Annotated in this window: 42 protein-coding genes and 1 tRNA gene (1 of these 43 only partly in view); 29 read left to right on the top strand and 14 right to left on the bottom strand. The window is 72.4% G+C overall.

What is annotated here, in order from left to right:
• The first annotated feature begins 32 nt into the window (after nt 1–32).
• Nucleotides 33–461, top strand: coding sequence for an Rv3654c family TadE-like protein (locus GTY56_RS39730; protein WP_161370100.1), 429 nt, complete (start codon nt 33–35; stop codon nt 459–461).
• On the opposite strand, the gene sftH is transcribed toward GTY56_RS39730, so the two are convergent.
• Nucleotides 352–2880: a DNA 3'-5' helicase SftH gene (sftH, locus tag GTY56_RS39725; RefSeq protein ID WP_202511352.1), complete on the bottom strand. Its 2529-nt coding sequence runs from the start codon at nt 2878–2880 to the stop codon at nt 352–354. The two genes, GTY56_RS39730 and sftH, sit on opposite strands and share 110 nt — an antisense overlap.
• 78 nt (nt 2881–2958) lie before the next feature.
• Between sftH and bldG the strand changes: the two genes are divergently transcribed.
• The 11 genes from bldG (at nt 2959) to GTY56_RS39670 (ending at nt 19179) form a co-directional block, all read left to right on the top strand.
• Nucleotides 2959–3300, top strand: a complete 342-nt coding sequence (gene bldG, locus GTY56_RS39720; protein ID WP_003991900.1) for an anti-sigma factor antagonist BldG — start codon at nt 2959–2961, stop codon at nt 3298–3300.
• A 122-nt stretch (nt 3301–3422) separates the two neighbouring features.
• Nucleotides 3423–3857: an ATP-binding protein gene (locus GTY56_RS39715; RefSeq protein WP_161370098.1), complete on the top strand. Its 435-nt coding sequence runs from the start codon at nt 3423–3425 to the stop codon at nt 3855–3857.
• 273 nt (nt 3858–4130) lie between these two features.
• The gene (locus tag GTY56_RS39710) at nt 4131–6536 is read left to right on the top strand and encodes a sodium-translocating pyrophosphatase (protein WP_161370097.1); all 2406 of its coding nucleotides are present in this window, start codon (nt 4131–4133) and stop codon (nt 6534–6536) included.
• 192 nt (nt 6537–6728) lie between these two features.
• On the top strand, nt 6729–7319 hold the full coding sequence (locus GTY56_RS39705) for an oligoendopeptidase F family protein (protein WP_161370096.1): 591 nt from the start codon (nt 6729–6731) through the stop codon (nt 7317–7319).
• Between the two features lie 137 nt (nt 7320–7456).
• Entirely contained in the window at nt 7457–8995 is a 1539-nt protein-coding gene (locus GTY56_RS39700; protein WP_161370095.1) for a DUF7059 domain-containing protein, read from the top strand.
• A gap of 222 nt (nt 8996–9217) precedes the next feature.
• Nucleotides 9218–9415: a hypothetical protein gene (locus GTY56_RS39695; RefSeq protein WP_161370094.1), complete on the top strand. Its 198-nt coding sequence runs from the start codon at nt 9218–9220 to the stop codon at nt 9413–9415.
• A gap of 246 nt (nt 9416–9661) precedes the next feature.
• Nucleotides 9662–12505, top strand: coding sequence for a type I DNA topoisomerase (gene topA, locus GTY56_RS39690; protein WP_161370093.1), 2844 nt, complete (start codon nt 9662–9664; stop codon nt 12503–12505).
• A 153-nt stretch (nt 12506–12658) separates the two neighbouring features.
• A complete protein-coding gene (tmk, locus tag GTY56_RS39685) occupies nt 12659–15931 on the top strand; it encodes a dTMP kinase (RefSeq protein ID WP_161370092.1) in 3273 nt (1090 codons plus the stop codon).
• A gap of 127 nt (nt 15932–16058) precedes the next feature.
• The gene (locus tag GTY56_RS39680) at nt 16059–17264 is read left to right on the top strand and encodes a DNA polymerase III subunit delta' (RefSeq protein ID WP_161370091.1); all 1206 of its coding nucleotides are present in this window, start codon (nt 16059–16061) and stop codon (nt 17262–17264) included.
• A gap of 108 nt (nt 17265–17372) precedes the next feature.
• A complete protein-coding gene (locus GTY56_RS39675; RefSeq protein ID WP_161370090.1) occupies nt 17373–18995 on the top strand; it encodes an alpha/beta hydrolase in 1623 nt (540 codons plus the stop codon).
• A gap of 107 nt (nt 18996–19102) precedes the next feature.
• Nucleotides 19103–19179: transfer RNA gene (locus tag GTY56_RS39670), tRNA-Thr, on the top strand.
• 496 nt (nt 19180–19675) lie between these two features.
• Here the strand turns inward: GTY56_RS39670 and GTY56_RS39665 are convergent.
• Both GTY56_RS39665 and GTY56_RS39660 read right to left on the bottom strand, forming a co-directional pair.
• Nucleotides 19676–22177, bottom strand: a complete 2502-nt coding sequence (locus tag GTY56_RS39665) for an FtsX-like permease family protein (protein ID WP_161370089.1) — start codon at nt 22175–22177, stop codon at nt 19676–19678.
• Entirely contained in the window at nt 22171–22929 is a 759-nt protein-coding gene (locus tag GTY56_RS39660; RefSeq protein WP_161370088.1) for an ABC transporter ATP-binding protein, read from the bottom strand. The genes GTY56_RS39665 and GTY56_RS39660 overlap by 7 nt, the downstream gene beginning before the upstream one ends.
• A 346-nt stretch (nt 22930–23275) precedes the next feature.
• Here GTY56_RS39660 and GTY56_RS39655 point away from each other — a divergent pair, with 346 nt between their 5' ends.
• Together GTY56_RS39655 and GTY56_RS39650 are read left to right on the top strand one after the other, a co-directional pair.
• Nucleotides 23276–24547: a sensor histidine kinase gene (locus tag GTY56_RS39655; protein WP_161370087.1), complete on the top strand. Its 1272-nt coding sequence runs from the start codon at nt 23276–23278 to the stop codon at nt 24545–24547.
• A gap of 24 nt (nt 24548–24571) precedes the next feature.
• A complete protein-coding gene (locus tag GTY56_RS39650; protein ID WP_161370106.1) occupies nt 24572–25237 on the top strand; it encodes a response regulator transcription factor in 666 nt (221 codons plus the stop codon).
• Between the two features lie 178 nt (nt 25238–25415).
• Here the strand turns inward: GTY56_RS39650 and GTY56_RS39645 are convergent, their stop codons facing one another.
• Nucleotides 25416–26297, bottom strand: a complete 882-nt coding sequence (locus GTY56_RS39645; protein WP_161370086.1) for a helix-turn-helix domain-containing protein — start codon at nt 26295–26297, stop codon at nt 25416–25418.
• Nucleotides 26298–26515: 218 nt separating this feature from the next.
• Between GTY56_RS39645 and GTY56_RS39640 the strand changes: the two genes are divergently transcribed.
• Nucleotides 26516–27409: a glycosyltransferase family 2 protein gene (locus GTY56_RS39640; protein ID WP_161370085.1), complete on the top strand. Its 894-nt coding sequence runs from the start codon at nt 26516–26518 to the stop codon at nt 27407–27409.
• 369 nt (nt 27410–27778) lie between these two features.
• Entirely contained in the window at nt 27779–30838 is a 3060-nt protein-coding gene (locus GTY56_RS39635) for an AfsR/SARP family transcriptional regulator (protein ID WP_161370105.1), read from the top strand.
• On the opposite strand, the gene GTY56_RS39630 is transcribed toward GTY56_RS39635, so the two are convergent.
• Nucleotides 30798–32537 (bottom strand): bifunctional 3'-5' exonuclease/DNA polymerase, encoded by a 1740-nt coding sequence (locus GTY56_RS39630; protein WP_161370084.1) that lies wholly within the window; start codon nt 32535–32537, stop codon nt 30798–30800. The two genes, GTY56_RS39635 and GTY56_RS39630, sit on opposite strands and share 41 nt — an antisense overlap.
• Before the next feature lie 252 nt (nt 32538–32789).
• On the opposite strand from GTY56_RS39630, the gene GTY56_RS39625 reads away from it, so the two are divergent.
• The gene (locus GTY56_RS39625; protein WP_161370083.1) at nt 32790–33863 is read left to right on the top strand and encodes an IS110 family RNA-guided transposase; all 1074 of its coding nucleotides are present in this window, start codon (nt 32790–32792) and stop codon (nt 33861–33863) included.
• On the opposite strand, the gene GTY56_RS39620 is transcribed toward GTY56_RS39625, so the two are convergent.
• Together GTY56_RS39620 and GTY56_RS39615 are read right to left on the bottom strand one after the other, a co-directional pair.
• Complete coding sequence (locus GTY56_RS39620; RefSeq protein WP_202511351.1) at nt 33858–34361, bottom strand: SMI1/KNR4 family protein; 504 nt, start codon at nt 34359–34361, stop codon at nt 33858–33860. The two genes, GTY56_RS39625 and GTY56_RS39620, sit on opposite strands and share 6 nt — an antisense overlap.
• A 112-nt stretch (nt 34362–34473) precedes the next feature.
• The gene (locus GTY56_RS39615; RefSeq protein WP_161370081.1) at nt 34474–35211 is read right to left on the bottom strand and encodes a Clp protease N-terminal domain-containing protein; all 738 of its coding nucleotides are present in this window, start codon (nt 35209–35211) and stop codon (nt 34474–34476) included.
• Between the two features lie 84 nt (nt 35212–35295).
• On the opposite strand from GTY56_RS39615, the gene GTY56_RS39610 reads away from it, so the two are divergent.
• Nucleotides 35296–36447 (top strand): DUF2786 domain-containing protein, encoded by a 1152-nt coding sequence (locus tag GTY56_RS39610; protein ID WP_346345683.1) that lies wholly within the window; start codon nt 35296–35298, stop codon nt 36445–36447.
• A gap of 47 nt (nt 36448–36494) precedes the next feature.
• Here the strand turns inward: GTY56_RS39610 and GTY56_RS39605 are convergent, their stop codons facing one another.
• The 4 genes from GTY56_RS39605 to rpmB form a co-directional block, all read right to left on the bottom strand.
• A complete protein-coding gene (locus GTY56_RS39605) occupies nt 36495–37022 on the bottom strand; it encodes a DUF4232 domain-containing protein (protein WP_161370079.1) in 528 nt (175 codons plus the stop codon).
• A gap of 393 nt (nt 37023–37415) precedes the next feature.
• On the bottom strand, nt 37416–37922 hold the full coding sequence (locus tag GTY56_RS39600; RefSeq protein ID WP_346345682.1) for a hypothetical protein: 507 nt from the start codon (nt 37920–37922) through the stop codon (nt 37416–37418).
• 123 nt (nt 37923–38045) lie between these two features.
• On the bottom strand, nt 38046–38351 hold the full coding sequence (gene rpsN, locus GTY56_RS39595; RefSeq protein ID WP_161370078.1) for a 30S ribosomal protein S14: 306 nt from the start codon (nt 38349–38351) through the stop codon (nt 38046–38048).
• The gene (gene rpmB, locus GTY56_RS39590) at nt 38351–38587 is read right to left on the bottom strand and encodes a 50S ribosomal protein L28 (protein WP_033310249.1); all 237 of its coding nucleotides are present in this window, start codon (nt 38585–38587) and stop codon (nt 38351–38353) included. Before rpmB ends, rpsN begins: the two co-directional genes overlap by 1 nt.
• A gap of 65 nt (nt 38588–38652) precedes the next feature.
• On the opposite strand from rpmB, the gene rpmG reads away from it, so the two are divergent.
• From rpmG to GTY56_RS39565, 5 genes are all read left to right on the top strand, one after another.
• Nucleotides 38653–38817 carry a 50S ribosomal protein L33 gene (rpmG, locus tag GTY56_RS39585; protein WP_033310252.1) on the top strand — a complete coding sequence of 55 codons (165 nt, stop codon included), beginning with the start codon at nt 38653–38655 and terminating at the stop codon, nt 38815–38817.
• Nucleotides 38818–38819: 2 nt separating this feature from the next.
• Nucleotides 38820–39068: a type B 50S ribosomal protein L31 gene (locus GTY56_RS39580; protein ID WP_033310254.1), complete on the top strand. Its 249-nt coding sequence runs from the start codon at nt 38820–38822 to the stop codon at nt 39066–39068.
• A 4-nt stretch (nt 39069–39072) separates the two neighbouring features.
• On the top strand, nt 39073–40275 hold the full coding sequence (locus GTY56_RS39575; RefSeq protein WP_161370077.1) for a CobW family GTP-binding protein: 1203 nt from the start codon (nt 39073–39075) through the stop codon (nt 40273–40275).
• Between the two features lie 6 nt (nt 40276–40281).
• Nucleotides 40282–40518, top strand: a complete 237-nt coding sequence (gene rpsR, locus GTY56_RS39570) for a 30S ribosomal protein S18 (RefSeq protein ID WP_161370076.1) — start codon at nt 40282–40284, stop codon at nt 40516–40518.
• A 1235-nt stretch (nt 40519–41753) separates the two neighbouring features.
• Nucleotides 41754–41972: a DUF397 domain-containing protein gene (locus GTY56_RS39565; protein ID WP_045296613.1), complete on the top strand. Its 219-nt coding sequence runs from the start codon at nt 41754–41756 to the stop codon at nt 41970–41972.
• 92 nt (nt 41973–42064) lie between these two features.
• Here the strand turns inward: GTY56_RS39565 and GTY56_RS39560 are convergent, their stop codons facing one another.
• Nucleotides 42065–42559 (bottom strand): ATP-binding protein, encoded by a 495-nt coding sequence (locus tag GTY56_RS39560; protein ID WP_346345681.1) that lies wholly within the window; start codon nt 42557–42559, stop codon nt 42065–42067.
• Between the two features lie 352 nt (nt 42560–42911).
• On the opposite strand from GTY56_RS39560, the gene GTY56_RS39555 reads away from it, so the two are divergent.
• The 6 genes from GTY56_RS39555 to GTY56_RS39530 all read left to right on the top strand — a co-directional run bounded on the left by GTY56_RS39555 (nt 42912) and on the right by GTY56_RS39530 (nt 48400).
• Nucleotides 42912–43748: a Sco1979 family transcriptional regulator gene (locus GTY56_RS39555; protein WP_033310263.1), complete on the top strand. Its 837-nt coding sequence runs from the start codon at nt 42912–42914 to the stop codon at nt 43746–43748.
• Between the two features lie 96 nt (nt 43749–43844).
• A complete protein-coding gene (locus tag GTY56_RS39550; RefSeq protein WP_161370074.1) occupies nt 43845–45308 on the top strand; it encodes an aldehyde dehydrogenase family protein in 1464 nt (487 codons plus the stop codon).
• A gap of 106 nt (nt 45309–45414) precedes the next feature.
• Nucleotides 45415–45966: a DinB family protein gene (locus GTY56_RS39545; protein ID WP_161370073.1), complete on the top strand. Its 552-nt coding sequence runs from the start codon at nt 45415–45417 to the stop codon at nt 45964–45966.
• Nucleotides 45967–45976: 10 nt separating this feature from the next.
• Nucleotides 45977–46618 carry a PadR family transcriptional regulator gene (locus GTY56_RS39540; RefSeq protein ID WP_161370072.1) on the top strand — a complete coding sequence of 214 codons (642 nt, stop codon included), beginning with the start codon at nt 45977–45979 and terminating at the stop codon, nt 46616–46618.
• A gap of 73 nt (nt 46619–46691) precedes the next feature.
• On the top strand, nt 46692–47642 hold the full coding sequence (locus tag GTY56_RS39535) for an efflux ABC transporter ATPase subunit, DrrA-related (protein ID WP_161370071.1): 951 nt from the start codon (nt 46692–46694) through the stop codon (nt 47640–47642).
• Nucleotides 47639–48400, top strand: coding sequence for an ABC transporter permease (locus GTY56_RS39530; RefSeq protein ID WP_161370070.1), 762 nt, complete (start codon nt 47639–47641; stop codon nt 48398–48400). Before GTY56_RS39535 ends, GTY56_RS39530 begins: the two co-directional genes overlap by 4 nt.
• A 140-nt stretch (nt 48401–48540) precedes the next feature.
• On the opposite strand, the gene gad is transcribed toward GTY56_RS39530, so the two are convergent.
• Nucleotides 48541–49947 (bottom strand): glutamate decarboxylase, encoded by a 1407-nt coding sequence (gad, locus tag GTY56_RS39525; RefSeq protein WP_161370069.1) that lies wholly within the window; start codon nt 49945–49947, stop codon nt 48541–48543.
• Nucleotides 49948–50014: 67 nt separating this feature from the next.
• Nucleotides 50015–51110, bottom strand: the 3' portion of a protein-coding gene (locus GTY56_RS39520) for an ion channel protein (RefSeq protein WP_161370068.1). 191 nt of this gene lie beyond the right edge of the window; 1096 of the gene's 1287 nt are visible here — the last part of the coding sequence; its start codon lies beyond the right edge, outside the window — the gene reads right to left on this strand; it ends in the stop codon at nt 50015–50017.

Below are 51110 nucleotides of genomic sequence, written 5' to 3'. Positions count from 1 at the left end.
CCGGCGTCTGGAGGGGTGGCCCGGATCGCGGGTTGGCCGGCGTCCGGAGGGGCGGCCCGGACCGGGGATCTGCCGGGGTCTGGAGTGTCGGGGTGATCGCCGTCCTGTGCGTGGTGTTCGGTGTCGTTCTCGCGCTCGGGCAGGCCGTCGTCATCCGCCATCGTGCGGCGGGCGGTGCGGATCTCGCGGCGCTCGCCGCGGCGGACCACTGGGCCGACGGGGACACGGCTGCCTGTGCCCGGGCCGGCCGGGTGGCCCGGGCACAGGGCGTGCGGCTCGTGCGGTGCGAGGTCGCCGGGGAGATCTCGGACGTGACGGCGGCGTCGGGTCGCGGGCCCTTCACCGCGGAGGTCAGGGCCCGGGCGGGGCCTCCGACGGGTCCGCTCGATCTCCCGGCGGCTGCTCGTCTGCCTCGTCCGCCGTCTCCTTCTCCTCGGGAGCCCCCTCCAGCAGCACCGTGAGGAGCCGCACGGCCCCCCTCTTGTGCAGCGGATCGTTGCCGTTGCCGCACTTGGGGGACTGGATGCAGGACGGGCAGCCGGCGTCGCACTCGCAGGAGGCGATGGCCTGGCGGGTGGCGGTCAGCCAGGTGCGGGCGGTGTGGAAGGCACGCTCCGCGAAGCCCGCGCCACCCGGATGGCCGTCGTAGACGAAGACCGTGGGCAGGAGCGTGTCGGGGTGGAGCGGGATCGACACGCCGCCGATGTCCCAGCGGTCGCAGGTCGCGAAGAGGGGCAGCAGGCCGATCGACGCGTGTTCGGCGGCGTGCAGGGAGCCGCCGAGGATCTCGGGGTTGATCCGGGCCCGGTCCAGCTGGTCCTCGGTGACGGTCCACCACACGGCGCGGGTGCGCAGCGTACGGGGAGGGAGGTCGAGCTTGGTCTCACCGAGCACTTCACCGGTGATGAGCCGTCGGCGGAGGTAGGAGACGACCTGGTTGGTGACCTCGACGGAGCCGTAGCAGAGGCGGCCGTCCCCCCACGGAATCTCGACGTCCGTCTCCAGGACGGAGATCGACGTCGTGTCACGGGCGACCGTGGAGTAGGGCGGGGCGGCCTCCTCGACCAGGGCGACGGAGTCCTCCAGGTCCAGCGACCGCACGAGGTAGGTGCGGCCCTGGTGGAGGTGGACCGCCCCCTCGTGCACCGTCGAGTGAGCAGCGCCCGCGTCGACCGTGCCGAGCAGCCGGCCCGTGCCGGTCTCGACGACCTGGACCGGGCGCCCGCCCTCGCCGCGGATGTCGGTCAGATCGGCGGCGCGCTCGCGGCGGGTCCAGTGCCAGGCCCGGGTGCGGCGGCGCAGCAGCTTCGCGGCCTCCAGCTGCGGCAGGAGTGCTTCGCCGGCCGGGCCGAACAGAGCGAGGTCCTCGTCCGTCAGCGGCAGCTCCGCGGCGGCCGCGCACAGGTGGGGGGCCAGCACGTAAGGGTTGTCCGGGTCGAGGACGGTCGATTCGACGGGCTGGTCGAACAGGGCCTCGGGGTGGTGGACGAGGAAGGTGTCCAGCGGGTCGTCGCGGGCCACCAGGACGGCCAGGGCTCCCTGCCCGGACCGTCCGGCGCGGCCGGCCTGCTGCCAGAGGGAGGCGCGCGTGCCCGGGTAGCCGGCGATGACGACCGCGTCGAGGCCGGAGATGTCGATGCCGAGTTCGAGGGCGTTCGTCGCGGCGAGGCCCAGGAGTTCACCCGAATGGAGGGCCTGTTCGAGAGCGCGGCGTTCCTCGGGGAGATAGCCGCCCCGGTACGCCGCGACACGCCCGGCCAGCGACCGGTCGACCTCGGCCAGACGTTCCTGGGAGATGACCGAGATCAGCTCGGCGCCGCGCCGGGAGCGGACGAAGGCGACCGAGCGCACGCCCTGCACGGTGAGGTCGGTCAGCAGGTCGGCGGCCTCGGCGGTGGCCGTGCGGCGGACGGGGGCGCCCTTCTCGCCGTGCAGCTCGGTCAGGGGCGGCTCCCAGAGGGCGAAGACCAGTTCACCGCGCGGGGAGGCGTCGTCGGCCACTTCCAGCACCGGCACACCGGTCAGGCGGCGGGCCGCCACCGCGGGCTCGGCGGCGGTGGCGGAGGCCAGCAGGAACACGGGCGACGCGCCGTAGCGGGCGCACAGCCGGCGCAGCCTGCGCAGCACCTGGGCGACGTGCGAGCCGAAGACACCCCGGTAGGTGTGGCACTCGTCGATGACCACGTACTTCAGCGACTTCAGGAAGGAGGACCAGCGGGGGTGGGACGGCAGGATGCCGCGGTGCAGCATGTCCGGGTTGGTCAGGACGTAGTTGCCGTACTGGCGGATCCACTCGCGTTCCTCGAACGGAGTATCGCCGTCGTACACGGCTGCGCGAACGGAGTGGCCCAGGGGATGTGAAAGTTCCTTCACGGAACGGCACTGGTCCGCCGCCAGTGCCTTGGTGGGAGCCAGGTAGAGCGTGGTCGCGCCGCGGCCGTTCGGGGCCTGTGCACCCTCCACGAGGGCGGACAGGACCGGTACGAGGTAGGCCAGGGACTTGCCGGAGGCCGTGCCGGTGGCGACGACGACCGAATCGCCGTCCAGGGCGTGCTCCGCCGCGCGCGCCTGGTGGGCCCAGGGATGCTCGATGCCCGCGGCTCGCACGGCCGCGACGACCTCCGCGCGGATCCGGTCCGGCCAGCGGGCATGCCGACCCTCACGTGGGGGCAAGTGCTCCGTATGAGTAATGCGCGCAGCCCTGCCCGGACCGGACGCGAGCCGGTCCAGGACCGCGTCCGGCGCGGGTCGGGAGGCAGGGTCCGTCCGGGTTCGATCGGATCGGTGATTCTTGGCCATCGGCACCGAGTGTGTCACTGGCGTGACGGACAATGGAGCCAAGGCGTCGTGCACGCCTGCCGGTAAGTGATTGAATGCCATCGCGGCTGGCGAAGCGTCCAGGGGCTGAAGCCGAATGCCCCTAGGGCGACCGCTCGATAGCAAGGTGCTGGAGGATCCGTGGACCTGTCCCTGTCGACCGAAACCATGGGCGATCGCACGATCGTCAGGGTCGGTGGCGAAATCGACGTATATACCGCGCCCAAGCTGCGCGAGCAGTTGGTCGAGCTGGTGAACGACGGCAGTTTCCACCTTGTCGTCGACATGGAGGGCGTGGACTTCCTCGACTCCACCGGGCTCGGCGTACTGGTCGGCGGCCTGAAGCGCGTGCGTGCCCATGAGGGCTCCCTGCGCCTGGTCTGCAACCAGGAGCGCATTCTGAAGATTTTCCGTATCACCGGCCTCACCAAGGTGTTCCCGATTCACACCTCGGTCGAGGAAGCGGTTGCGGCCACCGACTGACACCGGACCCGGGCTCCGCGCCCGGGCCGGCCGTCGTTCGGCAGAAGTGAAGACCGAGGGGGCCCGGGTGTTCGGCGGCCCGGAGCCTCCCGACAGCACGCCCGTAGTTGCGAGGGGGATGCATGGCCACCGTTGAGCTCCGCTTCAGCGCGCTGCCCGAGCACGTCAGGACCGCCCGGCTGGTGGCGGCAGCGGTGGCGCGCAGGGCCGGGGTGGACGAGGCCGTCCTCGACGAGGTCAGGCTCGCCGTCGGCGAGGCGTGCAGCCGGGCCGTCGGACTGCATCAGATCGGCGGGATCTCGGCACCGGTGAAGGTGCTGCTGATCGAGGAGGAGAAGCAGTTCTCCATCGAGGTCGGCGACGAGGCCACGCACGCGGTGGCCGGCGAGGGCGCCGGCGCCGGTCCCGGCGACTCCGACGGCGAGGCCGACGAGGACGAGATGGGCCTCGCGGTCATCAGCGGACTCGTCGACGACGTCGAGGTCAGCGCGGGAGAGCACGGCGGGCTGATCAAGATGACCTGGCCGACCACGCCGCCGCCGACGATCCTGGTCTGACCCGCCACAGCACACCGTTCGTCCGAAGGGCCCCACCACCCGTGGGGCCCTTCGTCATGTGCGGGTGTCAGTGCTCGCCTTTACAGTAGTTCCTGTGCCGTTCATCGCGTGAATTCGTTCACGATCATTCGCGCGCTCTCCGGCAGCCTCGGAATGCTTTCAGGGCATTACCTCGGACGTCCAATTCCGTTTATCGCGCTCTGTTTTGATCAGGTTCCGGTACCTACAATCCCGTCCACATCTTGAGCTCAGCCCAAGCGTCAAGGAGGACGAATGGCGGGGCTTTCCCTCTCACAACAGTCGGGCCATCCCACCGACCTCGCGGCCGCCGTGCTGACCGATGGCAACCGCGTCCTCATCGCGGTCATCGCGGTCGTCGCACTGGCGGCACTGGCGGTCGCGGGCGTCCTGGTACGCCAGGTGCTCGCGGCCGGCGAGGGCACCGACAGCATGAAGAAGATCGCGGCAGCGGTCCAGGAAGGCGCGAACGCCTATCTGGCACGTCAGCTGCGCACGCTCGGCGTATTCGCCGTGGTCGTGTTCTTCCTGCTCATGCTGCTGCCCGCGGACGACTGGAGTCAGCGTGCCGGACGTTCGGTGTTCTTTCTGATCGGAGCGGCGTTCTCGGCGGCCACCGGCTATATCGGCATGTGGCTCGCCGTACGCAGTAATGTGCGTGTCGCGGCAGCGGCACGTGAAGCCACCCCGGCGGAAGGCGAGCCGGAAAAGGATCTGACCGCCGTTTCGCACAAGGCGATGAAGATCGCTTTTCGCACGGGCGGCGTGGTCGGCATGTTCACCGTCGGCCTCGGCCTGCTCGGTGCCTCCTGCGTGGTGCTGGTCTACGCGGCCGACGCGCCGAAGGTTCTTGAAGGTTTCGGCCTCGGGGCCGCGCTGATCGCCATGTTCATGCGTGTCGGCGGTGGCATCTTCACCAAGGCGGCCGACGTCGGCGCCGACTTGGTCGGCAAGGTCGAACAGGGCATTCCGGAGGACGACCCGCGCAATGCCGCGACCATCGCCGACAACGTGGGCGACAACGTCGGAGACTGCGCGGGCATGGCGGCCGACCTCTTCGAGTCGTACGCAGTCACCCTGGTCGCCGCGCTGATCCTCGGTTCGGCGGCCTTCGGCGACGCCGGGCTCGGTTTCCCGCTGCTCGTGCCGGCGATCGGTGTGATCACCGCCATGATCGGCATCTTCGCGGTCGCGCCCCGGCGCGCCGACCGCAGCGGCATGAGCGCCATCAACCGCGGATTCTTCATCTCCGCGGTGATCTCGCTGGTGCTGGTGGCGGTGGCGGTCTTCGTCTATCTGCCGGGGAAGTACTCCGAGCTCGACGGGGTCACCGACGCCTCGATCCTGGGCAAGGACGGCGACCCGCGGGTCCTCGCGCTCGTCGCGGTGGCCATCGGCATCCTGCTCGCCGCCGTGATCCAGCAACTGACCGGCTACTTCACCGAGACCACCCGCCGGCCTGTGCGGGACATCGGAAAGAGCTCGCTCACCGGCCCGGCCACCGTCGTCCTCGCCGGTATCTCCGTCGGTCTCGAATCCGCCGTCTACACCGCCCTGTTGATCGGCCTCGGTGTGTACGGGGCGTTCCTGCTCGGCGGTACGTCGATCATGCTGGCGCTGTTCGCGGTGGCGCTGGCCGGCACCGGTCTGCTCACCACGGTCGGTGTGATCGTCGCGATGGACACCTTCGGTCCGGTCTCCGACAACGCGCAGGGCATCGCGGAGATGTCCGGCGACGTCGAGGGCGCGGGCGCGCAGGTGCTCACCAACCTGGACGCGGTCGGCAACACCACCAAGGCGATCACCAAGGGCATCGCGATCGCCACGGCCGTGCTCGCGGCGGCGGCGCTGTTCGGGTCGTACCGCGACGCGATCTTCACCGGCGCGCGGGAGGTCGGCGAGAAACTCAGCGGGGAGGGCGCCCCCATGAGTCTGATGATGGACATCTCGCAGCCCAACAACCTCGTGGGCCTCGTCGCCGGCGCGGCGGTCGTCTTCCTCTTCTCGGGGCTGGCGATCAACGCCGTGTCGCGGTCGGCTGGTTCCGTGGTCTACGAGGTGCGGCGGCAGTTCCGCGAGAAGCCCGGGATCATGGACTACAGCGAGAAGCCGGAGTACGGCAAGGTCGTCGACATCTGCACCAAGGACGCCCTGCGCGAGCTCGCCACCCCCGGTCTGCTGGCGGTGACGGCGCCCATCTTCATCGGGTTCACGCTCGGTGTCGGGGCGCTCGGCGCGTTCCTGGCGGGCGCGATCGGCGCGGGCACGCTGATGGCGGTGTTCCTCGCCAACTCCGGTGGCGCCTGGGACAACGCCAAGAAGCTCGTCGAGGACGGCCACCACGGCGGCAAGGGCGGCGAGGCCCACGCGGCGACCGTGATCGGAGACACGGTCGGCGACCCCTTCAAGGACACCGCGGGCCCGGCGATCAACCCGCTGCTGAAGGTCATGAACCTGGTGTCGCTGCTCATCGCGCCGGCGGTGATCAAGTTCTCCTACGGCCCGGACAAGAGCATCGGAGTGCGGATTCTGATCGCCGTCCTCGCGTTCCTCGTGATCGCGGGAGCGGTGTACGTGTCAAAGCGGCGCGGTATCGCCATGGGTGACGAAGACAACGCAGGATCGGCACCCAAGTCGGCCGATCCGGCGGTGGTTTCGTAGGGAGGTTTCCCAGCTCCGACTCAAGGTGCGGGCGGGCGGCGCGCGTTGACGCGTCGCCCGCCCGCGCTGTGTGGGTACACGATCACGCGTGAGCCTTATCTCGCTTGGTGCAAAAGGTTACAAAACGGTCTTAATAGACGTCTGGCGTGCGGTTGCCGTGCATCTGGCGTGTATGTTCCGGGGCCGAGAGCCATGGAAGGGACCAAACCGGTGAACAAGAAGCTCGCGGCCGCACTGTCCGGCGGTGCGGTACTGGTACTGGCGCTGTCGGGCTGCGGCGGCGACGACAGCAACGAGAAGCTGGACTCCTGGGCCAAGCAGGTCTGTGACGCCGTACAGCCGCAGGCCAAGAAGATCGAGTCGGCCAATGCCGCGATCCAGAAGGAGACCTCCGACAACAGCACGCCGGAGGACGTCCAGAAGACCGACGCACAGGCCTTCCAGGACATGTCCGACGCCTACAAGGCGATCGGGACCGCCGTGAACAAGGCCGGGGCCCCGGACGTCGAGAACGGTGAGAAGAAGCAGCAGGACGCGGTCAAGGAGCTCAACTCGATCTCCGCCTCGTACGCCTCGCTGAAGAAGCAGGTCGACGGGCTCGACACCAAGGACCAGGGCAAGTTCGCCGACGGCCTGAAGGACATCGCCACCGAGCTGGACAAGCTGAGCCAGAGCGGGAACAACGCCCTCAAGAACCTGGAGGAGGGCGAGGTCGGCCAGGCGATGGCCAAGCAGTCCAGCTGCAAGGCGGCCACGGCCTCGGCAGGGGCCACGCAGAGCTGAGGCCCCGAGCGGCGGGCAGCGCAGTACGCCGGTGCTACGGCTGAGCCGTAGGTGACGTGGGTGCCCGGCGTGCCGTACGGCGCGAACCCGTGCGCATCCCGGCACGGGCACGTGCGGCATCCGTACCGGCGGCCACAATGGGGGGCGTGAGTAACGCCAGCCAGTCACCCCTGCCCCCGCTGCCCGCCTCCGACCGTCCCGAAGCCGCCGCTCGGCTCCGGGACGCCCTGCTCGCGGCCTCCTTCACCGCCGACGGGCTGCTCGAACTGCTCGGCGCCCCCGCCTATGCGGCACTGGCCCGCAGCGAGACCGTGCCCGCGCTCCGGGCGACTCGCGGGGACACGCCCCTGGACATGCTCGTCCGGCTGTTCCTGCTCCAGCAGCCCGTGCCGCGGGCGCGCGTCGCGGAGGTCCTGCCTGTGGACGCCTGCCTGGAGAGCGGCTGGCTGGCCCGGGCCGGCGGGGACGAACTCGCCGCGACGGTGGACGTCCGGCCCTATGGCGGGCCGGACGGCGAGGACTGGTTCATCGTGTCGGACCTCGGCTGCGCGGTCGGCGGCGCCGGCGGGATCGGCCGGCGCGAGGAGGGCGTCGTCCTCGGAGTCGGCGGCGCCTCGATGACCCTCGCCGGCATCACCGTCCGCAGGCCCGTCGGCGCCGCGCTCGACCTCGGTACCGGCTCCGGCATCCAGGCCCTGCACGCCGCGCAGCACGCCACGCGCGTGGTGGCCACCGACCTCAACCCGCGTGCCCTGCGCATCACCGCCCTCACGCTGGCGCTGTCCGGCACCGCGTCCGCCGACCTGCGCGAGGGCTCCCTCTTCGAGCCCGTGCGCGGCGACGAGACGCATGACCTGATCGTCTCCAACCCGCCCTTCGTGATCTCGCCCGGCGCCCGGCTCACCTACCGCGACGGCGGGATGGGCGGGGACGATCTGTGCCGCACGCTCGTTCAACAGGCGGGCGACCGTCTGAACGAGGGCGGGTTCGCCCAGTTCCTCGCGAACTGGCAGCACGTGGAAGGGGAGGACTGGCAGGACAGGCTCAGGTCATGGGTGCCCCGGGGCTGCGACGCGTGGATCGTGCAGCGCGAGGTGCAGGACGTCAACCAGTACGCCGAGCTGTGGCTGCGTGACGCGGGCGACCACCAGGGCGACGCGGCGGAGTACCAGGCGCGGTACGACGCATGGCTCGACGAGTTCGAGGCGCGCAAGGTGAAGGCCGTCGGCTTCGGCTGGATCACCCTGCGCAGGACGAGCGCCGCCGTGCCCTCGCTCACGGTGGAGGAGTGGCCGCACCCGGTCGAGCAGCCGCTCGGCGACACGATCCGGGCCCACTTCGACCGGCTCGACCACCTGCGCGACCACGACGACGCCGCGCTGCTCGAAGGGCACTTCCGCCTCGCCGCCGAGATCGTGCAGGAGCAGGTCGGGCTGCCCGGCGCGGAGGACCCCGAGCACGTCGTGCTCCGCCAGAACCGCGGCATGCGCCGGGCGACCCGGGTGGACACGGTCGGTGCGGGCTTCGCGGGCGTGTGCGACGGCACGATGAGCGCGGGCCGCATCCTCGACGCCATCGCCCAGCTGATCGGGGAGGACCCGGTGCTGCTGCGCGACCGCACACCGGCCCAGATCCGGCTGCTGGTCGAGCAGGGGTTCCTGGAGCCGGTCCGCTGAGCGGACTGCCGAGGGGGCGACCCGGGGCCGTGGAAGCGGCTCGCCAACAAATTCGAGTCGATTTGAACACCTCGTCCGAGACGGTTCGTGAGGAACCGGACGACCTTGATCCGCCCCTGTGTCGCCCCGCCGTTCACCTCGGGTTCGCCTGCCCGCCGCCCGCGCGTGTCAGCCTCCCGTGGCTGGGGATGCGCGGACAGGGGAAAAGGGGCGCGGCGGGTCATGGAGAGTGCACCGGCGATCTTCGCGGGAGCGGTGTTCTCCCTGTTCGGAGGCGGACTGCTGGCGTGGACGGTGACACGCGCGCGTCAGGCCCGGCCCGTCGCAGAGGGGGTGCGGCCGGTCACGTCCGCGACCTTCGCAGCCCTCGTCGCGGTGCTCGCCCTGACGGCCGGAACCTGGTGCTTCACCCGCCTCTGAGACCCCCTCCGGCGACGTGCCCGCGGGTGACCGGGGCGTCGCACCGCGTACGGGGCAGGGCCTGCTCCCGCTACGCCGGGCGGCAGGATTGGTGGTAGTCGGGTTACCGTTCGAGTGGCCGTTGCGGGCTTTTCCCGTTTGACACGGGGGCGGGATGTACCGTCACACTCCGCAGCGTCACCACGTACCCAGCCCCGGTAAGCGACTCCGGGGAGGCCCCAGCGTCGACCGGAGAGAAGAGCGAAGTTGTCCCCGACCAGCGAGACCGCGAAGGGCGGCCGCCGACTCGTCATCGTCGAGTCGCCTGCCAAGGCGAAGACGATCAAGGGCTATCTCGGCCCCGGCTACATCGTCGAGGCGAGCGTCGGGCACATCCGCGACCTTCCCAACGGCGCCGCCGAGGTGCCCGAGAAGTACACCGGCGAGGTCCGTCGCCTCGGTGTGGACGTCGAACACGACTTCGCGCCGATCTATGTGGTCAACGCCGACAAGAAGGCGCAGGTCAAGAAGCTCAAGGACCTGCTGAAGGAGTCCGACGAACTCTTCCTCGCCACCGATGAGGACCGCGAGGGCGAGGCCATCGCCTGGCACCTCCAGGAAGTGCTCAAGCCCAAGGTCCCGGTCAAGCGCATGGTCTTCCACGAGATCACCAAGGCCGCGATCCAGGCCGCCGTGGCCAACCCGCGTCAGCTCAACCAGAAGCTCGTCGACGCCCAGGAGACCCGCCGCATCCTCGACCGCCTCTACGGCTACGAGGTCTCGCCGGTCCTGTGGAAGAAGGTCATGCCGCGTCTGTCGGCCGGCCGCGTCCAGTCGGTCGCCACACGTCTCGTGGTGGAGCGGGAACGCGAGCGCATCGCCTTTCGTTCGGCTGAGTACTGGGACCTGACGGGCACCTTCGCGACCGGCCGCGCGGGAGACTCGTCGGACCCGTCGTCGCTGGTCGCGCGCCTGCAGACCGTCGACGGCAGGCGGGTCGCGCAGGGCCGCGACTTCGACTCCCTGGGACAACTGAAGAGCGCGAACACCCTCCACCTCGACGAGGCGAACGCCCGCGCCCTGGCCGCCGCCCTGGAGCAGACGCGGTTCGCCGTCCGCTCCGTCGAGTCCAAGCCGTACCGCCGCTCGCCGTATGCCCCGTTCCGTACGACGACGCTGCAGCAGGAGGCCAGCCGCAAGCTCGGCTTCGGCGCGAAGGCCACCATGCAGATCGCGCAGAAGCTGTACGAGAACGGCTACATCACCTACATGCGTACGGACTCCACGACCCTGAGCGACACGGCGGTCTCCGCCGCCCGCGCCCAGGTCACGCAGCTGTACGGCGCCGACTACCTGCCGCCGCAGCCGAGGACGTACGCCGGGAAGGTCAAGAACGCGCAGGAGGCCCACGAGGCGATCCGCCCCTCGGGTGATCGTTTCCGCACTCCCGCCGAGACCGGACTGACCGGTGACCAGTTCAAGCTGTACGAGCTGATCTGGAAGCGGACCGTCGCTTCCCAGATGAAGGACGCGACCGGCAACAGCGTCACGGTGAAGATCGGCGGCACGGCGGCCGACGGCCGGGACGTCGAGTTCAGCGCGTCCGGCAAGACGATCACCTTCCACGGCTTCCTGAAGGCCTACGTCGAGGGCGCCGACGACCCGAACGCGGAGCTCGACGACCGCGAGCGCCGGCTGCCGCAGGTCTCCGAGGGCGACGCCCTGAGCGCCCAGGAGATCACAGTCGACGGGCACGCCACCAAGCCCCCGGCCCGCTACACCGAGGCTTCCCTGGTCAAGGAGCTGGAAGAGCGCGAGATCGGCCGCCCGTCGACGTACGCGTCGATCATCGGCACGATCCTGGACCGCGGCTACGTGTTCAAGAAGGGCACGGCCCTGGTGCCGTCCTTCCTGTCCTTCGCCGTGGTCAACCTTCTGGAGAAGCACTTCGGGCGGCTCGTCGACTACGACTTCACCGCCAAGATGGAGGACGACCTCGACCGCATCGCCCGCGGTGAGGCGCAGTCCGTGCCGTGGCTGAAGCGGTTCTACTTCGGAGAGGGCACGGTCAGCGGCGGCGCGGCCGACGCCGGCAACGGCGACGGCGACCACCTCGGCGGCCTCAAGGAGCTGGTGACGGACCTGGGCGCGATCGACGCGCGCGAGGTGTCGTCGTTCCCGGTGGCCAACGACATCGTGCTGCGGGTCGGCCGCTACGGGCCGTACATCGAGCGCGGCGAGAAGGACACCGAGCAGCACCAGCGCGCCGACATCCCCGACGACCTGGCGCCCGACGAGCTGACCGTCGACCTCGCGGAGGAACTGCTCGCCAAGCCGAGCGGCGACTACGAGCTGGGCACGGACCCGGCCACCGGCCACACGATCGTCGCCAAGGACGGCCGCTACGGCCCGTACGTCACGGAGGTCCTCCCCGAGGGCACCCCGAAGACGGGCAAGAACGCGGTCAAGCCGCGCACGGCGTCCCTGTTCAAGACGATGTCCCTCGACACGGTGACCCTCGACGACGCCCTGAAGCTGATGTCGCTGCCGCGTGTCGTCGGCGCCGACGCCGAGGGCCAGGAGATCACCGCCCAGAACGGCCGCTACGGCCCGTACCTGAAGAAGGGCACGGACTCGCGCTCCCTCCAGGCCGAGGAGCAGCTCTTCACGATCACGCTGGAGGAGGCGCTGGCGATCTACGCCCAGCCCAAGCAGCGTGGCCGGGCGGCGGCCAAGCCGCCGCTGAAGGAGCTGGGCACCGACCCGGTCAGTGAGAAGCCGGTCGTGGTCAAGGACGGCCGCTTCGGCCCGTACGTCACCGACGGGGAGACCAACGCGACCCTGCGCTCCGGCGACAGCGTCGAGGACATCACCCCGGAGCGCGGTTACGAGCTGCTGGCCGAGAAGCGCGCCAAGGGGCCGGCGAAGAAGACCGCGAAGAAGGCGGCCAAGAAGGCGCCGGCGAAGAAGACGACGACGGCCAAGAAGACCGCGGCGAAGAAGACCACGACCGCGAAGAAGACGACGGCGAAGAAGACGACGGCGAAGAAGACCACCGCGAAGAAGACGGCCGCCAAGACGGCGACCGCCGCCAAGTCCGCGGAGGACTGAGGCCGTTCGATTCCTGAGCGAAGCCGGACCTCCGCGTCCGGATCTTCGCCCGGGGTTCGGAAAGCGAACGCCCCGGCAACACTTCGGTGTCGGGGCGTGCGCATGCCAGGCCGCGCCCTCCAGGGTGTCGGTGGCTCCCGATAGGCTGAACGCATGACGCGAGCCGATCACCCAACGGCCCCTCAGCCCGCCCCCGACGACGCCCTGGTCGCGGACTCCCGCGAGCGTGCCGTCCGCGCCCTGCTGCGACGACCGCAGCTGAAGCGGTTGTGGAGCGCACAGCTCGTGGGTGGCGTGGGAGACACCCTCGCCCTTCTCGTACTGGTCCTCCTGGCCCTACAGGCGGCCGTCGCCGAAGGCTCGTTCGGGGGCGGCTACCGGGGCGCGGCGTTCGCAGTGGCGACCGTTTTCGGGGTGCGCATCCTCGCGACGCTGCTGTTCGGGGCCGTTCTGCTGGGGCCGCTCACCGCGCTCACCTCGCAGGACGGCCCGCTCGACCGCCGCTGGACCATGGTGGGCGCCGACGGCGTGCGCGCCGCGCTGCTCATCGTCGCGCCCCTGTGGATCGACTGGACGGCCGAGAACGCACTGGCCGTCCTGCTCGTCACGGCCTTCGTGATGGGGGTCGCCGAGCGGTTCTGGACGGTGTGCCGCGAGAGCGCGGCCCCCGCGCTGCTCCCCGCCCCGCCGCCGGAGGGCGCCACGGTCCGGCCGCTGCCCGACCACATGGACACCCTGCGCCGTCTGTCGCTGCGCACCGGCTTCGTGGCGATCCCCCTCGCGGCCGTCGCCCTGGTCGTCGCGGCCCTGCTCAACAACCTGCTGGGCGCCGGCATCGACTGGTTCGGCCAGCACCAGGCGGCCCTCGCCTCCTACGTGGCCGCAGGCCTGTTCGCCGCGTCCCTGTCCGTGCTGACCTTCCTTGAACTGCCCGGCACACGCACCCCCCGCGCGCGCTCGCCGCTGGAGGGGCTGCGCCGCCCGAAGACCGGCACCGGCTCCGACAAGGGCCGCACCGGCGCGATGCCGCTGCTGGTCCTGTCCTGCGCGGCCGTCGCCGCCGCGGTGTCGGCCGCCGTCGCCGTCGCCGTGCTGCATGCCAAGGACCTGGGCGGCGGCCCGGTCCTCTACGGCCTGTTCGTGGCCGCACTGACCGGCGGGGTCGTCGTCGGCATCCGTACGGCGCCCGCCCTGATGCCCGCGCTGTCGCGCCGCCGGCTGCTCGCGCTGACGATCGCCTTCACCGGCGTCGCCCTGCTGGCCGCCGGGCTGGTCCCGGACGTCACGACCGTGCTGCTGATCCTCGCGCTGGCCGGCGTCGGCGCGGGCCTGTCCGCCAACATCGGGCACACCCTGCTCGACCAGGAGACCGAGGAGTACCGGCGCTCCCGCACGACGGAGCACCTGCACGCGGTCGTCCGTGTCTGCGTGGCGCTCGGCGCCGTGATCGCCCCGCTGGTGGCGGCGGCGATCGGACCGCACCGGCTGGAGAGCGGCAAGTTCGTCTTCGCGCACGGCGGCGCGGCCTTCACCCTCATGCTGACCGGCGCCCTGCTGCTGCCCGTCGCCGCGCTGGTGCTGGCCAAGGTCGACGACCGCTCCGGCGTGCCGCTGCGGCAGGACCTGAAGGACGCGCTGCTCGGCGGCGACGACCCCCAGCAGGGGGCCGCGGCCTCCGGCTTCTTCATCGCCCTGGAAGGCGGCGACGGTGCCGGCAAGTCGACGCAGGCCGAGGCGCTCGCCGAGTGGATCCGCGCCAAGGGCCACGAGGTCGTCCTGACGCGCGAGCCGGGGGCGACGCCGGTGGGCAAGCGGCTGCGGTCGATCCTGCTGGACGTGTCGAGCGCGGGCCTGTCGCACCGCGCGGAGGCACTGCTGTACGCGGCCGACCGGGCCGAGCACATCGACACCGTCGTGCGGCCCGCCCTGGAGCGTGGCGCGGTCGTCATCTCCGACCGGTACATCGACTCGTCCGTCGCCTACCAGGGCGCCGGCCGTGATCTCTCGCCGACCGAGATCGCCCGGATCAACCGCTGGGCGACGAACGGGCTGGTGCCGCACCTGACCGTGCTGCTGGACGTGGACCCGGAGACCGCGCGTGAGCGGTTCACCGAGGCGCCGGACCGGCTGGAGTCGGAGCCCGCGGAGTTCCACGCGCGCGTGCGGGCCGGTTTCCTCACCCTGGCCGCCGCCGACGCCGGGCGCTACCTGGTGGTGGACGCCGGTCAGGAGCCCGAGGCCGTCACGACGGTCATCCGGCACCGGCTCGACCAGGTGCTGCCGCTGTCCGAGGCCGAGATCAAGGCCCAGGAGGAAGCGCGGAAGAAGGCCGAGGAGGAGGCCCGCCGCAAGGCCGAGGAGGAGGCCGCCCGCAAGGCCGAGGAAGAGCGCCTGGAGCGCGAGCGCCAGGAGCAGCTCGCCAAGCTGCGCGCCGAGGAGGAGGAGCGCAAGCGCCGCGAGCTGGAGGAGGCGCAGCGCCGTGAGGCCGAACGGCAGGCGGAGGAGGCCCGGCGCCGGGCCGAGGAAGCGCAGCGGAAGGCCGAGGAGGAGCGGGCCCGGCTGCTCGCGGAGGAGAAGGCCCGCGCCGAGGAGGAGGCCCGCCGCAAGGCCGAGGAGGAACGGCGCCGCAAGCAGGCCGAGGAGGAGGCGCGGCTGCGTGCCGAGGCCGAGGCGCTCCGCCTGGAGAAGCAGCGCAAGGCCGAGGCGGCGCTGCTGCGGGCCGAGGAGGCCCGCCGGCTCGCGGAGGCGGCTGCCGCCGCGGCGGAGGCCGGGCCGAAGCGCTCCGCTCCGAAGAGCTCACCCACGCAGGGCGGCGCGCCCGCCGCGCCCGCTCAGGACGCGGCGACCGTGCCCACCCCGGTGGTGACACGGGGCGGTGCGGGGGACGACACGACCGTGCTGCGCCCGGTGCGGGACGACGAGCAGGGTGCGGGCCGGTCCTCCGGGGAGTCCGAGGCCGAGGTGACGGCGGAGCTGCCGATGCCGCCGTCGGCCGGGGAACAGACGGAGGTCCTGCCGCCGGTCGCGCCGCGCGCCGGGGACGAGACCGAGGTCCTGCCGCCGGTCCGCGACCGGGACGCCTCCGGAGCGGCCGACGAGACGGCGGTCCTGCCTCCGGTGCGCCCGGGGGACTCCGAGGAGACGGCCGTCCTGCCGCCGGTGCGCGGGGACGGACCGGCGGACCGGGTTCCGCCCGGGTACTTCCGGAAGGACGCCCCGGACGCCCGGCCCGACGGCACCGAGGACCGCACGCGGGAGATGCCCCAGGTCGACGCCGACGGGACGCCGCGCCGCCGCCGGTCCGACTGGGCCGAGGAGACGCCGCTGGACGACCTGCCCTCGCTGGCGGACGAGCTGCTCGGACCGCACGACGACGAGCCGGACGACCGGCGCGGACGCCGGGGCAGGGGCGGTCGGGGGCGCTGACGCCTCCGGCGGACCGCCGCGGGAACCCGCCCCCGCTGCGAGCCGGGTGGGGGCGGCAGGCGATGTCAGTGGTCGCCCCCACAATGGATCTCGCAACGCGGAACGTGACGGAAGGGCGGCGTGACCCATGACCGTGTGGGACGACCTCGTCGGGCAGGAGAGGGTGAGCGAGCAGCTGGCCGCTGCCGCCCGGGACGCCGACGCCCTGGTCACGGCGGCCACCACCGGCACCCCGCCGCCCGAGGCGTCGAAGATGACGCACGCGTGGCTGTTCACAGGCCCCCCCGGCGCCGGGCGGAACCAGGCGGCGCGCGCGTTCGCGGCGGCCCTCCAGTGCGTCAGCCCCGACCGCGCCCTCGGCGGCTCCCCGGGCTGCGGCTTCTGCGACGGCTGCCACACGGCACTGATCGGCACGCACGCCGACGTCACCACCGTCGCCGCGGTCGGCACACAGATCCTCGCCGACGACATGCGCGACACCGTCCGCAAGTCGTTCACCTCGCCGGCGAACGGCCGCTGGCAGATCATCCTCGTCGAGGACGCCGAGCGGCTGAACGAGAAGTCCGCCAACGCCGTCCTCAAGGCGGTGGAGGAGCCCGCCCCCCGCACGGTGTGGCTGCTGTGCGCCCCCTCCATCGAGGACGTCCTGCCGACCATCCGCTCCCGCTGCCGCCACCTGAACCTGAGCACGCCCAGGGTCGACGCCATCGCCGACATGCTCGTCCGTCGCGAGGGCATCGAGCCGGACGTTGCCGCCGCGGCGGCCCGGGCGACCCAGGGCCACGTCGAGCGGGCGCGCCGCCTGGCCACCGACCCGGCCGCGCGCGCCCGTCGTGCCGCCGTGCTCAGGCTGCCGCTGCGCGTCGAGGACATCGGCGGCGCGCTCAAGGCCGCGCAGGAGCTCGTCGACGCGGCCGCCGAGGACGCCAAGCAGCTCGCGGAGGAGACGGACTCCAAGGAGACCGAGGAGCTGAAGGCCGCGCTCGGTGCCGCGCAGGGCGGCCGCATGCCCCGGGGCACCGCAGGCGTGATGAAGGACCTGGAGGACAAGCAGAAGCGCCGCAGAACGCGCACGCAGCGTGACAGCCTCGACCTCGCCCTGACCGACCTCACGGCCTTCTACCGCGACGTCCTCGCCCTCCAGCTCGGCTCGCGCGTGGCCATCGCCAACGCGGACGCCGAGGACGCCCTGGAGCGCCTCGCCCGGGGCAGCTCCCCGGAGTCCACCCTCCGCCGCATCGAGGCGATCGCCGCGTGCCGCGACGCCCTCGACCGCAACGTGGCGCCGCTGCTCGCGGTGGAGGCGATGACGATGGCACTCAGAGCGGGCTGAGCAACCGGCAGGACACCCGGGACGGACATGCGGTTGACGCCGTAACTCGTACGAGGCACGACAAGCACGCACGGCACTCATTCCGTCGCCCAGAGTTACGCTCGCTGGATGTACACACGGCGCACCCCCCGCTCCGCCTCCGGCTCCGGCGGTCTCCACCGCAGGACACGAAACCGGGCCAAGACCGCCGCAGGACTCCTCGCCACGGCCGCGCTGCTCGTCTCCGCCTGCTCCTCCGGCAGCGCGACGACGTCCGCCGCCTCCGCGGCGGCGGAGGCGGCACTGGTCGCACTGCCGCAGGCCACGCCTGCGGCGCTCTCGTCGTACTACGGGCAGAAGCCGGCCTGGCGCGGCTGCGGTGTCCCCGGCTTCGAGTGCGCCACCCTCAAGGCGCCGCTCGACTACGCCGAGCCGTCCTCCGGCGACATCCGGCTGGCCCTCACCCGCAAGAAGGCCACGGGGCCCGGCAAGCGGCTGGGTTCGCTGCTCGTGAACCCGGGTGGGCCGGGCGGCTCGGCGATCGGCTACGTCCAGGCGTACGCGGGCATCGGCTACCCGGCCGAGGTGCGGGCCCGCTACGACATGGTGGCGGTCGACCCGCGCGGCGTGGCCCGCAGCGAACCCGTCGAGTGTCTGGACGGGCCGGGCATGGACAGGTACACGCAGACGGACGCCACGCCCGACGACGGCAGGGAGACGGACGGGCTGGTCGCGGCGTACCGGGCGTTCGCCGAGGGCTGCGGCGCGGACGCGCCCCGGCTGCTGCGCCATGTCTCCACCGTGGAGGCGGCCCGGGACATGGACATCGTGCGGGCGGTGCTCGGCGACGAGAAGCTGAACTTCGTCGGCGCTTCCTACGGCACCTTCCTCGGGGCGACGTACGCCGGGCTCTTCCCGGACCGGGCGGGCCGGCTGGTGCTGGACGGCGCGATGGACCCGTCGCTGCCGGCCCGGCGGCTGAACCTGGAGCAGACGGCGGGCTTCGAGACGGCGTTCCGGTCCTTCGCGAAGGACTGCGTACGGCAGCCGGACTGCCCCCTGGGCGGCAAGGGCACCACGCCCGAGCGGGTCGGCGCGAACCTCAAGGCGTTCTTCGAGAAGCTCGACACACGGCCCGTCCCCACCGCCGACGGCGACGGCCGCAAGCTCACCGAGTCCCTCGCCACGACGGGCGTGATCGCGGCCATGTACGACGAGGGTTCCTGGGAGCAGCTGCGCGAGGCGCTGACGTCCGCGATGAAGGAGAACGACGGCTCCGGACTCCTGGTCCTCTCCGACGGCTACTACGAGCGGGACGCCGACGGCGCCTACAGCAACCTGATGTTCGCCAACGCGGCGGTGAACTGCCTGGACCTCCCGGCCTCCTTCGACACCCCCGACGAGGTGCGCGGGGCGCTGCCCGAGTTCCGGAAGGCGTCGCCGGTCTTCGGTGAGGGCCTGGCGTGGGCGGCCCTGAACTGCGCGTACTGGCCGGTGCACGCCACGGGCGAGCCGCACCGCATCGAGGCGAAGGGCGCGGCGCCCATCGTCGTGGTGGGCACGACCCGGGACCCGGCGACCCCGTACCGCTGGGCGCAGGCCCTGGCCGGCCAGCTCTCCTCGGCCCGCCTCCTCACGTACGAGGGCGACGGCCACACGGCCTACGGCCGCGGCAGCTCCTGCATCGACCGGACGATCAACGCCTACCTGCTGCGCGGCACCCCGCCCACGGACGGAAAGCGCTGCTCATAGCCTTGCCCCCGGCCCCGGAGGGCCCGCCTCCGGGGCTGGTGCGGAGCACCCTTCGAAACTGTGTAGACTTACCGTCGTTGCTGATCGCACCATAGTGCGGACAGCGCGCCGCCTTAGCTCAGATGGCCAGAGCAACGCACTCGTAATGCGTAGGTCTCGGGTTCGAATCCCGAAGGCGGCTCCATCTAACCCCCCGGGTCATGCCTTTGACCCGGGGGTTTTTCTGTCCTTGCTGTCTGATCCGGGTGACCCGCGACGGCCTCCCTCGTTTTGCGTCATCGGCCGGCCTGGACGGCTTCCTGCGAAGCCCGCGTCTTGCTCGCCTTCACCTGGATGACGGTGACAACGGGGGCGACCGGAGTGAGGAAGGCGGCGGGAAGGCCGAGCGGGGTCACCGGCAGCCATTCCTGCGCGAGGCCGCCGAGCCCACCGCCCAGGGCTGCGTCCAGGAAGGCCGCGGAGGAGTTGAGGCCGAAGAGGACCGGAGCCGAGGCGGGAGCAAAGCTGACCAGCCGCCGAGTCGTGGACCATGGCCAAGACGGGCCTGTCGGTGTTCATCGGCCGCTCGGCTGACGGCTCCCTGGAGGCGTCCTGGAGTACGCGGTCTCGCTGTGCGACGCGGCGACCGTGGTGCGGGTGCGGGTGCGGGAGCAGTTCACCGGCCCGCGCGTCCGGCGGGACTACTCGCGCATGCCCGCCAGCTCCACCGGCCGGGTGCGCAGGGCGAACGACGCGGGCAGGGTGGCCGCGAGGACCGCGAGGAAGGCGCTCGCGGCGATCACCGCACCCACCGTGGGCCAGGGCACCACGATCGCGGAGCGCACGTCGAGCAGGCCGAGGGCGGTGCGGACGCCGAGCAGGTTCACCGCCGAGACGGCCGCGCCGAGCACCGCGCCGACCACCACGACCATCACCGACTCGACGGCGACCAGGCGCAGCACCTGGGTCTTCGTCGCGCCCGTCAGGCGCAGCGCGGCGAGGTCGCGGACCCGGTCCGTGGTGGCCATGACCAGCGTGTTGGCCAGCGCGATGCCCGTGTAGACCAGGGCGATGGCGAGGATCATCAGCAGGCCGAGCCGGGTGGACTCGCTGGAGCGCGGGTAGTGCTCGTCGATCCACTGCCCGGCGCCGAGCACCTCGACGCCGCTCGCCTCGCCCGCGGCGCGCAACCGCCGGTCGACGGCGGCCCGGTCCGCGCCGGCGGCGACCTTCACGTCGACGCGGTCGACGCCCGCGCCGGCGGCGTTGCGGGCCGTGAGGTACACGCCGTTGTCGCCGGTGCCGATCCCGAGGACCGCGGCGATCCTGAGGTCCACCTTGCGGCCGTCGCCCAGCCAGACGGGCACCCGGTCGCCGACGCGGGTGGTCAGCCATTCCTCGTTGACGACGATGCTGTCGTCGTCGAGGTCGGCCAGTTCTCCTGCGACGACGGGGAGTTCGGACACCGCGGACAGCTCCGTGCCGCTGTCGACGGCGCGGGCCTCGGAGCGGACGAGGGCGGTGCCCTCCTCCAGGACGGTCACCCCGGTCGAGCGGGACGTGCTGACCGTGACGCCGGGGACGTCACGGGCCGCCCGGACGAACCCGGCGGGCAGCGCCCGGCCGGCGTCGCCCGACGAGACCACGTAGTCGGCGCGCGTCTGGGTGCGGGCCTCGGAGGCCTTGGCCTCGTTGATGGTGGCGGTCGTGCCCATCAGGGAGCAGGCGAGCGCCACCGTGATGATGACCGGCGCGGCCACGGCCGCCGTCCGGCGCACCCCCGCCGCCGCGTTCTCCCGCGCCAGCATGCCCACGGCGCCCGGCAGCCGGGCGGGCAGCCAGGTCAGCAGCCGGGTCAGCGGCCGCACCAGCAGCGGCGCGAGCAGCGCCGTCGCCACGATGAGCAGCATCGGCTGGGTGATGTACGTCTTGCGCTTCAGCACGTCGCCGGGGTTGTCCACCAGCGCCGTGACGAGCAGGCCGAGGCCGGTGAGCAGCACGGCGGCGGCCACCAGGAGGCGGCTGACCGGCATGGTGCCGCTGTCGACGGCGGACTCCCGCAGCGCCGCCGTCGGGCCGGTCCGGCCCGCGCGGATGGACGCGACGACGACGCCGCACAGGGCCACGGTCAGGCCGGTCCAGAAGGCGACATGGAGCGGCCAGGTCTGCTCACCGATCCGGAACCACGTCGGGGCGAGGCCCTCTCCCGACATCCACGAGGCGAGCCGCGGCGCGGCCCACCGGCCCAGCCGGCACCCCGCACCCGATGCGAGCACCCCGATCACCAGGGCCTCGGCGTAGACCAAGCGCCGCACTTGACCGGGTGTCGCGCCCGCCATCCGCAGCAGTCCGAACTCCCGCCTGCGCTGCGCCACCGCGAAGGTGAACGTCGAGGCGACCACGAACACCGACACGAACGCGGTGATGCCGGCCGCCGTGCCGAGCAGGGCGTTCACGGAGACCAGGGCCTGCTCGTCGCGGTCCGGGTCGGGGTCGGCGCGCCGCCGGTCGTCGCCGGCGAGGACGGTCATGCCCGAGCCGGTGCCGAGCGCCGCGCGGACGGCGGCCGGGTCGGCGTCCACCGTCACCCGGTCGATGCGCGGGGAGAGGCGTGCGGCCTCGGCGGCGGTGAAGAACACCGCCGACTCGAAGCCGGCCGCGGGTACCGTGCCGACCACGGTGCGGGTGCCGGCGCCCTCGGGCGTGACGACCTGGATCCGGTCCCCGGCGCGCACCGGCGCGCCGGGCCCGGTCGTGACGACGACTTCGCCGGGCGACGTGGGGGCGCGTCCGGAGGTGAGACGGTACGGCGTGGCCGCCGCGATGGCCCACGAGTGGCCCACGAGTGCGGTGTCCGCGCCGGTCAGCCGGTCCGCGTCCGGCACCGAGACGGGGAACGTACGGTCCTCGGTGACGGGGCCCACCGTGGCCAGCCCGGCGGCCAGCTTCTCCGGAACCGCACGGGGGTTGGTCAGCGCCGACGTCCGCACCCCGATCGGGGTTTCGGCCTTCACCTCGTCCGTGCCCTGCACCACGACCCGCGCCTCCGCGAAGCGTTCGGTGCCCCGCTTCGGCGCGTCGAACGTCGCCGCGAGCGCGAGGCCCGTGGTGGCGATGAGGCCGACCCCGAGTGCGAGCGCGACGAACGAACCGACGAACGTGACCCAGCGGGTGCGCATCCCGCGCAGCGCGAGACTCAGCACGACGCCACCGCCGTGGCCTTCGACGGGACGGCGCTCATGGCGGTCATCCGCTGGGCGACCTGCTCCGCCGTCGGCGTGTACAGCTCGCCCTGGACCGTGCCGTCGGCGAGGAAGAGCACCCGGTCCGCGGAGGAGGCGGCGACCGGGTCGTGCGTCACCATGATCACCGTCTGGCCGCGGTCGACCATCGTCCGCAGCAGCTTCAGCACCTCGCGGCTCGTGGAGGAGTCCAGGGCGCCCGTCGGCTCGTCGCCGAACAGCACCTCCGGCTTGGTGACCAGGGCGCGGGCGAGCGCCACGCGCTGCTGCTGGCCGCCCGACATCTCGCTGGGCCGGTGCCCGGCGCGCTCGCGCAGGCCGACCTGCTCCAGGACGTTCAGGACTTCGGACCGCCTGGGGCGGCGGCCCGCGAGCCGCAGCGGCAGTCCGACGTTCTGCTCGGCGGTCAGCGCGGGCAGCAGGTTGAAGGCCTGGAAGACGAACCCGATGCGCCGTCGGCGCAGCAGCGTCAGCTTCTTCTCACTCAGCCGGGTCAGATCGGTCTCCCCGAGGAAGACCTGGCCCCCGGTCGGCCGGTCGAGCCCCGCCGTGCACTGCAACAGGGTCGACTTGCCGGAGCCCGAAGGGCCCATCACGGCGGTGAAGGTACCCCGCGGGATGTCGAGGCTGACCTGGTCGAGGGCGGTGACCGCGTTGTCGCCTGTCCCGTAGGACCGGGTCACGGAGCGGAGCCGGACGGCTGCTTGATTCATGGTGTCCACTCAACCGGGCCCGCTCGACGGTGACATCGCAGCGGGACGGAGTCTTGGGGGTGGAGGTAGCTCCACCCTCCTGTGCACGATGGCTGCACCGGCACGGAAATGCAGAGCGTCAGCAGCGTCAGCCACACGGGCACAGCCGCCAACTGGCCCTGGGCCCAGCCCATTTCGGGCATCTCGCAGTGCCGTCCCCCCCCCGTCGTCCGGGGCCTTGCAGCAGACCGCGCGGGGGCGCCCGGCACATCGCAGCCAGGTCCAGTCCTGCCCGGTAGCCGTGCCCACCCCGATGGTGGAGCTAGCTGGGTGGTCCGGGCCGGAAAGGTCTCATAACGTGCGGCGCATGCACCCCCCGACGATCTGGACCCGGCTCCACCTGCGCCGCTACGTACGCAGCGGCTGGCCGTGGCGCGCCGCGCTGTACCTGCTCAGCAGTGTGGTCCTCGGCGTGGTCACCCTGCTCGCACTCGTGCTGCTCGCCGTGGCGGGCAGCGTGCTCACCGTGGTCGTCGTCGGCCTCCCGCTGCTGCTCGTCCTCGTCCTCACCGGGGTGCCGCTGGCCTCGGTCGAGCGCAGCCGGCTGCGTCTGATCGACAGCGAGCCGCTCGCCGATCCGCACCGCGAACCCGACCGCACCGGTCTCACCGCCTGGCTGCGCACCCGGCTCCAGGAACGCGCCACCTGGCGCGAGCTCGGCTACGCGGTGCTCTTCGGCTTCCTGCTGTGGCCCCTCGAAGCGCTGGTCGTGGGCTCGGTCCTGCTCGTGTGCGGCGGGCTGCTCGCGACGCCGGTGATGCTGGCGGTCGACGGCGAGGAGGCGCGGGTGCTCAAGATGTGGATCGTGGACAGCCGGCCCGGGGCGCTCGCGGCGGCGCTCGCCGGGCTGCTGCTGATGCCCGTCTTCGCCTACCCGCTCGGGGCGATCGCCGCGGGCCGGGCCGCCCTGACCCGCTTCCTGCTGGCCTCGCCGACCGGCGAACTGAACTCGAAGATCAAGGAGCTGGGGCGCTCCCGGGTCCGTCTCGTGGACGCCTTCGAGACGGAGCGGCGCCGCATCGAGCGCGATCTGCACGACGGAGCGCAGCAGCGGCTCGTCGCCCTGTCCATGACGCTGGGCCTGGCCCGCCTCGACGCGGCGGACGGCCCGCTCGGCCCGCTGCTCGCCAAGGCGCAGGAGGAGGCGGCCACCGCCCTCGTCGAGATCAGGGAGCTGATCCGCGGCATCCATCCCCAGGTCCTCACCGACCGGGGCCTGGTGGCGGCCGTGGAGGATCTCGCGGACCGGTCGGCGATCCCCGTCGACGTGGACCTCGACCTGCCGGTCCGGCCGCCGGAGGCGATCGAGACGGCCGTGTACTTCGCGGTCAGCGAGGCCCTCGCCAACGTCGCCAAGCACAGCGGCGCGAGCCGGGCCGTGGTGCGGGGCGGCCTGGAGAACGGGCAGCTGACCGTGGAGGTCGAGGACGACGGTCTCGGGGGCGCGGACACCGGGCGGGGGACGGGTCTCCAGGGCGTCGCCGATCGCGTCTCGGTCCTCGACGGCCGCCTGCTGGTGTCCAGTCCGGTCGGCGGGCCCACCGTGTTCCGCCTGCTGGTACCCTGCTCAACCCCCTGAGACGACCGCATGATTGAGGAACTGATGCTGCGCATCGTGCTGGCCGAGGACAGCGTCCTGCTCCGCGAAGGACTCGTCGGCCTCATGGAGCGCTTCGGGCACCAGGTGGTCGCAGCGGTGGGTTCCGCGGACGAGCTCACCGACGCGGTCGCCGCACACGAACCCGACATCGTGGTGACCGACGTACGGATGCCGCCCGGCTTCTCCGACGAGGGTCTGCGTGCCGCGATCGCCCTGCGCCGTCGCCGGCCCGGACTGCCGATCCTGGTCCTCAGCCAGTACATCCAGCGGTCCTACGCCGAGGACCTGCTCGACTCCTCCGACGGCACGGGCGTTGGCTACCTCCTGAAGGAACGGATCGGCCACGTCGAGGAGTTCGTCGACGCGGTGCACCGGGTCGCGGAGGGCGGCACGGTCGTCGACCCCGAGGTGGTGCGCCAGCTGATCAGGCACCGGCGCGACCCGCTGGCCCGGCTCACCGCGCGGGAGCAGGAGGTGCTCGCGCTGATGGCGGAGGGCAAGTCCAACGCGTCGATCGCCGCGGCCATGGTGGTGAGCGAGGGCACCGTCAGCAAGCACTTCGGCTCCATCCTCACCAAGCTCGACCTCTCCCTCGACGACACGACCAACCGCAGGGTCCTCGCGGTCCTCGCCTACCTGCGCGGCCGCCCCGGGGTGGAAACGGCCTAGACAGCCGGGCCCACACGACCGTCCGAACCGCCCAGTCCGGGCTGGTCCGGCGGGGCACGGATCGCCTGTGCCGCCGGAGCCGTCCGGGTCCCTGGGTCGCCGGGGTCGGGCCGGGGGGCGGCCGGCGCTCCGCCGCACCCCGGGCCGGACGGCAGCCGGCCCGGGACGGGCGTGTGGCTCAGCTGCTGGTCTCCCGCTCCACCGGGAGCCACAGTTCGGCGTCCGCCTCCGTGCCGTCGGCGGACAGGCGGGTGCGGAGGATCTCCGGGCCGGGGCGGGTGCGGTAGGGGGTGGAGGGGAACCACTCGGTGAACACGTCGCGCCAGAGTTCCTGGATGGCCCGGGGAGCCGGGCCCGACGTGGTGAAGACCGCCCAGGTGCCGGGCGGGACCGGCAGGCCGGTGGTGCCTTCGGGGGCCGCGGACGGGGCCGGGGCCGCGGTGATCACGGCGTGGTAGTAGTCGAGTTCCGTGCCCTCGGCCCGGCTCGGGTCCAGGTCGTCGCAGACCGCGACGAGGCCCTGCGGTTCCTGGTCGGACAGCTTCTCCAGCCGGTCCACCGCGGACGGGTCGAGGCCGCGGACGAAATCGATGATCGCCTGGTTCGGGCCGGAGTGGATCAGAGGGATCCGGGTCCTGAAGCCCGTGACGGTGAAGGCCGGGCGGTCGACGACGCGATAGTGCATGCTGCTGTTCCCTTCGACGGTGAGGCGGAAGGCCAACCGGGGCTGGGAGACGAGCACGGCACCGGTGCGCCGGGCCTCGCCCGGACCCACGCCGTGCATCGTGCGGAACGCCCGCGCGAACGCCTCGCCGGAGCCGTAGCCGTAGCGGACCGCAATCTCCAGGAGCGTCGCGTCCCCCGCCAGCACCTCCGCGCCCGCGACCGTCAGCCGGCGGCGTCGGACGTACTCCGACAGGGGCATGCCGGCCAGGGCGGAGAACATGCGGCGCAGGTGGTACTCCGAGGTGCACGCCGTACGCGCCAGGTCCGCCACGTCGACGGTGTCGGCGAGGTTCCGTTCGATCCGGTCCATCACCTGGTTGAGCCGGTCCAGCACGTCCGGTCTCCTTCCTTCTCGGTGCTCTCACGCTAGGCAGCGCGGGCCCCGCCGCACCCGACATCCTGTGCCCGCTCCGGTCGGGTGCCGCCCGGACCGGCCTGCGCTGAACGGCGTAGGCGAACCGCCGTCCGGCAGGCGTCCGTGAAGGGTCCTCACCGTGAACGGCTAGCATCGCCGGTCAGTGCGTCAGCTGCCGACCGGGACGAGGTGAGGACATGGGGGCGCCCCGGATCGCCGTCGCCGTGGTGACGATGGGCAACCGGCCCGCAGAGGTCGACGCCCTGCTGGAGTCCGTGGCCAAGCAGGACGTGCCGCCCGAGCGGATCGTCGTCGTCGGCAACGGCTGCCCGCTGCCCGACTTCGCCCGGCGGCTGTCGCTGCCCGGCGAGGTCACCGCCGTCGAGCTCGACGAGAACCTCGGCTGCCCCGGCGGGCGCAACGCGGCCCTCGCCCGGCTGCGGGAGTTCGGCGACATCGACGTCGTGGTGGACCTGGACGACGACGGTCTGCTCGTGGACGCCGATGTGCTGCGCCGCGTACGGGATCTGTACGCCGCCGACGAGCGGCTCGGCATCGTCGGCTTCCGCATCGCCGACGAGCTCGGCGAGACGCAGCAGCGGCACGTGCCCCGCGTCGGCAACTCGGACCCCCTCCGGGGCGGTTACGTCACCGGCTTCCTCGGTGGCGGGCACGCCCTGCGGATGGCGATGCTCGACGAGATCGGCGACTGGCCCGCCGAGTTCTTCTTCGCGCACGAGGAGACCGACCTCGCATGGCGCGCGGCGGACGCCGGCTGGCGGATCCTGTACGCGCCGGAGCTGCTGCTCCGGCATCCGAAGACCTCGCCCGCCCGGCACGCCATCTACTACCGGGTGAACGCCCGCAACCGGGTCTGGCTGGCCCGCCGCCGGCTGCCGCTCGCGCTCGTCCCCGTCCACCTGGCGGTGTGGGTGCTGCTCACCCTCGCCCGGAACCGGTCGGGCGCAGGGCTGCGCGCGTGGTTCGGCGGATTCGTGGAAGGTGTACGGGAGCCGGCGGGGGAGCGGCGGCCCATGCGGTGGCGGACGGTGTGGCGGCTCACCCGGCTGGGGCGGCCGCCCGTCATCTGACGCCGGCCGGCAAGGCCGGCAGGGCGCCGGAGAGATGGAGGGGGCCCCGGCCGTTCACCTCCGCCGACCGGGACCCGGACCCGGCCGCGGCGGCGACACTCCCCCGAGTTGCGCGTCCAGACGCGCGCACCGCCGGGCCAGATCCGATGTAGTGATCACATCAGGCTTTGCCAACCGATCGCTAACATGTCGCCAACGGTTCGCCGTTGCGTCGTCCGCCGGTCGGCCGGAAGTCGCCGGGCCGGAGCCGACGACGGCCGGGGCGGCGGCGGATTCCGGCGGAGCAGGCGAAGATCAAGGTGGCGGAAATCAGCCGCCCGGGGGTGGGAGCTCGTCAGGGCGGGGTGCACGGGGGGTAGTGGCGTGACGATGCGGTTCGGGCTCCTGGGGCCGCCGGTGCTGTTCTACGACGCCCAGGGCGTGGCCCGGGGCACGGCCCGGGCGATCGCAGGCCCCAAGTCCCGCGTGCTGCTGACCGCGTTGCTCCTCGACGCCGGGCGGGTCGTCTCCGTCGAGTCGCTCAAGGACGCGCTGTGGGGCGAGGCGGCGCCCGTGTCCGCCCAGGCCTCCCTGCACAACCACATCGCCCGGTTGCGACGGCTGCTCGACGATCCGGAACGGCTGCGTACCGTGCCCTTCGGGTACGTGCTGCGGATCGACGAGGGCGAGCTGGACGTCCACCTCTTCGACGCCCACGTCGCCGAGGCGCGTGCCGCGCACACCGGCCGGGACTGGGAGCGGGTCGTGCGCGTGTGCACGGACGCGCTCGCCCTGTGGCGGGGTGCGCCGCTCGCCGGACTGCCGCCCGAGGTGGGCGGGTACGCCTTCGCGCAGCGGCTGAGCGAGGCCCGGCTGCTGCTCCTGGAGTGGCGCTGTGACGCCGAGTTGGCGCTGGGCGGTCCGCGCCTGCACGAACTGGCGCCGGAGTTGGCGGTGCTGACCGGTGAGTATCCGCTGCGGGAGGTGTTTCACCGGCAGTTGATGCTCGCCCTGCACCGGACCGGCCGTCAGGCCGAGGCCCTGGCCGTCCACCGCGACCTGCGCACCCGCCTCGTCGGCCAGCTCGGCATCGAGCCGGGTCCGGGGGTGCGGGAGGCGCATGTCGAGGTGCTGCGGGGGGCCACGGGGGGCGGTGGCGCGGGACAGCGGCGTGAACCGGACCAGCCGGTGCCCTCCCCTGCCCAACTGCCGCCTCCCGTCACCCCCTTCATCGGCCGCGCTCCCCTGCGCGAGTCCCTGCGCCGGGCGCTCACGGCTCCCGGCCCGCACCCCACCGCCGTCATCAGCGGCATGGCCGGCGTCGGCAAGAGCGCGCTCGCCCTGCACGTCGCACATCAGCTGGCGGAACGTTTCCCCGATGGGCAGATCCACTTCGACCTGCACGGCGCCACGCCGGGCATGCCCCCGCTCACCGCTGCTCAGGCGGTCAACGCCCTGCTGCGCGACCTCGGTATCGAACCCTGCCGTATCCCGGAAGAGCCGGACGCCGCGGCCGCGTTGCTGCGCTCGCTGCTCGCGCCGACGCGCACGCTCCTGGTGCTGGACAACGCCGCGAGTGCCGCGCAGGTACGGCCGCTCCTGCCGGGGGGTGCCGGGTGCGGGGTGATCGTCACCAGCCGCTCGCCGCTGACCGCCCTCGACGGCGCGGCCAGGTTCCCGCTCGCCCCGCTGTCGGACGAGGAGAGCGCCGAACTCCTGCGCAGGGCTTCGGGCCGCGACGGCTTGGACGGTACGGACGCCGCCCGGCTCCTCGTCGAGCTCACGGGCAGGCTCCCGCTGGCCCTGCGGATCGTCGCCGCCCGCCTCGCCGCCCGTCCGGCCCTGACCCCCGACGCCTTGGCGGGGCAACTCGCCGCTGCGGGCAGCCGCTTGCACCACCTGGAGTACGACGACCTGAGCGTCCGCCGCTCCCTGGCCGTCGCGCACGACGCCCTCGCCGCCTCCGAGCGGGAGACCGACCGGGACGCGGCCCGCACCCTGTCCCGCATCGGCGCGCTCGACCTGCCCGCCTACGGCGCCCCCCTGCTCGCCCGCCTCAGCGGCACCGGCGAACCCCGCACCGAGGCCGCCCTGGAACGCCTCCTCGACGTGGCCCTGCTGGAGGAGTCGGCGTACGGCCGCTACACACCGCACGACCTGGTGCGCGACTTCGCCCGTGAACGGGCCGGAGGGCAGGACACCGCCGACGCCGACGCCGACGCCGACGCCGACGCCGACACCGTCGGCACGGCGCTGCACTGGTACGCGGCCGTCGCCGAACGCGTCCTCGCCGCGATCGTGCCACCCGGCCTCGACCTGGACGACCGCCGCCGGGCCACCCCGTCCCAGCCGAACGGCCACCCGGCCCACGTCGGCACCGTCGCCCCCTTCGCGGGGCCCGGGGAGGCCTTCGCCTGGGGGGACAGGGAGCTGGAGAACATCGTCACCCTGGTCGAGCGGTACGCCGACGACCCGTCCGGGCAGCGCGCGGGGCTGGTCTGCACGCTCGTCCGGCTGATCTTCCCCTACACGCACCACCGCGGGCGTGTCGCCGAGATGGAGGTGCTCGGACAGGCCGGCCTCCGGGTGGCCCGGCGGCTCGCAGACGCGGAGGCGGAGGCCTGCGCGCTGGCCGACCTCGCCGGGTCGCACATCCTGACCGGCCGGCACAACGACGCCCTCGCGCTCAACGACCGGGCACTCGCCCTCTGGCGGCGGCTGGACCGTCCCTCCTGGATCCGCCGCTGCCTCGACAACCGCGGTCTGCTGCTGGACGGGCTCGGCCGACGCGGCGAGGCGGGTGAGGCACTGGCGCGGAGCCTGCACTACGCACGGCAGCTGAACGACCCGTACGGCGAGGCCGTCACCCGCAGCCACCTGGGCAACCTCGTCGAGCACACCGACCCGCGGGCCGCCATCGAGCAGCACCGGCGTTCGCTCGCCCTCGGGGACGAGATCGGCGCCGTGATCGTGCGGCACTCCGCGCACTGCAACATCGGGTACGCGCATCTGCGGCTCGGCCGGCCGGCCGCCGCCCTGCCGCACTTCGAGGAGAGTCTGCGCATCCTCGGCGGCCACGGCGACTGGCACGGTGAGTCCCGGACCCGGCTCGGTCTGGTCCGTGCCCTGCGTCTGCTGGGCCGCAGCGGGCGGGCCGCCCGTGAGTGCGCCGAGCTGCTGGGGCGGGCCGACGCCCGCGCCGACCGCTACACCGGCGGTCTCGCCCGCCACCAGCAGGGGCTGCTGCTGCGGGAGCGGGGGCACATCGGCGCCGCGCGCGAGGCGTGGGACTCGGCTCTCGCGGCCCTGGAAGGAACGGACGAGCAGACGGTCGTCGCAGAGCTACGCGCGTTGCTCACCCCCGCCGACCGGTCACCCCGCGGCCTCGACGACACCCCGCCCGGTCCGGCTACTTGGCGTCCGCGTAGCACTCCACCACCGCCGTCGTGAACGGGAACCGCACGGGCGTCTCCCCGAAGGTCAGCCGTCCGGCCAGGGCCGCCGCCTCGCGGATCGCCGCCACGACCGTCTCCGTCTCCTCCTCGGGGCAGTGCACGATCACCTCGTCGTGCTGGAAGAAGACCAGCTCGGCCGCCAGCCCCGCGCAGGCCCTGCGCAGCGCGGCGAGCAGCAGCAACGCCCAGTCGGCGGCGCTGCCCTGGACGACGAAGTTGCGGGCGAAGCGGCCGCGGGCGCGGGCGTTCGTGGACGCGTAGCCGGGCACCCACTGCCCGCCGTCCGGCTGGTCGTCCTCCCCGGAGCCGGAGCCGGAGCCGGAGCCGGAACCGGAACCTGAGCCGACGGCGGCCGTGGGGATGCCGGCCTCCTCCGTCGCGTCGTCCGTGCCCCGGGCCGCGGGCGGGCAGGTCCGGCCGAGCCAGGTCCGCACGAGCCGGCCCTCCTCACCGGCCCGGGCCGCGTCGTCGACGTAGGCCACCGCCCTGGGGAAGCGGCGTCTGAGCGCGGCGAGGTTCTTCAGGCCGTCCCCGGAGGTCTGGCCGTAGACCGCGCCGAGCACGGCCAGTTTGGCCTGCGAGCGGTCGCCGGAGAAGGCGCGGTCGGAGACGGACTGGTACAGGTCGGTCTCCCGGCCGGCCACCTCCATCAGGCCGGGGTCGCGGGAGATCGCCGCGAGGACGCGCGGCTCCATCTGGTCGGCGTCGGCGACGACGAGCCGCCAGCCGGGGTCGGCGACCACGGCCCGCCGGATCACCTTGGGGATCTGGAGCCCGCCCCCGCCGTTGGTGACCCAGCGCCCCGTGACCGTCCCGCCCGCGAGGAACTCGGGTCTGAAGCGGCCCTCGCGCACCCAGTCCTGGAGCCAGGACCAGCCGTGGGCCACCCAGATGCGGTACAGCTTCTTGTACTCGACGAGGGGCTTCACGGCGGGGTGGTCGACGGTCTCGATCTCCCAGCGGCGGGTCGAGGAGACCTTGATCCCGGCCTGGGCGAAGGCCTTGACCACGTCGGCGGGCAGGTCGGGGCGGACCCGGCGGCCGAACGCGGCGGACACCTCGTCGGCCAGCTCGGCCAGGCGGCGGGGCTCGCCGCCGCCCGCGTACCGCTCGCCCAGCAGGTCGTGCAGCAGGACGCGGTGCACCTCGGCGCTCCAGGGCAGCCCGGCGCGGTTCATCTCGGCGGCCACCAGCATGCCCGCCGACTCGGCGGCCGTCAGCAGCCGCATCCGGTCGGGGTGCTCGGCCCGTTCGTGCCGCCTGTGCTGCTCGGCGTAGACGGCGAGGAGGTCCGCCAGGGGCAGGTGGACGCCCTGCGGCTCGAACAGCGAGGACTGCGAGCCCGGTTCGGCGGCGCGCTGCGGGGGATCGGGCGGTACGGGGCCGCCGCGCAGCCGGGCCAGGGCGGCCGCGGCCGAGCGGGGTTCCCCGTAGTGCCCCTCGTGGCCCAGGAGGAGGGTCTCGGCGGCTTCGATGTCGTAGCACCGCTCGGCTCGCACCCCGGCGGCGAGCAGGCGGGGGTAGACCTCGGCGGTGGACCGCCACACCCACCGCGTGACGCCGGGACGGCTCCGGACGGCCTCGGCGGCATCCGCCTCCCGGCGCACCGGGCCGGAGGGCAGCCCGTCCGGACCGAGGGGGGCGACGTCCACGCCACCGTCCTCGGCCGGAGCGAGCGCCCACCGGTCGGCCATGTCGCGAGTGTGACAGGGGGGTCTGACAGTGAGGATGGAGGCGGCATCGCTCGGGGGTCTGACTCCGGGTCTGACTGGCGCTTCGGCTGCCTGTGCGTTGAATCGTCGGCCCCCGAGGGATGCCACCGCGTGTGCTCGCGGGTGTCCGTGACCTCATAGGAGCTTGGCCACCAGCCTCTTCACTGTCTTGTCCGTCTGCCCGGGCAGCATGCGCTGTTCGCAGCCTCAGAGGGAAGGACGGCAGAGCCGAGGATGACAGCGCCCGAGATAGCGGTGATCGGCGGAATCGACACCCATACGGACGTCCACCAGGCCGCAGTGATCGACTCGGTCGGCCGTCACTTGGACACGCAGTCCTTCGCAACGAACTCGGCCGGATACGAGCAATTGCTGGCCTGGCTCCACTCCCAGGGCGAGGTCATCGCGGTCGGGATGGAGGGCACCGGAGCCTACGGCGCCGAACTCGCCCGGTTCCTGACCGCGAACGGCGTCACGGTCGTGGAGGTCGACCGCCCGGACCGCAGGGCCAGGCGGGCTCACGGCAAGTCCGATCCGATCGACGCCTACGCGGCGGCCACCGCGGTCCTGTCCGGCCGGGCGAGCGGAACTCCGAAGAGCCGGGACGGGATCGTGGAAGCGATCCGTGCTCTGCGCGTGGTCCGCAAGAGCGCGGTCAAGGCCAGGACGCGGACCATCAACCAGATCCGCGCTCAGATGGTCATCGCTCCCTCCGCCCTGCGAGACAAGCTGCGTGGACTGCCCACCGGCCTGTTGATCGACACACTCGCCCGGACCCGGCCGGTCGGTGATCTCGCGGATCCGGACTGCGCGGACAAGACGGCACTTCGCCGCCTGGCCCGCCGCTACCAGACCCTTCAGCAGGAGATCAAAGAGGCCGACGCGGACCTCGCTCCCCTGGTGGCCCGGGCGGCACCCAGTCTCGTCGCCCTGCCCGGAGTGGGGACGGAGACGGCCGGCCAACTGCTGATCACCGCAGGAGACAACCCCGACCGGCTCAGATCCGAAGCGTCCTTCGCCCACCTCTGCGCCGCGGCCCCGGTCCCGGCCTCGTCGGGCCGCACCAACCGCCACCGCATCAACCGCGGCGGAGACCGACATGCCAACAGTGCCCTCTACACCATCGTCCTGGTCCGCATGCGGCACGACGAACGGACACGGAACTACGTGGCCCGACGCACTGCCGAGGGCATGTCCAGCAAGGACATCATGCGGTGTCTCAAGAGGATCGTCGCCCGCGAGATCTACAGGCACCTCGTGAGCACCAGCACCCTGAACACGACAGGCTCGGCCAGAGCTGGATCATGACGCCGACCGGTCACCGTCCGAGTCGTCGGAATCGAGCGAGGTGGCCGCGACCAGACCCTCGACGAACGCCTGGAAGTCCGCGGCCAGCGGGAGTTCCGTGCCGTCGTCCACGTCGAACCACGTCACGGACGGCTCCCCATGCTTCCCGCACCCCCGATAGTCGAGAGCGATCCAGCAGTGACCATCACCGGACAACAGAACCAGAGGAGACGGAAGGCCCCACTCCTCGACCAGATACGCAGTGTCCAGCAAGGACGACTGGCCGTCGCGATGGCCGATGCCCATCATGTCGTCGAGCGGAACGTGATTCTCGCTCCATGACGTCGGCACTTCGGTCGGGAACGCGTTCCACAGCTCCGCCACGAGGCCACCGTTCTGGACCCGCAGCAGCTCCAGCAACGAAGCCGGCAGACGGACGCCGAGCCGACGCTCGGCGTCCTGAACGACCGCGTCGGTCAACGGAGGCTGAACCCCGTACCGGCCCTCGCCCCAGAACATCGCCTTGACCTCATCAAACCGCGTCACGAACGCATCCTATGGAGCCCGCCCACGGGCTTGACGATCTATAGGAGCTTCAACGCCCCTCGGCCCGCCTGCGCGGAAGGCCTCGTCAGGTCTGGTCCGTCTCCTGCTGTGCCTGCATGATCTTCTCCAGCACCGCCCCGATGTACTGCTCGGCCCGCTCCTTGTCGATGCCGAGGCCGCTGAGGACGCCCTCGCCGTTCTCGTGCTCCAGCAGGGCGAGCAGGATGTGCTCCGTGCCGATGTAGTTGTGGCCGAGGCGCAGGGCCTCGCGGAAGGTGAGCTCCAGGACCTTCTTGGCCGCCTGGCCGTACGGCACGAGCTCGGGGACCTCGTCGAGGGCGGGCGGAAGAGCCGCCGTCGCCGCCTCGCGGACCGCGTCGAGCGGGACGCCCTGCTTGATGATCGCCTTCGCGGCGAGGCCGTCCGGCTCGGCCAGCAGGCCGAGGACGAGGTGCTCGGGCAGGCCCTCGGCGTTGCCGGCGGCCTTGGAGGCGTTGTGCGCGGCCATCACCGTGTTGCGGGCGCGGGGCGTGTACCGGTCGAAGCCCTGGCTCGGGTCGAGGTCGTTCGACTCCTTCGGCACGAACCGCTTCTGCGCGGCCTGCCGGGTGACGCCCATGCTCTTGCCGATGTCCGTCCAGGACGCGCCGGACCGCCGGGCCTGGTCGACGAAGTGGCCGATCAGGTGGTCGGCGACGTCGCCCAGGTGGTCCGCGGCGATCACCGCGTCCTGGAGCTGGTCCAGCGGCTCGGGGTGGACCTTCTTGATGGCCGCGATGAGGTCGTCGAGACGGATGGATGACGTGGTCTCGGGGTTCGTCATGTGTCAACCGTAGGTTGCGCTCCGATGGCTGTCAACCGTAGGTTGACACCTGGGCCGGGAGGGGAGGCATGGCACCATCGGCCCGTGAGTACGTCCAGCACCGTCGATCGCGCGTTCGCATCGGCCCTCTATGAGACCGGCGAGACGGCCCTGGACGCCGGCGCGTCCCTGCTCGCCTCCGACCCGGCGGCCGACGCGGAACTCGCCCGGCGCGGGCACGAGTTCGTGGCCGGGGCGTGGCGGCGCGGCTGGCAGCCGGCCGATGTCGTGCGGATCGTGCGGCGCGAGCTGGACGACGTGCACGTGCTGCTGGCGGCCGCGCTGATCCGCGCACAGGTCCCCGCCGACGGCCCCCGCGGCCGCCGTTGGAACGCCCAGCTCGCGGAACTCCCCGACGACGCCCCGCCCCGCACCGACCGCTTCTCGCACGCCACCGCCGTACTGGAGCTGTACCGCCTGCTGCTGCGGCTGCCGGCGCTGGAGGCCCTCGACGAGGCGCCCGGGCAGGCACCACGAGGGGCGGGGACCGAGTCCCGCATGCTCACCCGTATCCGCGCGCTGCTCGCCAAGGCGGAGGCCACCGGGTTCCCGGAGGAGGCCGAGGCGCTCAGCGCCAAGGCGCAGGAGCTGATGGCCCGGCACAGCGTCGACGAGGCGCTGCTCGCGGCGCGGGCGCCGTCGCCGGACGTGCCCGGGGCCTGCCGGATCGGGGTCGAGCCGCCGTACGAGCAGGCCAAGGCGGTGCTGCTGGACGCGATCGCCGACGCCAACCACTGCCGGGCGGTCTGGAACGAGCCCCTCGGCTTCTCCACCGTCGTCGGCTTCGAAACCGACCTGGAGGCGGTCGAACTCCTCTACACCTCGCTCCTCGTGCAGGCCACGACCGCGATGACCAAGGCGGAGGCGGCGCTGGGGGTGCCCCCTGCTCGAGCGCAGCCGGGAGCTCGGGGGAGGGCGGGCGGCCGCAAGCGCACCAAAACGTTCCGGCAATCCTTCCTCGCGGCCTACGCCCACCGCGTCGGCACCCGGCTGGCAGCCGCCACCGAGAACCAGGTGACCGACGATCTGCTGCCGGTCCTCGCCTCCCGCGAGGTTGCCGTGACAGGGCGGCTGGACCGGATGTTCCCGGAGACGACCACGACCCGGCTGCGCGGGGTGCGCGACGCGGCGGGCTGGACGGAGGGCACGCGGGCGGCGGACCGGGCCCAGGTCCGGCACCGGCCGCCGCTGCGCTGATCCCCGCTGCGCTGATCCCCGCTGCGCTGATCCCCGCCCCGCTCCCGTCAGTCGCCCGAGGTCTCGAAGCCGCTCACCGAGGCCTGCGGTCCGTTCTTCCGGGCGACCTCGCCATACGTCCACTCCAGCTCGTGCGCGGTGGTGGTGTCGCCGGGCAGGGTGAAGGACGCCTTGTGCACGTCGAGGCTCTCCGCGGAGCCCGCCTCGCCCCGGACGTAGGTGATCGTGAAGGACGTGGTGCCGCCCTCCGCGAGGGTCAGCGACTGGGCCTTCGCGCCCTCGTCCGGGGAAACGGACGTCGTGCCGTCCTCGAAGTGCAGGTCGACGCCGGGGAAGCCCTTCAGCGCGCACTGCGCACCCTTGTTGGTGAGCGTGACGGTGACGGTGCCGGTGTCCCCGGCGGCCGGGGCGGCGCCCGCACCGACCTCCACGCCCATGTCGCCGAGCGCGCACGCCGAACCGCTCTTGCGGTCCGCGTTCTTGACGTCGTCACCACCGGTCTTGTCGTCGTCGCAGCCGGTCAGCAGGAGCGTCGTGGCGAGGGCGGCTGCCAGGGCGAAGGGGAAGGTGCGCATGGGGTCCTCTGGGCGTGTCGTACGGAAGCGGCTTCAAGCCTCTGGATCATCACGCACCCGGGTCCCGCAGGGGCACGCACCCCCTGCGATTCCCCCGAACGCCGGACGCCCACACGCCCTCACCGCACTTCCGGCACAGGCCGGTTGCGAAGCGCCGCACCTGCGGTCGGACGCGCAGGGCTTGGCCGCCTCTCCCCGCCGGCCCTCACCGAACCCCGATCCACCCCTGATGCCCGGGGTCTGCCGGTCGGGCGGGGGCGTCGGTTGCCGGGGGATCGCACGGCCCGTTCCTCCGGCCGCGCCCCGCTGACCTCCGGCTCCAGCCAGACCCCCGACCGCCGGACGGGCCACGCTCCCCCTGGGGATCCGTGACCCGTCCGTGCGGAGCCGGTGTCAGCCGAGGCCCGCCGTCGGGAAGCCCGTGGGGAGCTTGCCGCCCTCGGCCTTCGTGTAGGTCTCCGCGCCGATCCCGCCCTCCCAGGTGACCTTCAGGCTGGTCTTGTTCACGGAGTCGACCATGCCGGTCGCCCGGTCCTTGGAGCCGTCCGTGCACTTCAGGCGGATCATCCGCATCCCGGACTCCTCGCCCGCCGTGCCGCTGCACACGCTCCCGCCCGTGGCGAACAGCGCGGCCTGCTTGCCGGTGATCACCAGCGCCACGGCCTTGCCACCGGTCGTCGCGAGCCAGCTGCCCGCCAGCTCACCGCCGGCCGACCCGCCGGAGCCGGATCCGGAGCCCCCGCCCGTCGCCGCGGACGCCGAGTCCGAAGGGGACGGACTGGACGCCGAGTCGTCCCCCGAGCCGCCGTCACTGCTGCACGCGCTGAGCACGAGCACGCCCGCCAGTCCCGCGGCCGCCGCCGCGACGCGCACGGCGCCGGAGCGACGCGAGAAGATCACCGAAGTCACTGCAAGCCCCCAAGCTGTAGCCGGCCGACCGGCCCGGACGGCACCGGCCGGCCTCCTGGCCGGAACGATCGCAGCAAGCTACCAGGGCCCGTCAAGGGCTTCCTTGAACACCTCTTACCAGGACGACTTGCGCACCCCGGGCAGATACCCCGCGTGCGCCTGCTCCCGCAGACTCACCCGGGACAGCCCGAACGCCCGGAAGTAGCCGCGCGGCCGGCCGTCCACCTGGTCGCGGTTGCGCACCCGCGTGGCGCTCGCGTCCCGCGGCTGCCTGCGCAGCTCCGCCCGGGCGGCGAGCCGTTCGGCCTCCGTCGACGACGGCCTGCGGATGATCTCCTTCAGTTCGGCCCTCCGGGCGGCGTACCGCGCGACGACCTCCTGCCGCTTGTCGTTCTTCGCGATCTTGCTCTTCTTGGCCATCAGATCCTCACTCCCCGGGCGCGGATCCGGGCGACGGCCGCCTCGATCCCGATCGTGTCGACGGTCTTGATCCCCTTGGTGCTGAGCCGGAGCCGGACGTAGCGGCCCTCGCTCGGCAGCCAGTAGCGCTTGGACTGGATGTTGGGGTCGAACCGGCGTGACGTGCGCCGGTGCGAGTGCGAGATGCGGTTGCCGAAGCCCGGCTGTGCGCCGGTCAGCATGCAGTGCGCGGACATGGGTGGTGACGTACCTCTCTGTCTCAGGTGATGTAAATGGAATTCATTTTCAGTAGTATAGCGGCATGGCACGCAACGAACTCCGGCCGGTCATCAAGCTCCGGTCCACCGCCGGGACCGGCTTCACCTACGTGACCCGCAAGAACCGCCGCAACGACCCGGACCGACTGACCCTGCGCAAGTTCGATCCGGTCGCCGGCCGCCACGTCGAATTCCGAGAGGAGCGCTGACCATGCGCGAGGGAATCCACCCGGCGTACGGCCCCGTCGTCTTCCGTGACCGTGCCGCGAACTACGCCTTCCTCACCCGCTCGACGATGACGAGTGAGAAGACCATCGAGTGGGAGGACGGCCGGACCTACCCGGTCGTGGACGTCGAGATCTCCGACGTCAGCCACCCCTTCTACACCGGCACGGCCCGCGTCCTGGACACCGCGGGCCGCGTGGAGCGCTTCGAGCGCCGGTACGGAAAGAAGGGCTGACCCCATGGCTGTCCCTCCTGGGCTCCCCGTCGTCATCGTCGGCGGGCTGCACGCCGACGCCCGCCGGGCGGCCGTCGCGCGGCTGCTCGCCGACGTGCCCGGCAGCGTCGTCCTGCACCACGACCTCGCGACGGCCGCAGCGGGCACGGTCGTACGGACCATCAGGGACGCCTCCGGCATCCTCGACGCGGGGGAGGCGCCGCTCGTCAACGACTGCGCCTGCTGTGCCCTGCGCGAGGACCTGGTCCCGGAGCTGGAGCGGCTCCGGGACACCGGCGGCACCCGGCTCGCCGTCGTCGAACTGTGGGACTCCGTCGAGCCCAAGGCCATGGCCGAGGTCGTCACGGCCGGCGGTCTCACCGTCACCGGCGTGATCACCGCCGTCGACCCCGCCCTGGTCCTGCCCTACCTCGGCAACGGCGACGACCTGGCCGACGGCGGTCTCGCCGCCGCGGCCACCGACCAGCGCACGGTCGCCGACACCTTCGCGCGCCAGCTGGAGTACGCCCCCGTGCTGGCCGTCGCCGAGTCCCCGGAGGCCGACGAGGAGGACCGCGAGCTGCTCGCGCAGCTGCACCCGACGGCACGCCAGGTGTGCATCGGGCAGGACGACCCGGCCGAACCGAACGGCGACGACCTGATGGTGCCGACCCCGCGGCGGAGTCCGCTCTCCCCCCTGGCCCAGGCCGCCCTGGCCGGCTTCGACGTCGAGGCGGCCGCCGCCGCACAGCACCCGGCCTGTGCCCTGCTCCCCGCCGAGGCCGACGCGCACGGCGTCTCCACCCTGGTGTGGAGCAGGCGGCGCCCCTTCCATCCGGAGCGGCTCTACGCCGCCCTGGAGGACCTGACCTGTGCGGCCGCCCGCAGCCGGGGCCGGTTCTGGCTCGCCGACAAGCCCGACACGCTGTTCCACTGGGACGCGGCGGGCGGGGCCCTGTGCGTGGAGAGCACGGGCCCGTGGCTGGCCTCCCTGCCGGACGCGGCCTGGGACATGGTCCCGCCGGTGCGCCGGGCCGCCGCCGCGCTGGACTGGCACCCCGAGCACGGTGACCGCTGCCAGCACCTCGTCTTCACCTCGCCCGGCCTCGACCGGGACGGCCTGGAGCGGCTGCTGGAGTCCTGCCTGCTGACCGACGCCGAGTACGCGGCCGGGCCCGACGCCTGGCAGCGGCTGCCGCACGCCTTCGACACCCTCCTGGAGGTCTGACCCCTCATGCCGCGCAAGCCCGAACGCAAGCCCGCCAAGAACCGGCCCAACCCCCTGGACCAGGCCGGGATCACCTACATCGACTACAAGGACACCGACCTGCTGCGGAAGTTCATCTCCGACCGCGGCAAGATCCGCAGCCGCCGCGTCACCCGGGTGTCGTCACAGCAGCAACGCCAGTTGGCCAAGGCCATCAAGAACGCCCGCGAGATGGCACTGCTCCCGTACTCCACCTCCCGCTGACCCCTCGCCCCGGCCCTGGACGAAGCCGACGCGTGACGGAAGGGCCCTGCCGGGTGCCGCGACGGGTCCCCGTGCCACGACGGGCCTCGTCGGCTGCTGTCGGCCGGCCAGTGCCGGGGTCCGTGACGGGTGGCCGTGGCCGGGGCCGGGGCCGGGCAGGATGCCGGTGGCCCCGGTCGGAGCGGGCTCGTTCAGCCGGCGGCGGCCGCCACGCACCCGTGCCTGACCGGACGGGGTTCTCCCTGCGTGACGGGCGGGGAAACCCCCGGCCCGAGCCGCGACCGGCCCGGAGACGGCTGCCGGCCTGCGTGCCGTGCCCGCGACCGGTGATCCACACCGGGCAGGGCGCCGGCGCCACCGCCGGCGCCCTGCCTGATGCCCGGTCCAGTCGGCCGAGGCACCACGCAGGCACGCGTGATCAGGTCCACGCGGGACGGCTGCGGGACCCCGGCGCTACGGGCGTCCGGAGACCGAAGGGGACGCCGGCGCCACCGCCGGCGACCGCCGCCCGGTCCAGCCGGCCCACAGCCGACGCGTTCGCCCGCGCACCGGGTGAGGTTCCCCACGCTTGACGGACGGGGGCCCTCCGGTGCACGGCACGTCGACCCCGTCGGCCGGCAGGCCCCGGGGCCCGCCCCCGGCGCCCCGGACCGGACCGGACGCCGGTCGGGGCGTCCCAAGGCCGTCGGTCGGGGCGTCCCAAGGCCGTCGGCCGGAGCGGGGGGCGCGGGACCACGGGGGCCGGAAGCCGGGCGCGGCATCCGGCGATGGTCCGAGCGACGTACCGGTCACAGGGACGACACCGGCCTGCTGCGACCGGCCTATTTCTCCCCGTCCTCGTAGGCCGCGGCCGTCTTCCGGATGCGGGTCGGCCGGTCGAACGGCCGGCCCGGGGCCGCCCCCTCAGCTCACGCTTCGTCGGCACGGCAGCCGCCGTGCCCCTCGTCCCGCCGCCGAGTGGATGCTCCGCCTCCACCGGACCTCCGCCGAACCCCCCGACTTCGTCGCGGACCCGCGGGAACGAGAGGTGCGGTCAAGCCGTCAAACAGTCAAGAACTTCGGTCAAGCGGTCGTCAAAGCTGTAACCGCGGGACCACCCCGCGTGCACGTGCATCTGCCCATGCATCTGCACATGAACAGAGCTATGATCCGGGTCAGTTGACCACTGCATCAATGGCCACACCAGCCAGTGCACCACCGGGGAGCGACCTGTGGACCACGACGTGTACAACGGTATGGCGGCCGCCGGGCTGCACGGCGTGGCCTGGCAGAAGAGCCGGCACAGCAACTCGCAGGGCTCGTGCGTCGAATTCGCCCGGCTGCCGGGCGGAGACGTCGCCGTCCGCAACTCACGCTTCCCCGACGGCCCCGCACTGGTCTACACCCGTGCGGAGATCGAGGCCATGCTGCTGGGCGTGAAGGACGGCGAGTTCGACCACCTGGTCGGCGGCTGACGACCCGACAGGCCCCGGCGAAAAGGGGGCAATCGGCACTCAACGCGCGGTGACGCGCGTAGAACCGCGACGCGAGGAAGCGCCGCGGTCCTTCATTCCCCGTTCGGCCGCGATCCGGTCCGCGGCAGCCGGAACAGCGCCCAGACCACCTTGCCGTCGAGCGCGCCCGCGAGCGGATGCCAGCCCCAGCTGTCGCTGAAGGAGTCGACGAGGAACAGCCCGCGGCCCGACTCGGCGGAGAAGTCGTCGGTCTCCCGGGTCACCGGACTGTCGTGACTGGGGTCGCGCACCGCGCACACCAGCCGCTCGGTCCACCGCATCAGGTGCAGCCGCACGGGAGGCTCACGGCCGCCCGCGCACACGCCGTTCGCCGGCAGCCCGTGCCGCAGGGCGTTGGTGACGAGTTCCGAGACCACCAGACAGACGTCGTCGAACCGGTCGCCCATGTCCCACTGGTCGAGGGTTCTGCGGGTGAACTGCCGTGCCTCGCGCACCGCTTCGTAGCGGGCGGGCAGGGCGCAGGAGGCGGCGTCGGACACGGCCGCGGGATCCAGCGGCGGAAGGCCCTGCCGTAACGGCTCGAGCATGGTCGATCCATTCGTCCCCATGCGAGGCACTCCCGGGAATTCGCGGTCGGTGCGATGCAGCGGTGGTGCGGGACCATGGTTTCGGATGCGTACAGCAGATGCAAGGGCAGATGCACGTGCAGGTGACCGGAATGAGTCGTCCCGTACCGCTTGTTGGTCAATTTTTCCGTCATCTTCGTGTCCCTCTTTGGCCGTTCACTTGCCTTCTTCTTGTTCCCGCGCGCGAGCGTCGACCGTCTCGATTCCGTTTCCGTAACCGGACGAGTACTGCTCGGAGTGTTTTAGTGGCAGACTGCGGCCCCTGGAGATGTTGGGGAGGCTGGCGAACGTGAGCGCGGGAGAGCCGGGATCGGTGGTGCGGCGCATGCTGCTCGGATCACAACTCAGGCGACTGCGTGAGGCGCGGGGCATCACGCGCGAGGCGGCGGGCTACTCGATCCGCGCCTCCGAGTCGAAGATCAGCCGGATGGAGTTGGGCCGGGTGAGCTTCAAGACCAGAGACGTCGAGGACCTGCTGACCCTGTACGGCATCACGGACGAGCAGGAGCGCGCGTCCCTGCTCTCCCTGGCCAAAGAGGCCAACGTCGCGGGCTGGTGGCACAGCTACTCGGACGTCCTGCCCAGCTGGTTCCCGACCTACGTCGGCCTGGAGGGCGCCGCCTCGCTGATCCGGGCGTACGAGGTGCAGTTCGTGCACGGTCTGCTCCAGACCGAGGCGTACGCCCACGCGGTGGTCCGGCGGGGCATGCAGGGCGCGAGCGAGGCCGATGTCGAGCGCCGGGTGGCGCTGCGGCTGGAGCGCCAGAAGTACCTCGTCGACGAGCGCGCGCCCGACTTCCACATCATCCTGGACGAGGCCGCCCTGCGCCGCCCCTACGGCGACCGCGCGGTGATGCGGGGCCAGCTCCAGCACCTCATCGACATCTCCGAGCGGCCCAACGTACGGCTTCAGGTGGTGCCGTTCAGTCTCGGCGGCCACTCCGGCGAAAGTGGCGCGTTCACGATCCTCAGCTTCCCGGAGTCCGACCTCTCGGACGTCGTCTACCTGGAGCAGCTCACCAGCGCGCTGTACCTGGACAAGGCGGAGGACGTCGCCCAGTACGAGAAGGCGCTCAAGGAGCTGCAGAGCGACAGCCCGGGCCCGTCGGAGAGCCGGGACCTTCTGCGGGGCCTGCTCCAGCTCTCCTGAAGTACTCCTCCAACTCACCTGAAACACAAGTACGATGACGTGTGATCAGATCGTGAAGGCGCGATCAGAGGTCTGCCAGGGATCGAGGGATCACACATGTCGTCGTCCTACTTCACCGACCTTGCACAGCAGTACATCGACGGTGAGTGGCGCCCGGGTACCGGCTCCTGGGACATCATCGACTTCAACCCGTACGACGACGAGAAGCTGGCGTCGATCACCATAGCCACGGTCGACGAGGTCGATCAGGCGTACCGGGCGGCGGCCCGCGCCCAGAAGCAGTGGGCCGCGACCAACCCCTACGCCCGCCGGGCGGTCTTCGAGAAGGCGCTGCGCCTGATCGAGGAGCGCGAGGCCGAGATCTCCGAGGCCATCATCGCGGAGCTCGGCGGCACCCGTCTGAAGGCCGCGTTCGAGCTGCACCTCGCCAAGGAGTTCCTGCGCGAGGCGGTCCACCTGGCCCTGGCGCCCGAAGGCCGGATCATCCCCTCGCCGGTGGACGGCAAGGAGAACCGCGTCTACCGCGTGCCGGTCGGGGTCGTGGGCGTGATCAGCCCCTTCAACTTCCCCTTCCTGCTGTCGATCAAGTCCGTCGCCCCGGCGCTCGCGCTCGGCAACGCGGTGGTGCTCAAGCCGCACCAGAACACGCCGATCGTCGGCGGCTCCCTGGTCGCGAAGATCTTCGAGGACGCCGGGCTGCCCGGCGGACTGCTGAACGTGCTCATCACCGACATCGCCGAGATCGGCGACGTCTTCCTGGAGCACCCGGTCCCCAAGGTCATCTCCTTCACCGGCTCCGACGCCGTCGGCCGGCACGTGGCGACCGTCTGCGCCCGGCTGTTCAAGCGCTCCGTCCTCGAACTGGGCGGCAACAGCGCGCTGGTGGTCCTCGACGACGCCGACATCGACTACGCGGTCGACGCGGCCGTCTTCAGCCGGTACGTCCATCAGGGCCAGGTCTGCATGGCCGCCAACCGCGTCCTCGTCGACCGGTCGGTCGCGGACGAGTTCACCGAGAAGTTCGTCGCCAAGGTGAAGACCCTCAAGGCGGGTGACCCGCGCGACCCGGAGACCGTCATCGGCCCGGTCATCAACTCCTCGCAGGCGGACGCCGTCTCCGGCGTTGTCGAGCAGGCGCTCGCCGAGGGCGCCACGGCCCTGGTGCGCGGCGGACGGACCGACAACCTCGTCGAGCCGTCCGTGCTGACGGACCTCCCCGCCGACTCGGCGCTGCTCAAGCAGGAGGTCTTCGGGCCGGTCGCCTTCCTCGTCCCGTTCGACGGCGAGGACGAGGCCGTACGCCTCGTCAACGACACCCCCTATGGCCTGAGCGGCGCCGTCCACACCGGGAACATCGAGCGCGGCGTCGCCTTCGCCCGGCAGATCGACACGGGCATGTTCCACGTGAACGACGGCACCGTGCACGACGAGCCGATCGTCCCGTTCGGCGGTGAGAAGCACTCGGGCATCGGCCGGCTCAACGGCGACACGATGCTGGACTCGTTCACCACGACCAAGTGGATCTCGGTGCAGCACGGCCGCAGCGGCTTCCCGTTCTAGATCTCGTGCGACCCCGGGCCCTTGCGGACAGAACCTGACCGCAAGGGCCCGTAGCTTGGTCGGTGTCAGGGGGAAAGGCCCCCGGACGCGGCGAAGGGCGGCGGTCATGGTCACTCACGTTCCGGCGGAGGCACACGGCGACGAGCGCGGGGCGCTCCTGGCCTTCATCGCCGAGCAGCGCGGCGGCGTCCGCCGCGCGGTGCTCGGGCTGACGGTCGAGCAGGCCTCGTCGCGGCCGAGTGCCAGTGAGCTGTCCCTCGCCGGGCTGGTCAAGCATGTCGCCGAGGTCGAGCAGATGTGGATCTCCCTGGCCAAGGGTGAGGCTCCGGCCATCGTGCGGGACCAGACCAACTGGCACGAGTGCTTCCGGCTGGTCGAGGGCGAGACGGTCGCGTCGCAGCTGGCGTACTGGGAGAAGGTCGCCGCCGAGACGGAGGCGTACATCCGCTCGGTCCCCAGCCTGGACGACACCTTCGCGCTGCCCGCTCAGCCCTGGTTCCCGCCGGACGGCCGGGTCTCGCACCGCTGGCTCTGCCTGCACCTCATCCGCGAGACGGCCCGGCACGCCGGTCACGCCGACGTCATCCGCGAGTCGCTCGACGGCCGGACGGCATTCGAGCTGGTGGCCGAGGAACAGCGGGTGGTGGCCGAGGCATAGCCTTGGCCGCATGTCAACGATCCGCCTCCTCGTGCTCGGCGCGGTCCGCATGCACGGCCGGGCCCACGGCTACCAGGTGCGCAACGACCTGGAGTACTGGGGCGCGCACGAGTGGTCCACCGCCAAGCCGGGCTCGATCTACCACGCGCTGAAGCAGATGGCGAAGCAAGGGCTGCTGCACGCGCACGAGATCGCCCCGTCCACGGCCGGCGGTCCGCCGCGCACGGAGTACGAGATCACCGGGCCGGGTACCGAGGAGTACTTCCGGCTGCTGCGGGAGGCGCTGGTCACCTACGACCAGCGCGGGGACCTGAAGACGGCCGCCGTCGGCTTCGTCGTCGACCTGCCACGGGCGGAGGCGGTCGCGCTGCTGAAGGAGCGGACCCTGCGGATCGAGCAGTGGCGGACCTCCGTCCTGGAGCACTACGTGCCCGAGGAGGGCCCCGGGCAGCTCGGGCACATCGGCGAGATCATGAACATGTGGGTCCACACGGCCGACTCCGAGGCCGAGTGGACCCGCGGTCTCATCGAGCGCATCGAGGGCGGTGCCTACACGTTCGCCGACGAGGGTGATCCGTTCGTCGGGGTTCTGGCCCCGGGCGAGGAGAACCCCTACGCGACGGGGGAGCGGCATCCCGGGGACGAGCACTAATCAAGTTTGACGAATGGCTGGAGCGGGGATACCTTCGAGGCTGTAGTCAAGTTTGACTAGATGGGGAGGCTCAGTGGCCGACGCGGCGATCACCGTCGAAGGCGCGGAGAAGACGTACGGCGACAAGAAGGCGCTGGACGGGCTCGACCTCACGGTCGCGCGCGGCACGGTGCACGGGGTGCTCGGCCCGAACGGCGCGGGCAAGACCACCCTCGTGAGGGTCCTGTCCACCCTGCTGCGGCCCGACGCGGGCCGGGTCGAGGTGGCCGGGCACGACGTGGTGCGCGAGGCGTACGCCGTGCGGCTGCGCATCGGTCTGCTCGGCCAGCACGCCGCGCTCGACGAGGAGCTCGGCGGCCGGCAGAACCTGGAGCTGTTCGGGCGGCTGCACCACCTGGGCGCGCGGCGGGCACGCGCGCGTGCCGGTGAGCTGCTGGAGCGCTTCGGCCTGGCCGACACCGGCCGCAAGGCGGTCCGGCAGTACAGCGGCGGCATGCGCCGCCGCCTGGACCTCGCCGCGTCCCTGATCACCGAGCCGCAGGTGCTGTTCCTGGACGAGCCCACCACCGGCCTCGACCCGCGCGGCCGCGCCGAGGTGTGGTCCTCCGTCCGCTCCCTGGTCGGCGGTGGCACCACGGTCCTGCTCACCACCCAGTACCTGGAGGAGGCCGACCAGCTCGCCGACCGCATCTCCGTCGTCGACGCGGGCCGGGTCATCGCCGAGGGCACGGCGGACGAGCTGAAGGCCCAGGCCGGCGGCGACCGCATCGACGTGGTCCTGCGCGACGCGGGCCACCTGGGGGCGGCCGTCGCCCTGCTGCCCCTCACGGGAATCGGCGTCGACGCCGACCGCCGGCTGCTGAGCGCCCCGGTGGCCGACCGCATGGAGGCGCTCTCCGGGGTCGTACGGGCCCTGCACGAGGCCGGGATCGAGGCGGAGGACGTCGCCCTGCGCCGCCCGACGCTGGACGAGGTGTTCCTGCACCTCACCGCAGACGACCGCCGAGTGAAGGAGACCGCGTGACCGCTCACGCCCTGACCGACTCCTGGACCATGACCCGCCGGGAACTGGCCCGCTGGGGACGGCAACCGGTGCAGCTGGCCGTCAACCTGGTCTTTCCGGTCATGCTGCTGCTGATGTTCGGCTACCTCATCGGCGGCGGCCGGGGGGTGAGCGGCGAGTACCGCGACTACCTGATCCCCGGCATGCTCGCGCTCACCATGGCCTTCGGCCTGGAGGGCACGATGCTCGCGGTCACGCAGGACCTCAACAAGGGGGTGATCGACCGGTTCCGCTCGATGCCGATGGCCGACGGGGCTGTCCTGGTGGGCCGTTCGGCCGCCGACATGCTCCAGTCGGCGATGGCCCTGGTCGTGCTCATCGGTGTGGGCGTCGCCCTCGGCTGGCGCCCCGGGGGCGGCCCTCAGGCCCTCCTCGCAGCCGTGGGCCTGCTGCTCCTGTTCCGGTTCGCCATGCTGTGGATCGGCATCCACCTGGCCCTGGTGGCGGGCAGACCGGAGCTGGTCCAGGCCGTGCAGATCCTGGTCTGGCCGGTCGGCTTCCTCTCCAACGCGCTGGCCACGCCCGGCTCCATGCCCGGCTGGCTGGGCGCGGTCGTCGAATGGAACCCGATGTCCCACACGGCCACGGCCGTCCGGGACCTGTTCGGGGTGCCCGGCACGGAGGCCGGGCACGCAGGTGCCGCGGTCGTCTGGCCCCTGGCCCTCCTTGCGGTGTTCTTTCCGCTGGCGGTACGGAGGTTCGCCCGGCTGAGCCGCTAGGTGCGGGCGGGCCGGGGTGCGTGGGCCGGGGTGCGTGGGCCGGGGCGCGTGCACCGGGGTGCGGATGGTCGGCCGGCGGTGGGCGGGGAAGGCGGCCGACCCGCCTCCCCCCGGCCACGCAAAACGCCGCGGCCCAGCCCTCAGTGATGGAAGCTCGTCGCCGCGCCCTTGTCCTCCGTCAGCGGGCGAGGCTGGCGGCGCAGGTCCGGCAGCAGTCGTTCCAGGTCCTGCGCGAGCAGCTCCGCGAGGTCGGCGGAGAAGCCGTTGCGGCACACCACCCGCAGCACGGACAGGTCCTCCCGGTTCGGAGGGAAGGTGTACGCGGGCACCAGCCAGCCGCTCTCGCGCAGCCGCCGGGACACGTCGAACACGTCGTACGCCGTCACGTCCGGCGCGGTCGTGAAGGCGAACACCGGCAGTTCGTCGCCCCGGGTCAGCAGCCGGAAATCGCCGAGCGCCTCGACCCGCCCGGCCAGATCCGTGGCCACGTCGCGCGCGGCCTGCTGGACGGCCCGGTAGCCGTCCCGGCCCAGCCGCAGGAACGTGTAGTACTGCGCCACGACCTGCGCGCCCGGCCGGGAGAAGTTCAGCGCGAACGTCGGCATGTCGCCGCCCAGGTAGTTCACCCGGAACACCAGCTCCTCCGGCAGCGCCTCCGCGTCCCGCCACAGCGCCCAGCCGACGCCCGGGTAGACCAGCCCGTACTTGTGCCCGGAGGTGTTGATCGACGCCACCCTCGGCAGCCGGAAGTCCCACACCAGGTCCTCGTCGAGGAAGGGCGCGACCATGGCCCCGGACGCCCCGTCCACGTGGACGGGTACGTCCAGTCCGGTCCGTTCCCGCAACGCGTCCAGCGCCGCGCACAGGTCCGCGATCGGCTCGTAGGACCCGTCGAAGGTCGAGCCGAGGATGCCGACGACACCGATGGTGTTCTCGTCGCACAGCTCGGCCGCGGCCTGCGGGTCGAGGTGGAACCGCTCGCCCTCCATGGGCACCAGCCGGGCCTCCACCTCCCAGAAGGTGCAGAACTTCTCCCAGCAGACCTGCACGTTGACGCCCATGACCAGATTGGGCCGCGCTCCGGGGTAGCGGTCGGCGTTGCGTTGAGCCCAGCGCCGCTTCAGCGCCATCCCGGCGAGCATGCACGCCTCGCTCGACCCGGTCGTCGAACACCCCACGACGGTGGCCGGGTCGGGCGCGTTCCACAGGTCGGCGAGCATCGCCACGCAGCGCCGCTCCAGCTCGGCGGTGCGCGGGTACTCGTCCTTGTCGATCATGTTCTTGTCCCGGCACTCCGCCATCAGCACCCCGGCCTCCGGCTCCATCCATGTGGTGACGAACGTGGCGAGGTTCAGCCGGGCGTTGCCGTCGAGCATCAGCTCGTCGCGCACCAGCTGGTGGGCGGTCGCCGGCGCCATGGGCTGGTCCGGGAGCCGGTGGGTGGGCGGAGCCTCGGCCATGTCGCCGAGCGGGTTGGCCGGGCCGTAGAAGGGGTTGACCGACAGGCGGCGTCCGGCGGCCCGGCGGGGGCCTTCGTGGAGCGGCATGGTGCCTCCAGGGGTTCGAGGGGTTCGAGGGGTTCGAGGGGTCTTCGGAAAGGGGGAGGACAGGGCGTCAGCGGACGGGCGTGCCGTCGGCGCGCAGCTGCATCTGCGGACGGCCCGTCACCAGCAGCCAGGCCGGCAGCGAGGCGATGCAGAGCACGGCGATGACCCCCGGAGAGGCGACCAGCACGGCGGCGACGAACAGGCTCACCCAGCCCTGCCGGGTGATGGCCAGCAGCAGGCCGAGCACGGCGGCCGAGACGCCGATCGAGGGATGCACCCCGGACACCGCGGCGTGGGCGCCCAGGCCGAGGGCGGTACCGACGAACACCGCCGGGAAGATGCGCCCGCCGCGGAAGCCGCAGGACGCGGCGACCAGCAGCGCGGCCAGCTTCACGACCGTCAGCAGGGCGTACTCCCCGGCCGACCGGCTGTCCGGGTCCTGTGCGAGCTCCGCGATCTCGTCGAGCCCCTTGAACAGCGTCAGATGGCCGCCCAGGGCCGCGAGGGCGCCCAGTACCAGGCCGCCCGCCGGCAGCATCAGCATCGGGTGGCGCAGCCGGCGGAAGGCGCCGTGGACGTAGGGGAAGGTCCGCACGGCGGCCATGCCGAGCAGGGCGGCCACCGAGGCGATGACTGCCGCAGCGAACAGGTCGCTCCAGCCCGGCCGGCCGAAGGAGGGCAGGTTCAGGTCGAAGCTCGGATGGTCGATCAGGGTGACGGTCAGGGAACCGGCCGTGCCGGCGGTCAGCGGGGCGAAGACGTTGTCCCACAGCGATCCGCGGGTCTCGCGAACGGCCAGCGCCTCGGAGATGACCAGGGCCGCCGCGACGGGCGTGCCGAACAGGGCGCCGATCGTCGCCGCCTCGGCGAGCGCGGGCCAGGCCCGGCCCGGCGCCCGTGGCACGAGACGGGCGCCCAGCCAGGCCGCCAGGGCGACGTTCACGGTGATGACGGGGTTCTCGGGGCCGAGGCTGGGCCCGCCGGCCAGCATCAGCATGGTCACCAGCACCAGCCCCGGCAGCACGACGGGCGGCAGCACGGGGGCGTCGAGCCCGATGGTCGCCGGATCCGGGCCGGCGTGCCCAGGCGCTTTCCACACCACGAGCCCGACCGCCACCCCCGTCGCGAAGAGCACGACGAACATCCACGTGACGGAGTACCTG

The organism is Streptomyces sp. SID5643, from assembly GCF_009872555.1.
Lineage (GTDB): Bacteria > Actinomycetota > Actinomycetes > Streptomycetales > Streptomycetaceae > Streptomyces > Streptomyces iakyrus.
The sequence above is the reverse complement of the archived record's forward strand: the minus strand, read 5'-3'. Positions and strand labels throughout refer to the sequence as shown.

What these genes read in the sequence shown, in the direction of transcription:
- sftH (WP_202511352.1), bottom strand. Translation starts at nt 2,880, where the DNA reads ATGGCATTCAATCACTTACCGGCAGGCGTGCACGACGCCTTGGCTCCA.
- GTY56_RS39715 (WP_161370098.1), top strand. Translation starts at nt 3,423, where the DNA reads ATGGCCACCGTTGAGCTCCGCTTCAGCGCGCTGCCCGAGCACGTCAGG.
- GTY56_RS39710 (WP_161370097.1), top strand. Translation starts at nt 4,131, where the DNA reads ATGGCGGGGCTTTCCCTCTCACAACAGTCGGGCCATCCCACCGACCTC.
- GTY56_RS39705 (WP_161370096.1), top strand. Translation starts at nt 6,729, where the DNA reads ATGGAAGGGACCAAACCGGTGAACAAGAAGCTCGCGGCCGCACTGTCC.
- GTY56_RS39700 (WP_161370095.1), top strand. Translation starts at nt 7,457, where the DNA reads ATGGGGGGCGTGAGTAACGCCAGCCAGTCACCCCTGCCCCCGCTGCCC.
- GTY56_RS39695 (WP_161370094.1), top strand. Translation starts at nt 9,218, where the DNA reads ATGGAGAGTGCACCGGCGATCTTCGCGGGAGCGGTGTTCTCCCTGTTC.
- tmk (WP_161370092.1), top strand. Translation starts at nt 12,659, where the DNA reads ATGACGCGAGCCGATCACCCAACGGCCCCTCAGCCCGCCCCCGACGAC.
- GTY56_RS39680 (WP_161370091.1), top strand. Translation starts at nt 16,059, where the DNA reads ATGACCGTGTGGGACGACCTCGTCGGGCAGGAGAGGGTGAGCGAGCAG.
- GTY56_RS39675 (WP_161370090.1), top strand. Translation starts at nt 17,373, where the DNA reads ATGTACACACGGCGCACCCCCCGCTCCGCCTCCGGCTCCGGCGGTCTC.
- GTY56_RS39660 (WP_161370088.1), bottom strand. Translation starts at nt 22,929, where the DNA reads ATGAATCAAGCAGCCGTCCGGCTCCGCTCCGTGACCCGGTCCTACGGG.
- GTY56_RS39655 (WP_161370087.1), top strand. Translation starts at nt 23,276, where the DNA reads ATGCACCCCCCGACGATCTGGACCCGGCTCCACCTGCGCCGCTACGTA.
- GTY56_RS39650 (WP_161370106.1), top strand. Translation starts at nt 24,572, where the DNA reads ATGCTGCGCATCGTGCTGGCCGAGGACAGCGTCCTGCTCCGCGAAGGA.
- GTY56_RS39640 (WP_161370085.1), top strand. Translation starts at nt 26,516, where the DNA reads ATGGGGGCGCCCCGGATCGCCGTCGCCGTGGTGACGATGGGCAACCGG.
- GTY56_RS39635 (WP_161370105.1), top strand. Translation starts at nt 27,779, where the DNA reads ATGCGGTTCGGGCTCCTGGGGCCGCCGGTGCTGTTCTACGACGCCCAG.
- GTY56_RS39630 (WP_161370084.1), bottom strand. Translation starts at nt 32,537, where the DNA reads ATGGCCGACCGGTGGGCGCTCGCTCCGGCCGAGGACGGTGGCGTGGAC.
- GTY56_RS39625 (WP_161370083.1), top strand. Translation starts at nt 32,790, where the DNA reads ATGACAGCGCCCGAGATAGCGGTGATCGGCGGAATCGACACCCATACG.
- GTY56_RS39620 (WP_202511351.1), bottom strand. Translation starts at nt 34,361, where the DNA reads ATGTTCTGGGGCGAGGGCCGGTACGGGGTTCAGCCTCCGTTGACCGAC.
- GTY56_RS39615 (WP_161370081.1), bottom strand. Translation starts at nt 35,211, where the DNA reads ATGACGAACCCCGAGACCACGTCATCCATCCGTCTCGACGACCTCATC.
- GTY56_RS39605 (WP_161370079.1), bottom strand. Translation starts at nt 37,022, where the DNA reads ATGCGCACCTTCCCCTTCGCCCTGGCAGCCGCCCTCGCCACGACGCTC.
- rpsN (WP_161370078.1), bottom strand. Translation starts at nt 38,351, where the DNA reads ATGGCCAAGAAGAGCAAGATCGCGAAGAACGACAAGCGGCAGGAGGTC.
- rpmB (WP_033310249.1), bottom strand. Translation starts at nt 38,587, where the DNA reads ATGTCCGCGCACTGCATGCTGACCGGCGCACAGCCGGGCTTCGGCAAC.
- rpmG (WP_033310252.1), top strand. Translation starts at nt 38,653, where the DNA reads ATGGCACGCAACGAACTCCGGCCGGTCATCAAGCTCCGGTCCACCGCC.
- GTY56_RS39580 (WP_033310254.1), top strand. Translation starts at nt 38,820, where the DNA reads ATGCGCGAGGGAATCCACCCGGCGTACGGCCCCGTCGTCTTCCGTGAC.
- GTY56_RS39575 (WP_161370077.1), top strand. Translation starts at nt 39,073, where the DNA reads ATGGCTGTCCCTCCTGGGCTCCCCGTCGTCATCGTCGGCGGGCTGCAC.
- rpsR (WP_161370076.1), top strand. Translation starts at nt 40,282, where the DNA reads ATGCCGCGCAAGCCCGAACGCAAGCCCGCCAAGAACCGGCCCAACCCC.
- GTY56_RS39565 (WP_045296613.1), top strand. Translation starts at nt 41,754, where the DNA reads ATGGCGGCCGCCGGGCTGCACGGCGTGGCCTGGCAGAAGAGCCGGCAC.
- GTY56_RS39560 (WP_346345681.1), bottom strand. Translation starts at nt 42,559, where the DNA reads ATGCTCGAGCCGTTACGGCAGGGCCTTCCGCCGCTGGATCCCGCGGCC.
- GTY56_RS39550 (WP_161370074.1), top strand. Translation starts at nt 43,845, where the DNA reads ATGTCGTCGTCCTACTTCACCGACCTTGCACAGCAGTACATCGACGGT.
- GTY56_RS39545 (WP_161370073.1), top strand. Translation starts at nt 45,415, where the DNA reads ATGGTCACTCACGTTCCGGCGGAGGCACACGGCGACGAGCGCGGGGCG.
- GTY56_RS39540 (WP_161370072.1), top strand. Translation starts at nt 45,977, where the DNA reads ATGTCAACGATCCGCCTCCTCGTGCTCGGCGCGGTCCGCATGCACGGC.
- gad (WP_161370069.1), bottom strand. Translation starts at nt 49,947, where the DNA reads ATGCCGCTCCACGAAGGCCCCCGCCGGGCCGCCGGACGCCGCCTGTCG.